Source organism: bacterium (assembly GCA_021372615.1).
Lineage (GTDB): Bacteria > Armatimonadota > Zipacnadia > Zipacnadales > UBA11051 > JAJFUB01.
On sequence record JAJFUB010000013.1, the window covers coordinates 115,344 to 173,014 of the forward strand.

Annotated in this window: 40 protein-coding genes and 3 pseudogenes (2 of these 43 cut by a window edge); 24 read left to right on the plus strand and 19 right to left on the minus strand. The window is 63.9% G+C overall.

Annotation, left to right across the window (positions count from 1 at the left end; genetic code table 11):
- The 3 genes from LLH23_01490 to LLH23_01500 all read right to left on the minus strand — a co-directional run.
- Positions 1–1,560, minus strand: partial view of a DEAD/DEAH box helicase family protein gene (locus tag LLH23_01490; protein MCE5237150.1) — the 5' portion only. The gene continues 1,359 nt to the left of window position 1, outside the view; 1,560 of the gene's 2,919 nt are visible here — the first part of the coding sequence; the start codon lies at positions 1,558–1,560; its stop codon lies off the left edge, out of view.
- Positions 1,557–4,235 carry a site-specific DNA-methyltransferase gene (locus tag LLH23_01495; protein ID MCE5237151.1) on the minus strand — a complete coding sequence of 893 codons (2,679 nt, stop codon included), beginning with the start codon at positions 4,233–4,235 and terminating at the stop codon, positions 1,557–1,559. The genes LLH23_01490 and LLH23_01495 overlap by 4 nt, the downstream gene beginning before the upstream one ends.
- Positions 4,236–4,491: 256 nt before the next feature.
- The gene (locus LLH23_01500) at positions 4,492–5,235 is read right to left on the minus strand and encodes a recombinase family protein (protein ID MCE5237152.1); all 744 of its coding nucleotides are present in this window, start codon (positions 5,233–5,235) and stop codon (positions 4,492–4,494) included.
- A gap of 129 nt (positions 5,236–5,364) precedes the next feature.
- Between LLH23_01500 and LLH23_01505 the strand changes: the two genes are divergently transcribed.
- Positions 5,365–6,276: a tyrosine-type recombinase/integrase gene (locus tag LLH23_01505; GenBank protein ID MCE5237153.1), complete on the plus strand. Its 912-nt coding sequence runs from the start codon at positions 5,365–5,367 to the stop codon at positions 6,274–6,276.
- 180 nt (positions 6,277–6,456) lie between these two features.
- Entirely contained in the window at positions 6,457–6,750 is a 294-nt protein-coding gene (locus LLH23_01510) for a hypothetical protein (GenBank protein MCE5237154.1), read from the plus strand.
- A 986-nt stretch (positions 6,751–7,736) separates the two neighbouring features.
- On the opposite strand, the gene LLH23_01515 is transcribed toward LLH23_01510, so the two are convergent.
- The 7 genes from LLH23_01515 to LLH23_01545 all read right to left on the minus strand — a co-directional run bounded on the left by LLH23_01515 (position 7,737) and on the right by LLH23_01545 (position 18,146).
- Entirely contained in the window at positions 7,737–9,383 is a 1,647-nt protein-coding gene (locus tag LLH23_01515; protein MCE5237155.1) for an SMP-30/gluconolactonase/LRE family protein, read from the minus strand.
- A 495-nt stretch (positions 9,384–9,878) separates the two neighbouring features.
- A complete protein-coding gene (locus LLH23_01520) occupies positions 9,879–11,105 on the minus strand; it encodes an ankyrin repeat domain-containing protein (GenBank protein ID MCE5237156.1) in 1,227 nt (408 codons plus the stop codon).
- Positions 11,106–11,317: 212 nt separating this feature from the next.
- Entirely contained in the window at positions 11,318–11,644 is a 327-nt protein-coding gene (locus LLH23_01525) for a hypothetical protein (GenBank protein MCE5237157.1), read from the minus strand.
- Between the two features lie 56 nt (positions 11,645–11,700).
- Complete coding sequence (locus LLH23_01530) at positions 11,701–13,212, minus strand: protein phosphatase 2C domain-containing protein (GenBank protein ID MCE5237158.1); 1,512 nt, start codon at positions 13,210–13,212, stop codon at positions 11,701–11,703.
- A 35-nt stretch (positions 13,213–13,247) separates the two neighbouring features.
- Positions 13,248–14,711 carry an FHA domain-containing protein gene (locus tag LLH23_01535; protein ID MCE5237159.1) on the minus strand — a complete coding sequence of 488 codons (1,464 nt, stop codon included), beginning with the start codon at positions 14,709–14,711 and terminating at the stop codon, positions 13,248–13,250.
- Between the two features lie 52 nt (positions 14,712–14,763).
- Complete coding sequence (locus tag LLH23_01540; protein MCE5237160.1) at positions 14,764–16,116, minus strand: FHA domain-containing protein; 1,353 nt, start codon at positions 16,114–16,116, stop codon at positions 14,764–14,766.
- Positions 16,117–16,214: 98 nt separating this feature from the next.
- Entirely contained in the window at positions 16,215–18,146 is a 1,932-nt protein-coding gene (locus LLH23_01545; GenBank protein ID MCE5237161.1) for an ABC transporter permease, read from the minus strand.
- A 260-nt stretch (positions 18,147–18,406) separates the two neighbouring features.
- On the opposite strand from LLH23_01545, the gene LLH23_01550 reads away from it, so the two are divergent.
- The 19 genes and pseudogenes from LLH23_01550 to LLH23_01640 all read left to right on the plus strand — a co-directional run bounded on the left by LLH23_01550 (position 18,407) and on the right by LLH23_01640 (position 47,126).
- Positions 18,407–19,735 carry a M48 family metalloprotease gene (locus tag LLH23_01550; protein MCE5237162.1) on the plus strand — a complete coding sequence of 443 codons (1,329 nt, stop codon included), beginning with the start codon at positions 18,407–18,409 and terminating at the stop codon, positions 19,733–19,735.
- Between the two features lie 379 nt (positions 19,736–20,114).
- Entirely contained in the window at positions 20,115–21,686 is a 1,572-nt protein-coding gene (locus LLH23_01555; protein ID MCE5237163.1) for a protein kinase, read from the plus strand.
- Between the two features lie 140 nt (positions 21,687–21,826).
- Positions 21,827–22,735, plus strand: a complete 909-nt coding sequence (locus LLH23_01560) for a C40 family peptidase (GenBank protein ID MCE5237164.1) — start codon at positions 21,827–21,829, stop codon at positions 22,733–22,735.
- Positions 22,736–22,753: 18 nt separating this feature from the next.
- Positions 22,754–24,589, plus strand: coding sequence for a protein kinase (locus LLH23_01565; GenBank protein MCE5237165.1), 1,836 nt, complete (start codon positions 22,754–22,756; stop codon positions 24,587–24,589).
- Positions 24,586–25,653, plus strand: a complete 1,068-nt coding sequence (locus tag LLH23_01570; protein ID MCE5237166.1) for a succinylglutamate desuccinylase/aspartoacylase family protein — start codon at positions 24,586–24,588, stop codon at positions 25,651–25,653. Before LLH23_01565 ends, LLH23_01570 begins: the two co-directional genes overlap by 4 nt.
- Positions 25,650–27,140, plus strand: a complete 1,491-nt coding sequence (locus LLH23_01575) for a serine/threonine protein kinase (protein MCE5237167.1) — start codon at positions 25,650–25,652, stop codon at positions 27,138–27,140. Before LLH23_01570 ends, LLH23_01575 begins: the two co-directional genes overlap by 4 nt.
- A 29-nt stretch (positions 27,141–27,169) precedes the next feature.
- Positions 27,170–28,120 carry a DUF2817 domain-containing protein gene (locus tag LLH23_01580; protein MCE5237168.1) on the plus strand — a complete coding sequence of 317 codons (951 nt, stop codon included), beginning with the start codon at positions 27,170–27,172 and terminating at the stop codon, positions 28,118–28,120.
- Between the two features lie 18 nt (positions 28,121–28,138).
- Complete coding sequence (locus LLH23_01585; protein MCE5237169.1) at positions 28,139–29,890, plus strand: DUF2817 domain-containing protein; 1,752 nt, start codon at positions 28,139–28,141, stop codon at positions 29,888–29,890.
- An 18-nt stretch (positions 29,891–29,908) separates the two neighbouring features.
- Positions 29,909–31,465: a serine/threonine protein kinase gene (locus LLH23_01590; GenBank protein ID MCE5237170.1), complete on the plus strand. Its 1,557-nt coding sequence runs from the start codon at positions 29,909–29,911 to the stop codon at positions 31,463–31,465.
- A gap of 157 nt (positions 31,466–31,622) precedes the next feature.
- Positions 31,623–33,248 carry a serine/threonine protein kinase gene (locus LLH23_01595; protein ID MCE5237171.1) on the plus strand — a complete coding sequence of 542 codons (1,626 nt, stop codon included), beginning with the start codon at positions 31,623–31,625 and terminating at the stop codon, positions 33,246–33,248.
- 136 nt (positions 33,249–33,384) lie between these two features.
- Entirely contained in the window at positions 33,385–35,181 is a 1,797-nt protein-coding gene (locus LLH23_01600) for an ankyrin repeat domain-containing protein (GenBank protein MCE5237172.1), read from the plus strand.
- A gap of 106 nt (positions 35,182–35,287) precedes the next feature.
- Complete coding sequence (locus LLH23_01605; protein ID MCE5237173.1) at positions 35,288–36,835, plus strand: serine/threonine protein kinase; 1,548 nt, start codon at positions 35,288–35,290, stop codon at positions 36,833–36,835.
- Between the two features lie 123 nt (positions 36,836–36,958).
- Positions 36,959–39,160: a hypothetical protein gene (locus tag LLH23_01610; GenBank protein ID MCE5237174.1), complete on the plus strand. Its 2,202-nt coding sequence runs from the start codon at positions 36,959–36,961 to the stop codon at positions 39,158–39,160.
- Between the two features lie 99 nt (positions 39,161–39,259).
- Complete coding sequence (locus tag LLH23_01615; protein ID MCE5237175.1) at positions 39,260–41,173, plus strand: PASTA domain-containing protein; 1,914 nt, start codon at positions 39,260–39,262, stop codon at positions 41,171–41,173.
- Positions 41,174–41,187: 14 nt separating this feature from the next.
- The gene (locus tag LLH23_01620) at positions 41,188–41,910 is read left to right on the plus strand and encodes a polysaccharide deacetylase family protein (protein ID MCE5237176.1); all 723 of its coding nucleotides are present in this window, start codon (positions 41,188–41,190) and stop codon (positions 41,908–41,910) included.
- A 15-nt stretch (positions 41,911–41,925) separates the two neighbouring features.
- Entirely contained in the window at positions 41,926–43,377 is a 1,452-nt protein-coding gene (locus LLH23_01625; protein ID MCE5237177.1) for a protein kinase, read from the plus strand.
- Positions 43,378–43,747: 370 nt separating this feature from the next.
- Positions 43,748–44,431, plus strand: a complete 684-nt coding sequence (locus LLH23_01630; protein ID MCE5237178.1) for a M20/M25/M40 family metallo-hydrolase — start codon at positions 43,748–43,750, stop codon at positions 44,429–44,431.
- 92 nt (positions 44,432–44,523) lie between these two features.
- A complete protein-coding gene (locus LLH23_01635) occupies positions 44,524–45,999 on the plus strand; it encodes a peptidoglycan DD-metalloendopeptidase family protein (protein MCE5237179.1) in 1,476 nt (491 codons plus the stop codon).
- 863 nt (positions 46,000–46,862) lie between these two features.
- Positions 46,863–47,126: pseudogene (locus LLH23_01640) on the plus strand (site-specific integrase).
- A 102-nt stretch (positions 47,127–47,228) separates the two neighbouring features.
- On the opposite strand, the gene LLH23_01645 reads toward LLH23_01640, so the two are convergent.
- From LLH23_01645 to LLH23_01655, 3 genes are all read right to left on the minus strand, one after another.
- Complete coding sequence (locus tag LLH23_01645; GenBank protein ID MCE5237180.1) at positions 47,229–47,753, minus strand: hypothetical protein; 525 nt, start codon at positions 47,751–47,753, stop codon at positions 47,229–47,231.
- The gene (locus LLH23_01650) at positions 47,737–48,042 is read right to left on the minus strand and encodes a hypothetical protein (protein ID MCE5237181.1); all 306 of its coding nucleotides are present in this window, start codon (positions 48,040–48,042) and stop codon (positions 47,737–47,739) included. The genes LLH23_01645 and LLH23_01650 overlap by 17 nt, the downstream gene beginning before the upstream one ends.
- Positions 48,043–48,246: 204 nt before the next feature.
- On the minus strand, positions 48,247–48,984 hold the full coding sequence (locus LLH23_01655; protein ID MCE5237182.1) for a hypothetical protein: 738 nt from the start codon (positions 48,982–48,984) through the stop codon (positions 48,247–48,249).
- A gap of 377 nt (positions 48,985–49,361) precedes the next feature.
- On the opposite strand from LLH23_01655, the gene LLH23_01660 reads away from it, so the two are divergent.
- The gene (locus LLH23_01660) at positions 49,362–50,336 is read left to right on the plus strand and encodes a tyrosine-type recombinase/integrase (GenBank protein ID MCE5237183.1); all 975 of its coding nucleotides are present in this window, start codon (positions 49,362–49,364) and stop codon (positions 50,334–50,336) included.
- Here the strand turns inward: LLH23_01660 and LLH23_01665 are convergent.
- From LLH23_01665 to LLH23_01685, 5 genes and pseudogenes are all read right to left on the minus strand, one after another.
- The gene (locus LLH23_01665) at positions 50,305–50,841 is read right to left on the minus strand and encodes a site-specific integrase (protein ID MCE5237184.1); all 537 of its coding nucleotides are present in this window, start codon (positions 50,839–50,841) and stop codon (positions 50,305–50,307) included. The genes LLH23_01660 and LLH23_01665 overlap by 32 nt on opposite strands.
- The gene (locus LLH23_01670) at positions 50,766–51,311 is read right to left on the minus strand and encodes a hypothetical protein (protein MCE5237185.1); all 546 of its coding nucleotides are present in this window, start codon (positions 51,309–51,311) and stop codon (positions 50,766–50,768) included. The genes LLH23_01665 and LLH23_01670 overlap by 76 nt, the downstream gene beginning before the upstream one ends.
- A gap of 363 nt (positions 51,312–51,674) precedes the next feature.
- A complete protein-coding gene (locus tag LLH23_01675; protein MCE5237186.1) occupies positions 51,675–52,373 on the minus strand; it encodes a hypothetical protein in 699 nt (232 codons plus the stop codon).
- 188 nt (positions 52,374–52,561) lie between these two features.
- Entirely contained in the window at positions 52,562–53,356 is a 795-nt protein-coding gene (locus LLH23_01680; protein MCE5237187.1) for a hypothetical protein, read from the minus strand.
- A gap of 1,310 nt (positions 53,357–54,666) precedes the next feature.
- Positions 54,667–54,843, minus strand: a pseudogene (locus LLH23_01685) (helix-turn-helix domain-containing protein).
- A gap of 254 nt (positions 54,844–55,097) precedes the next feature.
- Here LLH23_01685 and LLH23_01690 point away from each other — a divergent pair.
- Entirely contained in the window at positions 55,098–55,940 is an 843-nt protein-coding gene (locus tag LLH23_01690) for a 4Fe-4S binding protein (GenBank protein MCE5237188.1), read from the plus strand.
- 858 nt (positions 55,941–56,798) lie between these two features.
- Here the strand turns inward: LLH23_01690 and LLH23_01695 are convergent.
- Positions 56,799–56,927, minus strand: a pseudogene (locus LLH23_01695) (transposase).
- Positions 56,928–57,064: 137 nt separating this feature from the next.
- Here LLH23_01695 and LLH23_01700 point away from each other — a divergent pair.
- On the plus strand, positions 57,065–57,671 hold the 5' portion of the coding sequence (locus LLH23_01700; protein MCE5237189.1) for an alkaline phosphatase family protein. The gene runs 209 nt beyond the window's last position; the window shows 607 of its 816 coding nt (coding positions 1–607); it begins with the start codon at positions 57,065–57,067; its stop codon lies off the right edge, out of view.

Sequence of the window (57,671 nt, forward strand, 5' to 3'; positions counted from 1 at the left end):
GCGCATCGTCGGCTGGTACTCGTCCGTGTTTTGGAGCAGTTCCGGGAAGACCTGACCGGCGGCGCGCACCATGACCTTGCGCTTCTTGCCCTTCTCGTCTTCGACTTCTTCGGTGCGCTCGCCGCTAATGTGCTCGTACATGACCTGCGCCAGCGCCGTGTTATCGCAGACCACGATCATCGCTGGCGGGACCTCGCGGCCTTCCCTCTGGAACTGGTCCAGGCTCTGTTGCCACAGGCCCGCCAGTTGTTGCAGCGCACCGTCGGCACACTTGCAGATGGCCTCCGGCTTCGCCCGCCGGCGTCCGGTTGCGGCCGAGGCCGGGTCCTCTCGCTTCAGCTTGTCATTGATCCAGCGCCAGAGCGTGAAGTACTCCGGCTCCGTCCGGCCGGTGTTGCTGGCAACCGGCACGCGCGGTATCTTGACGAGGCCGCTCTCGATGGCGTCCACGAGGCCGAAGTCCGAGACGATCCAGGGGAACGGTGTGCCCTCCTCGTGGCCGCTGCCGCCGATGTAGAACGGCGTGGCCGACAGGTCCAGGCAGAAGCGAAGGCCCCGGTTGGCATTGATCCGGTCGAGCCCGGCCACCCAGACCGTCGCTTCCTCACGCTGGTCGCGCTGTTGCTGGGTCAGGCCCTCCAGTTCGTCCTCGCTCAGCGGCGGTGGGCGGTAGGCATGGTGGGCCTCATCGTTGAAAACCAGCAGGTTCTTCGCCGCGCCGAGGTCGTGCAGGACGCGCTTCGCAAAGGCCTCGTCGGACTCCCTGCCCCGCTGGCGAACACCACGCCTCCTGCCATCGTCCTGGACCATGAAGTCATGCCAGTTCGTGATGTGAATCCGGCCGCGCCCGATCAGGGTCCTGGTGCCGTCCGGCAGCAGGTCGAACTTGTCATAGTAGTTGCCGGGAGCGCCGGGGCGCAGGACTTGCAGGCGTTCTCGGATCGTCAGCCCCGGACACACCGCCAGGATCGCCTCGGGGTACCGCTCCTTGTCGCCGCCCACCGCGCGGTTGAGCCAGGTCCAAGCCGCGATCATCGCCATGACCACGGTCTTGCCCGCGCCGGTTGCCATCTTGCAGCCATAGCGCCGCAAGCCCCCGCGCCCGTTCGCCAGTCCCGCCGCGCTCTCGTCTCTGTCCAGGGGCAGCCGCTGGCGCACACTCCGGTCGCCGATCTCGTTCAGCCAGATGACCGTCTCCGCCGCCTCCAACTGGCAGAAGAACAGGCGCGGCTCGTGGTCCGTGCTCCACCAGTGCGCCAGCAGGTCCCGCGTCATCTTGGTCGCGCCGGGATAGCCGTCCTTGCGCCACTGCCGCACCTTCTGGCGTATTTCGTTCACCAGCTCCAGCGGATGAAACTCCTCCTCCGTCACCAGCGTCATCTGCTGCTTCGCGCCGGCCTTGCGGGAGCGCTGCCAGTACCCGGCGTCGCGGCGGTGCCCCTCGATCAGCACCGGCTGCTTGTTCTCATACATCCAATAGCGCAAGGGCTCCTCGTATGGGGAGTTGAGGATGGGCTGGTCTACGGCAAGCTGTCGCGGCTCAGGCTCGGTCTTCCTCATAGCCCCCTCACCACCATGACCTCGTTCCCGCGCCGGTCAATCACCTTCACCGCCGCCTTGCCATGCTTGCCCTTCGAGAACGGCAGGGACTCCGTGCCGGCCAGCATCTCGAACTTCTCCTCGTCAATGACCCCGCGCAAGGCCCGCCCCAGCTTCTCCCATGCCGACCGATCCGGGAAGAAGGCCTGGCAGACGCAGAAGGTCCGCCCGTCATAGTCCGTGTCCACGAACCAGCCTGCGACCTTGTCGCCCCTGTCCGAACTCACGGAGCCGTCCAGCGGGTTGTAGATGTCCACGCCGAGCAGCTCCACGACGAAGCCCTCGTCCGTCTCGCGCAAGTCCACCTCCGGCTCGCCGAACACCGTGAAGAGCTGGCTGCTGGCCGTGGTCTTGAGCAGGCTGTGTCCGTCGTCGTCCGTCATCAGCAAGTCGGGGCGGATGTGCGACATGAACGCCCGCACCCGCTGGTGCGGGTCGGCGGCGATGACCGCCTGCGCCTCGGCGTCGAAGGCGAAGCCGCAGAAGATGATCCCGTCATAGCCGCCCATGTTCGCTTCCCGCAGGCCGTCCTCCACCTGCTGCGTCGTGATCGAGCCATACAGTGGCCCGAAGGACAGGGCCACCTTCTTGAGGCCGGTCGCCCCGCCGTTGCCGGGCTCGCCCTCGGCATGGATGAACCCGCGCCCGCAACCTGTCAGGGTCGCGAAGACCATCTTCTTGTTGTTCGGGAAAGTCACCCCGTCCTTGCGCAGTAGCTCAATCAGCGTCTCGATGTGCTCCGCCGCTGAAGACGCCGTGTCCTGTAGGGCGGGGGCTTGTGCCCCGCCGCCTTCGGCCTCCCCCTCCATCTCCGGTTCCCCGCCAATCGGCGTCTCCTCCATCGCAGCCAGTGACGGCGGCGGGATCGCCTCCACCGTGAACGGCCCCGACACCCGCACCTTGTTCCGCGCCACCTCCGGCTGATCGTACAGCGTCTCCTGATCCGCGTTCGCGCGGATGATCGCCTCGTTGGCCTCGCGCAGCAGGCGCTCGATCTCCTCGGGTCTGGTCTTGGGGTTCGCCTTGCGGATCGCCTCCCGCCGCGCCTCCACTCTCTCCGGGTCAAGCTCCGGGTTCTGAGCGATGGACTTGAGTGTGACGTGCGGCACGGTCTTGTACTTGAGGTCGCCGTCAAGGCCCGCCGCTTCGTCGGCCAGGTCATAGTAATCGAGGCGTGCAGTGAGGAGGCGTTGCCGCGCGAGAAAGACGGAAACGCGGGAGGTATCGCACGTGATCCAGCGCCGGCCCCACTGCTCGGCGACATAGGCCGTCGTGCCCGATCCGCAGGTCGGGTCCAGGACAATGTCGCCGGGCTTCGTAGTCATCAGAAGGCAACGTTCAACGACCTTCGTGTTGGTCTGCACCACGTAGCTGCGGTCGCTGACGCCTGCGGTATCCGTCCAGTTGTTGTCCCGCTCGAAGGCAGCGAAGTCATCAATGTACCTCACATACGCCAAGCGGTCTCCTTGCACCACAAGGCGATTGGCCGCCGACAGACGCGCCATGCCCTCGCTTGTAGTGGACCATCCGCGCGAGCCGGGTGGGTAGAACGTCTTCCCGTCAGCCACGACGGGGAAGTGCATTGCCGTCCCAAGTCCAGAGGGCCGGCCTTGCCGCTGTGAGGTGACATCGCCCAAACGATATGGCCTCGCTCTGGGATCAATGCTGGCAGGATTGGCTACCTCTTCCTGAGTGAGTCGGCGACGCTCGCAGTTGCAGTCCTCGACGTACTGGTACATACCCGAACCAGCGCCACCGAGGCTCTTCTCCACGAATAGAGGGTTGTACGCAGGGCTCTCTTTGGCATACCAGAGCACATAATCTGTCGTCACGGAAAGGTACTTCGCGGTCTGCCCGGAGGTCTTCGTATAGTTGATAACCGCGACATACCTGTCGGCACCGAAGACCTCATCCATCATGGATCGCACGAGATGCAGATTCTCGTCGCTGATCTGCACGAACACACTGCCGGTCTCGCTGAGCAGGTCTCTCGCCAGCAGCAGCCTGTCCCGCAGGTAGGTCAGGTAGGAGTGTATGCCCAGCGTCCAGGTGTCGCGGTAAGCCTTGATCTGCTCCGGCTCCCGCGTCAGGTCCTCATCCGCCCCGTCCTTCACGTCGCGCTTGTCCACGCGCGGCTGGAAGTTGCTGTTGTAGCCGATCCCGTAAGGCGGGTCCAGGTAGATCATCTGCACCTGCCCGGCCATGCGCTCGCGCTCCAGGAGCGAGTTCATCACCACCAGCGAGTCGCCGAGGATCAGGCGGTTGGCCCAGTTCTCGGGGTAGGTGTAAGCCTTGATGACCTCATGCAGGGGTCGCTCCGGGTCGGCGAAGAGGCTCTTCTGCACCTCCTCGCGTCGCACGGCCCGGACGATGGCCTCGGTGGACAGCCGCTCGTGGATGTAGAGGGGCACGCTGTCCACCTCGAAGGAGGTGTGCTCGGCCTTGCCGGCCCAGACCAGTTGCGGGTCCAGGTGCGGGTCATACTCATACCGCTTCTTGGGCTGCTGGGAGGCGGGGTCTTCGTAACCCGACAGGCCGGCGGGCGGGAGGTTGAGCCGGGGGTCGTCATGGCGGTAGTCGTCCACCTGCGGCCCGGTGTCGGTGCCGGCCTTGCGGGGTTTCTTGCGGTAAGCCATGCGGGAACGTCCCCCTGTCAGTGGCGCGGAATGGTGCGTGAGGCATCCGGCCAATTCGCCGCCGCAGGATCGTCTTCCTTTGTGCGCAGGGCGCGTTGTGGTGCGCCGTGGGGCGTCGAGAGGGGCTCAGGTATGGGGTTAGCCCTACTGCAGCCCTCGTCGCGTTACAGGCGTCTGTGGTTCGTCCTCGCTGCCCGCAAGCGCAAAGCGCGCCCTGGTGTCGGGACGCGCTCTGGTCACCGCTTCTGCCGCCCCTTCACGCGGCGGCGGCCAGGGCTTTTCCCCGGTATCCCCCTTCCGGGTTCGCCGCCGGGTCCACTCGGTTGACCAGGTAGTAGACGGCGCTGGTGCTCCACTTGCGGCCCCGCGCGGTCGGCACTCCCTCGGCATTGAACAGGTCGGCGATCTGCGCGATGGTCTTCCTTGCGCGCCGCAGGGCCACGGCCCGGTCGGCGATCTCCGCAGGCGTCCGCACCGGCGGCCCCAGCTTGACGCCCTTGGCCTTCGCCGCCGCCAGCCCTTCACGGGTCCGCTCGCTGATCTTCTTGGCCTCCTGTTCCGCAACCCAGGCCCGAATCTCCAACACCTCGTCAATGCGCTTGCCGTCTTTGACCGTCCAGCTCTCCGCGACCGACAGGATGTTCACGCCTTCCTCTTCGGCCTGCTTGACGGTCTTGAGTATGCCGATGTTGGAGCGCCCCAGGCGATCAATCTTCGGCACGATCAGGGTCCCGGCTTCGCCGGCCATGATCCGCTGCAGCGCGTCCTTGAGGCCATCGCGCTCCTTGCGGCCCGAGGCCACCTCCACGACGATGTCAATCAGCTCCAGGCCCTCGCGGTCGGCTGCCTCCCGCAGTCGCGTCTGCTGACCGTCAAGGGAATGGCCGTTCTCGCCCTGCGCGACCGTCGAGACGCGCGCATAGCCGATAGCCTTTCCGGCTCCGTTGCGAACCCTCATGCTGATCTCCCGCTGCTTCTGATTGCCTCTCGGCCTTGCCATCTGAACTCGCCTCCTGCTGCCTGATTACAGGAGGGAGTATAGCATATATTCAGTAAACGGTCAACTGCTGAATACGCGCCACAAGCCCCCGAAGTCGCCCCACAATCCTGAGTTCAGGCGGAGATCGAGATGGAACCCGAGTGCAAGTTCGTCCAGAAGCTGATCGAGGAGATGGCCCAGGAGGACTGGGCCGCGGGGACCAAGCAGCGATTGCTGATCGATGCCCGGCAGTTCTGCGAGTGGTACGCCGGCACGTACTCCGAGTACCCGGATCCCGACGATCTGGCTCTGAACAATGCCGACCTCAACGACTTCAAGGCCTACTTGCTGCAACGCTGCCAGGCCAACACCACTGAGCGAAAGCTGGCCTCGCTTAGGGCGACGCTGAAGCTGGTGGATATCGCACTGCTCACCAAGCTTCGCTTCCCCAAGGTGCCACAGGCACCGAAGGCATCGCCCAGCGGCTTCAACCGCAAGGAGCGACTCGCGATCTTCCGGGCGGCCGACAAGCTGAGCCCCCGAGATCGTGCCATCGTGTACCTCGCCATGTGGACGGGAGCCCGCACGGGCAGCATCGCGGACGCCAAGCTCAGCGACGTGGAGATCAAGGCGAGATCGGGCAGCATCACCCACGACACGATGAAGGGCAAGGCCGGCGGCCACACCGTGCCGCTCAATGCCGAAGCCCGCGACGCACTGGCGGCTTGGATCAAGGTACGGCCCCCAGTGCAGCACGATTTCTTGCTCTGCTCCGAGAAGTATCCGTATGAGAAATTGAGCCGCTGGGCCCTCCACTCCGTCTTCCACAAAAAACTCGCGGTGCACGTTCCCGAGGGGCTGCGTGCCAAGCTCAAGGGCCTGCACCAGTGCCGCCACTCCCTCGCCAGGATGCTCGTCGCAGAGCAGGGCGTCAACTGGAGCGACGCCATGCAGACCATGGGCTGGAAGTCGCCCGGCAGCGTCATGACCTACACCAGGGCCTCCAAGGACGACCTCGCCAAGCATCTGGAGAGAGCCGTCGGCGAGGACGTCGAGGACTGAGCGATTCCCGAACCCCTCCCCGTACGCGGGGACGGCGGGAGATCGCCGAGCGGCGGGGAGATCGGGTTGGACGCGTCGGCGAAGTGCGAGCCACCCTCCCCGCCCCTCGCCAAATGCATCCCAAAAACAAACTGCGTACGATGTGGCTCCATCCGTTTCATCGCCGGTATAAGTACCGGCATGGAAAACTCAACCTACAACCGACTGATGGAGATCAACCCGGAGGCCCGGACGCTCATCGGGTTCGAGAGGGCCTACCTCGGCATCTCGATCTCGTACTCGGGCGACCCGGCCGCGACCTACGACTGGGAGAAATGCATCGAGATCCTCATGGAGAGTGGGATGGACCGCGATGATGCCGAGGAGTACTTCGACGCCAACGTGTTTGGCCTCGGCGGACCCGGCACCCTACCGCTCTTCCTCCAGCTCGACGAGGATGGCGATGGGACTCCGGCGGATGGGACCCAGGGCTGAGGGCACCGGAAATCCGGGAGGGGGGTGGCCCCAAACATTTAGGAGTCCCCCTGGACCGCTCCGTCGTGATGCCGATTTCCGGGGGGCTGCTCCGCCATCTCTCTCGGAGATCGGTTATGCCGGCGGGAGATCCCGGAGGGCCTTGCTGATCCACGGCTGACTGCATCCCAGAGCCTTCGCCAGCTCGGACTGGCTGCGATACCTCCCCGACTCCAGCAGCCGGCGGAAACGCTCCGCACGCTCGACCGGGGACTCCTTGGGCAACGGCTTGGGCGGGGCCGAGGACGGAGATCGACCGTTGCCGAACTCCAGGATCACGGGGAACTGCAAGGACACCAGGATCCGTCGCTGGGAGACCGAGGGGCTACCAATAATACCCTGAAATGGCCTCAGAATGGCTTCTGAGGCCATTTTCTTTGGCCAGGCCCTCCTGAGTCAACCCGCCGAAACGTGCCAAAACGGCCCCGTGGTTCGCAAGGTTTGGCGCGTTCGGCTTTGTCAGGTGGTGCATGACTTCTGCGCTAGCGGGGCAGCCGTGGCTGTGCCCGGCCCTGCGCAAACCCAGCAAGTAGCGAGGCAGATGGAGGTAGTAGCGGATAGGTGCGGAGAGAGTAGAAGCACTGCGTGTCTCCAGGACCTGCGATCTGACCAACTGCCGGTGCTCCGCCCGGAAGGGGGCTCCCTTCTGATGTCGGTCTCAACCGGGATTCGAGTGGCAACCTACAGTTTCCTGTGGGCAATCCAGCCAACCCATTTCCCTCCCGTGGATGACGCCATGGGTGTCCCATCCAGGCGGCCGGTGCGCCAGGACCTCTTCGCGGAGGCGCAGCGAGGCGTTGACGATCGGCGGCGGGGCCAGTGTCTGCTGTCTATGGTGACTGGTTGCGGCCGCTGGCAGTGACGTCTGCTGCTGCCTCAGCCAATCCGCCATCACGACAGCCGTTGCCGGCCCCAGCGATCCGCTGCCACAACGGATGATAGGGTCACTACCCGCCCGCATGCGCGAACACTCGCAGACAGTGATTGGGCGTATCGGCGACATACACGCGTCCGTCAGGAATCACCACCACACCACTCCCGCACGCGCCGGGCCAGCCAAACTGGCCCTCGCCCGTACCGCGTTCGCCCCATGTGGCTAAACTGCGCCCGTCGCTCGTGAATTTGCGCATACACCCCGCCGCCGGGTCGAAGACGTAGACAAATCCGGCGTCATCAACTGCAATGCCTTCAGGCTGCTTCAGCTCACCCGGACCGGCGCCTTCCTTTCCCCAACCGCCGAGGAAGCGACCGCCACTGTCGAACTTCTCTACACGGCAGCATCCGCTATCCATCACGTACAACAGCCCCGCACGATCGACTGCCATCCCCCCAATTGAGCCGAATTGACCGTCCGCCTGAAGGCCACTCCTCAACTGGCGAACGAACTGACCGTCGAGTGTGAACTGCTGGACTCGGCACGTGTTGATGTCTGCGGCGTATAGGTATCTACGACCGTCCGTGGCAAGTACCGATACGTGGTCAAACTCGCCATCGCCGTCGCCGTGGCTGCCCCACATGTGTAGAAAGCGCCCGCTGGGATCGAACTTCTGAATGCGATGATTCGAGGTATCGCCGACGTAGACGTTGCCAGCTCTGTCCACGGCAATCCCGGTCGGCATGGCGAACTCCCCAGGCTCCAGGCCCCAGGTACCCCACCTGAGCAGGCAGGCGCCGTCAGGGGAGATCTTCTTCACGCAGTTGAGACGGCTGTCGATGACGTAGACGTTGCCCGCGCCGTCCGCGGCAAGCCCCTCGGGGCATGGGAAGTCCCCATCGCGCGGTCCGGGCCACGCGCGCAACAGCTTCATTGCAGGGGTGAACACCTGCAGCCGGTCGTTGTCTGCGTCAGTGACGTACACGTTCCCCTGTCGGTCGACGGTGAGGCCAAACGGCCGGGCGAACTCACCGGTTCGCGTTCCGGCAAATGCCCACGTGCCTTCTACTTCGCCATGTGATGTCAGCTCTACGATGCGAGCGTTCCCGGTGTCGCTCACCAGTACGTGCCCATCAGGGGTGACGGCAAGGTCGCCGGGTTCCTCGAGCCCTCCGGCGTCCCAGGTGGCGAGGCATTGCCCATCTGGGTCGAGCTTCGCGATCCGGTCATTGTACGTGTCTGCGACATAGATGTTGCCTGCGGGGTCGAGGGCGATCCCGGTGGGAGATGAAAACTCACCGAGTCCACTACCTTTGCGGCCAAAACGGCGAATGAACCCGCCAGCAGCGGTAAACACACTGACAGAGTTAGTGGAGCTGTCGAGGACGTAGAGTTCGCCGCCGGGCGCGAAGGCGAGGGCGCGCGGCGCCATCAGTGCACCGGGGGTCTCACCATAGCTTCCGAAGCTAACGGCCGCTGTGCCGTCCGGGTTCAGCACCTGGATCCGGTGGTTGTTCATGTCCGCGACGTGGATGCGCGCGTTTGCGTCAATGGCGACATCTGAGGGCGTCTCGAACTGACCTGATCCATCTCCGAATTGACCCACGCAGTAAAGGAAGCGGCCGTCCGCTGTGAACTTGATGATCCGGTTGCTGCACTGGTCCGCGAGGATGACATTGCCGTCGCTGTCCACCACAGGGCCAACCGGGCCGAACAGCACGTGGGGGTTCCCCAGGGCTCCGACAGCCACGTAAGGTGCCGCCCGCGCCGGGCAGCAGCATGGCGGCAGGACTGCAAGTAGTGCCACGGCCACAGCACAGACAACTCTCGTCCTGTCAAGCATGCCATTGCTCCTTTGCGCGAACCGAAGGTGCTACGCACTCTCGCGGCGGCGGTTTGGTGGTTGCGACCCCGGTGGTGAACGAGAAGTAGGGAGCCCGTGGACACTGACTTCGTTTCTGCTCTCCCCACTCACCACGACCGTGCTTTGGTAGCCGCTCTGTTGATACAGGCCCTGGTTGATCCGAGTTGTCGACGAATAGGCGTCAACCGTCCCGATGCCCAGACAAGCGGGGTCGTGACGAAGCCGTGAATGCGCGCCGCTACGTGTAACGTAGGTGGAGGCGCAACCGCGGACGCGAGGGCAGATACAGCAACCGGTCGAGACGAGGGACATGCCTCCGCCGAAGTATGAGGCGCTCGCTAATCCCGAGCGTCACTCTTTCCCGAAGAACGCACTGATGTCGAAGTAGACTGTATGTCTGGTCCCGTCAGCGGCCTCTATGTCCATTTGGTCGAACCACTTGTCAGATACGTTCAGGAGAGCCTGCTGGCATTGACCTATCGTGCCAAACTGCTGCCGCAACCAGAGATACTCAGCCTCAACTCCCGCCTCGTGGTCGGCGACGTCATCAATGGCAATCGCCTCGTCAGGACTACTGCCGTCTCCACCACTGTAGGTGACACCTGGAGCACTTGGACGGGCTCCGCTTGCACGTAGCAAGGCTGCGGTTTCAGGGTGGTCGTTGCCAACGGCGAGATACAGTGGCGTTGTACCGCCGGGGCCCTGCACATTCACCTCGGCCCCATGGTCCAACAGCAACGCGGGCGTCCCAGCATGGCCATGGTATGCAGCCAAGAGCAGCGACGTTATTTCCTCGGGGTCCCGCATGTTCACAGCAGCGCTATGATCCAACAACAGCGCGGCCACCGCGGTATTGCCGCCGCTGACGGCAGAGAGCAGCGGCGTTGCTCCTTCCGAGCTAATCGCATTCACGTCAGCCCCACGATCCAGCAGCAGGGCAGCGGTCTCAACGGGGCCGTAGGCGACAGTCATGAGGAGCGCCGTGGTTGCGTCGCCCCCGTGGTCCAGCAACAACGCTGCGGTCTCAGTCCAGCCACCGAAGGCAGCCAGGCTGAGCGGTGTACCGCCTTTCGAGTCCTGCGCATCAATCTCGGCCCCACGATCCAGCAGTAAGGTGACCACCTCGGTGTGCCCCCCTCGAGCAGCATAGTGCAGCGCGGTTCGACCATCATGGGCTCGCACACCCAAGTCTGCTCCGCGGTCGATGAACAAGCGGCCTATTTCAGCCTGGCCGGCCCACGCTGCGTAGTGCAGCGGGGTCCAACCTCGCCCTTCTTGCGCGTTCACTTCGGCCTCATGATCGATCAGCAGGGCGGCGGTCTCAGTACGACCGCGGGACGCCGTGAAGAGCAGCGGTGTCATGCCCAGCGAGTCTCGCGCGTTCACGTCGGCCCCGTACTCGATCAGCAGAGCGGCAGTTTCCGTGTGGCCTTCCTTCGCGGCCAAGGCGAGTGCCGTCCCGCCACGTTCGTCCCGCGCAGGTGCATCAACATTCACCTTCGGTCGCAGGAAGCCCCCGTCCAGCAGACGTCTCACTCTACCTGTGTCGCCGGCCACTGCTGCCTTATGCAGGTCCATGTCCGCGGCCCTCCAGAAACACGCGATGTCGCCGTCGCCCCACTGCCGCTGAGGATCGGCGTCACGGCCTAGCTGTGGGGGCGAAGCTTCGGCAGGCGGACCCTCCCGGCGTTGATCGTGTGGTTCTGCAGCATGCTCGTCCGGAGTGAACGTCCCGCCATCCTGTGTGAGTTTTGTAGCCATCCGTTGAGGTGGCCGCGTGACTTCAGCCCTCAGTACGGCCGTGCTTGTTGGCCGCTCTGTTGGTACAGGCGCTGGTTGATCTTGGTTGCGGACGAATAGGCGTCAACCATCCCGATGGTCCACACAATCGGAGTCGTGACGAAGCCGATGATGATGTAGCAGGATAGGGCGCAGAGGGCGTAGACGATGATGTAGATGATGCCCTTGGCAATCTGGCCGTTGTAGAGCTGGCCCAGGCGGGCCCAGAAGAAGGATAGGACGACAGCGACCGCCGGGTCTTTGTAGAAGACAGGCGGGCCGGGCGGCGGATACGCGGGCTGAGGCTGGTGCGACGGCGGAGGAGGTGGGTAGGGCATGTCGAAGTCCCCTCTCTTCATGTAGCAGATAGCAGACCGACAGCCACAACTTTGCGCTACGGGCTGTCTAGGGGGTACTCTCTGCGGGCGGGGCGCTCAGGGGCTCGTCGCTCCGTCTCCTCAACGATCAGCCAGTCTCCTGCAACGCGACGGAACCGGAGCACCGTCTCACCCGTTGCGACGAAGTACCGGGCATAGTAGTCGCCCACATACCGCAGCATCTCGTAGCTGAAGCTGATCTCCACATCCGCACCGATCATCTGCGTCCACCGGCCTTCTACAGTGTAGCGCGCGACCCCCGACAATGTCGTCGGTCGCAGCCGTAACAGCCTGGAGCGGTCGCAACTCCGGCCGTTGTACAGATGACGGTCTGCATAGCATTGAGCCAGCCGCTTGCCGTCGCTGCTCTCAATGGCACTGTGCCAGCGGTCGAACGCGGCGTCGACGTCGCGGGCTGTGGTCGGGTCTGACACTCTTGTGCTCTCTGGTGTTCCCTCTGTCTGAGGAGTCTCGGGCCTTGGTGTCCCTTCCGTCTGTGCTTGGCGAGAAGTCTGCGGAAACGGCCTGTCGCCATGTCCGCGTGTGCCGATAAGAATGAGCAACAGCACTATGAACAGCACGGCCAGCCCGGCGACCAACATCGGCCGCCAGTCCCGTCGGGAGTCCGTATGATTGGGCCCCAAGGGTAGCGGGACGGTCGGCGACGCGGGTGTTGCGGCCGCAGCCCCCTTCGGAGTCCCCGACTGCTTCAGCAAGGGTATCTCCACCGTCTCCGGCTTCGCCCCAACCAACCTCTTGATTGATGCCGGTATGGGAACACCGGCCACGACGGCTGTGGCATTGTCGCTGCCGCCCTGGGCAACTGCCAAAGCCACGAGTGTCTTGGCCAGACCCTCTGCGGAGGTCGCTGTGGTTGACTCCGCCAGCAACTGGCTAACGCTGACGTGCTCGGTTACCCCGTCACTGCAGACGATGAAGAGATCGCCGGGCGCGGTCGGTCGCACGACTACATCCGGCTTGACATTAGGCTCAGCGCCGAGCACCTTGAGCACCTGGTTCCGGTACGGCGATACCGCCGCTTCTTCGGCAGTCATCGTGCCGCTCTCTACCTGCAACTGAACCCAGGTGTGGTCGGTACTTAACTGGAAGATGCGCCCCCCGTGAATCATGTAGGCGCGACTGTCACCAACATGACCAATGTAGGACTTGCCGCCGCGGGCCAGAACGCAGGTGAAGGTGCTGCCCGGCCGCGATGTGCCAGTGCCCGAGAAAGCGGAGAACACCGCCCCATTGGCATCAACTATCGCAGCGGACAGGGCGCTGCGCGTGCCCGCGTCACTCTGCGGCAGCGACTTGCCCGTCAGGGCACTGAAGAAGGCCGAGAGTGCCAGTTCGCTTGCCTGCTTGCCGTGCTCATGACCGCCGACGCCGTCCGCTACGGCGATCAGGAAGTCCCAGTCTCCGCCTTCTGGTCCCCAGAGTCCATAGGAGTCTTCGTTCTCGTCTCGGACGGCGCCGACGTCTGTGGCGCCCCCGATAGCCGCTCGACGGGCGTCAGGCGAGGTCATGTTGTCTCACTTGTTGCAGATGGTGTCGGTCCCGGTCAGACCAGCCGCTTGAACCGCAGGACAGTCGTGCCCAGCCGGATGGTGTCCCCGTCCTGGAGTTCCACGCTCTCCACCTTCGCACCGTTGACAATCGTCCCCTGGTTGCTCTCATTCTGCAGGATCCACTTGCCGTCCTGATTGAGAATCACTGCGTGCTTGCGTGACACATGCTCATCAGTGAGGAGCACATCGCGGTTCTCTCGGCCAATCGTGGTCTGCGGCGGATCCACAGGGAAAGCCTTGCCCTGGTCCGGGCCCTCCTCAACAACCAGTTGAAGCCCACTGAACGCAACCGTCGCGGCCTGCTGGGCGGGCACGACCACAGTGGCTGCGCCAGGAGCAGACGATGGCGCAGCAGCGGGCGTCGCCAGTGCTGCCTTCGAGAACTTGATCTCAAGCGTATGCGGCCCAATCACAATCTTGTCGCCAGACTGCAGGGGTACCTTCTCGTTGTTGAGCCTGCGTTCGTTGACGAACGAGCCGTTGGTGCTATGGTCCTCAAAGTAGACGCTGCCGTCACCCACCTGCGAGATAGTTGCATGCTTGCTGGACACGGACTGGTCTTCCTCCAGGACTACGTCGCCTTCGGTTCTGCCTACACGGATGGCTCCGTGCGGCAGAGGGAACACTTTGTCCTTGAGAGGACCTGAGACGGCCGTGAGTTGGCCCCAGATCACCATCGTTCCAATGGGCGCGACTGGGGCGGAAGGTACACCTGCCACGGTTGGTGCAGGTTGAGCCGCTACCCGTTGCATCTCCGCCTGTCGCTGGGCTTCCTGCCTCTGCGTATCTGCCAGACGTTCATGCTCGACACGCATCTGCTCCTCGCGCAGGCGCCGATCGTTGGCGCTCTTCATACTGAGGCCAATCGCGACAGCAGCGATCACCAGGATGGCACCACCCCCGAGAAGCAGGTAGGGCAGATTGGTCTTGCTGCCGTCCTGCTCCGTCTCGCCTTCCTTCGCGCCAGTCTTCTCGGAAGCTGTCTCGCCCCCCGCGCCGGCCCCCCCCCCAGTTGGCGCCCCCTCCCCTGCCCCTGTGTCACCGGCAGCGCCTGCGGTAGTCTCGGCCGAAGCGGCGAACGCCCAGTCCGGCTCAGGCTGCCCAAAGGGAGTGTGCGGTGGCGTATACTTCTCGTGCTCCTGGATCTCGAGTTGAGTCGAACCCGCCGGAGCTATCACAACACCGCGCACGACGTAGCACGTGCCTAGGTTCGGGGTTCCCTTTTCAGTGCGAATACGGATTGCCTGGTTGTACTTGTCCGTTAGCACGTACACTACGGTGTTGGTTGAGGTGTCTGGTATGATGCGGTCTATCGTGCCTTTGATCATGACCTCCTTGTTGCGGTTGGCCTGAGCCTGAGCCACAAATGACTCAGACACGACGCCTGAAACCTGCGCCAGAACGCAGGTCGCGAAGAGCAGAAACACAGCGATGAGACACAGCAAGGTGGTCTTCATGGTCTTCCTCCAGGTGTGGACAGAGAACTCGCTGAGCAGGCGTTGCATATCCCTAACTGGGGCCACTGCCCCCACGAATCGTGAACACCATCTCCACATTGCCAAAGCGCAAGCGCTGGCCGCCTGACAGGGCTTCCTGCATTACGGGTCGCCCGTCGACGAACGTACCACTGACACTACTGAGGTTCGTGATCCACCAAGTCCCGCCGAGGAACTCGATTCTGGCATGGACTGGGGCCACAGTCGGATCATCAAGGTACACGGAGTTGCGCCCCGCGTCGCTGCCGATCAATGCTGGCTGGTCAGGGAGAATGAGCATCTGTCTTGCGCCGAGCCGGAGGGCGGCCGCATGGTTCACTGAGCCCGCCTCGAACGCTGCGGAGCCAGGAACGCCGCGTCGCTGAGGGGCGAGGATGTAGTGGTTGTAGACCATCCACGCGATAGCCAAGAGTGCAGCTACGCCGGGCAGACCAGAAAGGAGTAGAACCAGCGCAGAGTGGCCCCCGCGGCGGGACGGTGGCCTGGCATGGGACGCGTGCGCAACGGCCCTGCGCGGTACCTCCGGCGCAGCGGGAGGTAGGCCAGCCTGGCCAACAGGAGGCTGCACGGGGTTAGGCGCGACACCGACCGGCGGCACCGTCGGGGTTCGTGTAGCGGGAGAACCCGACGACGCTCCTGCCCCGTCGGGGGAAGAGGTGGCTGCTACGCCGCCCGCCCCGGCCTCCGGCTTGCTTGTCGCGGTGGTCGTGGCACCTCTTGAGCGTGATTTGGCGGGGTTGGGTGAGCCGGCGGCATCAAGCACCTGCTGCATGAACCGGTGCCCCACTTCGACCTGACTCAGCATGAGAGCGACGATCTCCTGCATCTGCCCAAGCTGGTCGGCCAACTCCCGGGCTGATCGGCGTGTGTCATCGGAGCCCTGACCCATGCGGTCAAGGACGAGTACGGTAAGGTTGACCAGTTTGATGGCTTTGGCCAGTCGAGTCTGCGCTGCCCGCAGGCGAGCCTCGATCCTCGAACACGCTTCGCATGCAGACCGGTAGCTGTCCAATAGAGGCGGGACGTCGCGACTGTCCCGTGACCTGAGCAACTGGTTCGACTTGAGGATAGCGTCACGGATGGGAGCCTGGTACTCCTGGTCCATCCTGTTCATCCACACGACGATTTGCAGCAAACCTCTCAGTGCCGCTGCCGTGCCCTGAATCACCTCTATAGGCGCACCCACACCCGGGATCTTGGCCATGACCTTCAACACTGAGCTACTGGCGATACCATCGAGCACGGGCAGGAGAGGGGTGCTCAGGTCACAGACCAACTGCATGGCCTCACGCATCTCCTCCGCCTGGCGGCAACTCTCCTCGAGTTGCGAAAGCGCATCACGCTTGGTCTCTACCAGTCGGAGCACGGGATAGTCCGGATGCTGTTGCGTGATTCTCTCGGCCGAGACTGGGCACGCGGCGATCAGAACGACCAATGGAGCTGAGAGTGCCAGGAGTGCGTGTCTCATCGTCGCTCGCCCAACCTGAGCATCAGAAAGGCCACACTGCTCGTGAGGACCGTCAGAATCAGCAACGCCCCGATCCCCACAGAGGGAATCCGGTCAAAGACCGAGCTGCCCGAGCCAATGCTGCTGAGTTTGTCGTTCAGGTTGGCCACATGCCCGGCGGCACCAAAGCACCAGTTGCTGCTCATGCAGCGGGCCAGAGCCCTCAGGCCCTCGTTGCTGTTCTCGATGGCGGAGAAGATGCCCGAGAACACTACCTGCGGCAGAAGGACTACAGGCGTCAGACTGACTGCTTGATCGGTTGAGCGGGCCAGGGCCGACAGTACCAGGCCAAGGGTGGCTCCGGAGAGCGCCGCGAGCCAGAGCAGTACCCACAGTGTGAGCACGCTGGCGCTGTCACCGATGTCAAACCAACTCATGACGGCGCCTACGATGAGTAACAGCACCAAGGTCTGAATGGCGGACAGACCAGCCAGCGGCAACAGCTTGGAGATCAGATAGGCACTCCTATCCAGGCCTGCCACCCGCTCGCGCCGATAGACCGCTCGCTCTTTGACAATCTCGCGGGCAGAGTTGGAGACCCCGAACCAGATCCCCGAGATGACCAGCATGAAGATCACGGCGGAACTGTGTTTCAGGTGACTCTGTGAAGTGAAACTGTCGCCTGGGAAAACAAGCGCGATGATCGCGGCAATGAGGGGCGCCTGCAGCAGCAGAATGCCGGTATTGACCGGGTCACCAAGTAGCAGCGCGAGCTGGCGACGCAGGAGCACTCCGGCCTGCGTCCACGGCGGCACCAGACTTGGCGGACTGACTGTATCATGGGTCTCTGCGGCTGCCGCCAGCAGGGGCTGGACCACGTAGCGCTGGTAGATGCGAGAGGCTCTGAATCTCTGTGCAAGCTGCGTGGGCGCCTCAGGCCCCAGTGCAAGCAACTGGTAGACGTCGGCCACGTCTGGCACGCCGAAGTGTTGACAGATGTACTTCGGTGGGCCGAAATAGATCATCTGTCCGCCCGGCGCCATGATTAGCACCAGGTCGCATAGCTCGATCGAACGTGTCGTATGCGTGGTCACTGCGATGACCCGACCCTCGTTAGCCAACTGCCTGGCCAACTGCATGAAGGTCCGCTCCAGCGCCGGATCCAGCCCGCTGGTGGGCTCATCGAAGTACATGATGCCAGGGCTGGTCAGGAGCTCGACAGCGATGCTGGCTCGCTTCCGCTCACCGCCGCTCAAGTCGCGGATGCGCTTGTGAAGGTGGCTATGGAGACCGCACGTAATCGCCACCTTGCAGACGCGCTGTTCGGTCTCGGTGAGCGTCTCGGGAGGCACAACGCGTAGCTGAGCCGCATAGACGAGAGCGTCGTGTAGGACAAGCTCGCGATGGACAATGTCGTCCTGAGGAACGTATCCGAGGCGGAGGCAGACCCGGTCGGGATCGAGGTGCAGGTTATCGCCGTGAACCAGCACGAGCCCTGCGGAAGGCGCCAATGCACCCGTAAGAACGCGGAGGAGGGTGGTCTTGCCTGCGCCGCTGGGGCCGATGATCGCCACCAACTGTCCTGTCTTCAGTGCGAACGAGACTTCGCGCAGGCGGTAGGGTGATCCCGATCCTGCAGCCCCGTGAAGAGTGAGGTTGGAGCACACCAGGGCGGGTGCGACGGAGGCGTTCGGATTGGGGAGCGCATCCGCGGAAGTCAGGACACGCTCCCAGTTGACTTGCGTGCCAGCGACCCGCAGGTCATCACAGGACTTCAGGCGGCACCGTTGAATGGGTGTCCCATTGACGGTTGTTCCGTTGGCGCTCAGAAGGTCCTCAACGACCCAGCCATCCTCGCCCGCAATGAGCCGCGCGTGCAGGCGCGACACTTCTGGAGCGTCGATGTGGATCTCGCAGCTTGGGTGACGACCGATGGTTAGTGTCCGCATGTAGCGGCACTCCCCCGCGCCTCGTAGGTGTCCAGCCGATAGAGAGAGTAGGAAGCGGTTCCCGCCAGAAGCATCGTTCGCGCTACTTGAGATGATTCCTCCTGCGACGCTACAGTCCGCAGGAAAAAGTGTTGCCGTGGCGCGGCAAGGCAGAGGTGATGGCCAGGCCGCAACGGAATCTACGCGCGAGTATGCAGTCGTTGAGGTCAGTGTCCCGAGCGTCTTGGTCAAGATCGCTTGCCCTTCAAGGGGGTTTCCTCGTGAGTATCTCCCTGCAATTGCCGGATGGAACCGTCACGACGGAGCGTGTGCCTGCGCTCATCGGTCGGGCTCTGGAGGCCGACATCAAGGTTCCGGAGTGGCACAACTCTGTATCGCGGAACCATGCACGCATCTACGTCTCCGCGGGTCGCTACTACATTGAGGACCTCGGCAGCTCCAATGGCACGAAGGTTGACGGGATACGAATCACCGGCCCCACGCCATTGACCCCAAGCTGTCGTCTGAGTCTCGGGGAAGTGGAGGCCTTCCTGACACTAGCTGCCGTGCAGTCGCCTGCACCCGGCACGGCCGGCCTGGTCACGGTCGTCATGACCAATCCTCCGGTGCCCCCTTCGCCAGCACCGCACCCAGCGGAGGCACCCGCATACCAGCCGCCTGCACAGCAGTACTCCCCACCCGCGCAGAACCCGATCCCGCCGTCGCCTGCTCCAGCATTCTCGCCCAGGCATGTCGATACGGTGGGCGCTGTGAAGGCTGGGGCCTTTCGCCACCCCGGCGAGGTGCCGGCTCTGATTCTGGCGGTCAGCATAGTCCTGGGCGTGTTGTTCGTCGCCGTTCCCATCTTCGTCATTGGGGGGCTGATAAGTGGCGGAATCGGCTTCATTCTTGATATCATCCTTGGGATACCCCTCATACTACTGTGGACCGTGGGCCTTGTCCTCGTCCTCGCATGGGAGCGTCGGAAGTTGGAAACGAAATACCCTTGTGTGACTGCGTCCAACTACCCCGACGTCTATGCTGCTGCGCAGTCCTGCGCTCATGTCTTTGGCATGACTGCGCCTCACATCTACATCGCCACCGACCAAGGTACCAGGAACGCCTTCGCTACGGGGGTCATCCGGCCCATTGTGGTCATCCATCAAGGGCTCATTGGCGCACTGACCCCGCCACAGCTGGCCTTTGTGATCGGCCACGAGTTTGGTCATATCAAGGCTTCGCATCTTACACTGACGACCATTCTGCGCAGCCCCTTCTTGCACCAGTTCATTGGCTTACTCGTATGGTGGCCGTGCCTGATCACTCTTCACTTGGCGCTTCTGCTCTGGGATCGGGTAGGCGAACACACGGCAGATCGGGCCGGACTGCTGGCCTGCGGCAATCTCGGTGCTGCGGTGGGAGCCCTAACGGCCGTAGAATACGGGCCGGCGGAGGCAGCGAGGCTCAATCTGGCGGCGTTCGTCGCCGATGCCTCGCGGAATACATTCGAGGGCATCGAGGCTGTTACGTCCACCCACCCGAGCCTAAGACGCCGGGTAAACGATCTTGTGCGTTTCGTCCGGTCCGGGCGAGTCCGTACTTCGGGATAGAGCCGCCGTGCTCCGTGCTACAATGGACGGGAGGAATGCCGAGTGGCCAAGAAACGTGTGGACGTGAGCGTCACGGCTCCGGGGATGTTCGGGAGTGACTACTATGCGGTCGCGCGCGACGACAGGGGGAACCAGTTGGCTTACGCGTATGGTAAGGACAGGCGCGACGCAACGGCAAAGGTAGTCCAGAAAGTGCGGGCGTCGTGTCCGGATGCAGAGATTCTGTATTAGCGTTGGCAGGTATGGCCCGAGGTATCGGAGAGGGACGAGACGGCACCGTGCCAGGTCGAGTTCTCGCCAAGCCAGCGATGGGCGATCAATGGACGGCCGACACGATGGGCGCGTATGCTGTGTTGATCTCCAAGGGACGGACAAGCCGATGACAGGACAGACTATTGGCGATTTCCGGATCATCCGCGAGTTGGGAAGAGGCGGGATGGGCATCGTCTACGAGGCTGAGCAGGCCCTGCCACGCCGCCGTGTGGCGCTGAAGGTGCTCCCCCCCGAACTGGTTCACAATTCTGGCGTCGCCGCGCGGTTCCGCGAAGAAGCTAATCGCATGGCGCAGTTGGATGGGCACCCCAATGTCGCTACCGTGTACGCCGCAGGAGAGGAAAACGACACTGCCTACTTCGCCATGCAGTTGCTGACCGGGGGCGACCTGGAACAAAGGCTGCATCGCGAGGGCCGGCTGGACCAGAAGGAGACTGCAGAGATCGCGGCCAAGGTGGCCGATGCGCTTGACCATGCACATCGTCAGGGCGTCGTTCATCGCGACATCAAACCAGCCAACATCATGTTTGACTACAGAGGCGAGCCGGTTGTCACCGATTTCGGTATCGCCAAGGCAGCCGACGAGATCCGGATGACGCTGACCGGCATGTCGGTGTGTACCCCGCAGTACGCGTCACCTGAGCAGGTGAAGGGCAACCCGATTGACGGGCGTTCCGACCTCTACGCGCTCGGTGTAGTCCTTTACCAGATGGTGTGCGGGCGGCCGTTGTTTGACTGCGCCAACCCAATGTCGTGGGCGCTGAAGCACATCAGCGAAGTGCCACAACCTCCGAGCATGTGGCGTCCTGACCTCAACGGGCAGTTGCAGACCATCGTCATGAAATGCTTGCAGAAGGACCCCAGCGAGCGCTTCGCCAACGGCGCCGATCTGGCACAGGCCCTACGAGGGATCGACTGGTCGGTAGTTGCTCCGTCGCCGGCTCTCTCGCCCGTCCCCCCGCAGCCGGACCCGACGGTACTGGTGAGACCGCCCGAAGTCACAGTGGGCGCGCACCGGGCACCAAGGTGGCCCTACGCTATCGCCTTCATGGGGATAGTTGGCTTGATCCTGGGGGCCTATCTGGTCGGGCAGGCGGGTCGCGAGGCGCCTCCACCCCCCAAAGAAGGTGGAGCCGAAGCCGGCCAGCCTACGCCGAACCCTCTGCCCACTCCGAGCAATCCGGTCCGCGATGCCGGCCTCGCCATCGACGCCGCCTATGCGCAATTGGGCCGCCAGACGCTCTCGCATCAGGAGAGCAACCGGCCGTGGAAGGAGTATAGGGCTCGCCACGGCAACAGCAGCACGAGTTGGCACAACTTCCTCACGGCCAATGCGGATTCACTCATCCGGAACGATCAGCAGCTTGGCGAGCAATGGGCGGCTCTGGCCAATACGTTGCGGCAGATCCAGGTGCCAGCAGGAGCTCCAGAGAGCTTCGAGACAATGCGTCAGAAGATGCTGTCCGGCGCGGAGGCGGCCAGCGCGCGAACGCGCTATTCCGAGCAGCTCATGCGAGAGGAACTGAGTGGGGCTGACCCGAGTTGGGGCAAGACCACGCCCTACGGTCAGGCGCGGAGCCGAATGATCGAGTACATTGGGGATGGCGGAGCGGTCGGCGGGAGTGCCGGTCGGTACTACCAGTTGTACTTCAGTCCTGATCTTGAGAAGGTGCGATAGACGGAGTTGGGGTGTGCGCCTTGGGACGACGGACCAGAGCCAACCACCGCAGTGTTACGGCAGCGATTGTGGTTGCCGTAGTCGGCGTTGGCTGCGTGTTGGTGGGACTCAGGTTGCTGCGAACACCAACCGCCTCCTTGATGCCCCGGACTCCCATACTCCCGTCCGCACCGCGTCCCCCGACCCCACTGCAGACACCGGCAGAGACGCATGCCCCGGCTAAGGGTCCTGTTCTGCCAAGCACTCTGCACTGCCAGCGCAGCTATGCGGACCTCCGGCGAAACGCAACCGCGGAATCTGAGCGTGTCACCCAAGTCCTTTACGGCCAGACAGTGCGTGTGCAAGAGCGAGTTGGTGAGTGGCTGCGCGTCGAGGTGGTTGAGCAAGGAGACTACGCGGGCTGGGTTCGCGCAGAAAGTGTGGGGGCCCCATCACCTCAGTACTCCAGGGCCCCACACGGCTGCATCTACATCCCGAGGGCTACGGTAGGTGAGGCCCCAGACGGAGGGAGAGCGACGCGGGGATGGCCCAAGTGGCTTCCTGGCGGGAGCAGTGTTGGCGTTGGTAAGACACAGGGCCAGTGGACGGAGATCATCTCCGTCAGCGGGGCGGAAGGCTGGCTAGAGAGTAGCGCGGTCCACGTTGCGGATCAGGCTTCCGGCCCCGCGCTTGGCGCGGCCGATGTGCTGGCTGCGGCGGAAGCGTATGCCGGGACGCCCTATCTCTGGGGAGGGATGACCCGCGACGGCATGGACTGCTCGGGCCTCATCTGGACTGCATTCGCCCAGTGTGGCATAGTTGTTCCGCGAGACTCAAAGGACCAGGCAATGGCCGGGCAGGCAGTGGATCGCGCCGAACTGCAACCTGGTGATTGCGTCTTCTTCTCCGCCAACGGGGAGACCGCCACGCATGTCGGCATCTACCGGGGACATGGAATGTTCCTCCACTCCTGTCCCCCCAAAGGCGTGTCCACGGCAGCCTTAGCGCAACCACACTACTCAGAGCAGTATCTGCAGGCAGTCAGGCTTGCGGACGTCAGTCGCTGGTAGCAGGGAGGGGACGTGTCCATGCAAGGGCAGACGATCGGTGGTTTCCGGATTATCCGTGAGCTGGGTCGTGGGGGGATGGGGATCGTATACGAAGCCGAGCAGGCACTACCACGGCGGCATGTGGCCCTCAAAGTACTTCCTCCTGAGTTCGCTCACTCCCCGGGCGTGGCGGCGCGCTTCGAGCAGGAAGCTAACCGCATGGCCCAGCTCGACGGCCACCCCAACATCGCCACGGTCTATGCCGCCGGGGAGGATAACGGGACCGCCTACTTTGCCATGCAACTCCTCACCGGCGGGGACCTGGAGCAGCGCCTGGCGCGTCAGGGGCGGTTTGACCAGCGTGAGGCAGCCCAGATCATCGCCAAGGTTGCTGAGGCCCTCGATCACGCGCACCGTCAGGGCATCGTGCATCGCGATGTCAAGCCCCCCAACATCATGTTCAACGCCCAGAGCGAGCCGGTGGTCACGGACTTCGGTATCGCCCAGGCTGCCGATCAGGTGCGCATGACGATGACCGGCATGTCGGTGTGCACCCCGGAGTACGCGTCGCCCGAGCAGGTCAGAGGCAACCCGGTAGATGGGCGGTCGGACCTGTATTCGCTGGGCGTAGTGTTATACCGGATGGTGACCGGCCGACCGCTCTTCGACGGCGGCAACGCCATAACGGTGGCGACAAAGCACATCAGCGAAGCGCCCCAGTCGCCCGTCTTGTGGTTTCCGGGGCTCAACGGTCAGTTGCAGCACATCATTGCGAAGTGCCTCATGAAGGAACCCAGCGCGCGGTTTGGCACCGGTGCCGACCTGGCTCAGGCACTCAGGGGAATTGATTGGGCCGGCCCTGCAGGCACCACCTCTGATTGGGCACTCGACTGGGGCATGCCCACTGCACCGCCGCCGCACGGGTCGGTGCCTGGACCCACGGTAGATGTACCGAAGATGGCCCCCCCGGCACAGCCAAGGAAGGGCCCAGCGTGGCCCTACGTGGTGGGTAGTATTGGCCTCGCGGGCCTGATCGTTGGCATTGTCCTGATGGGTGGCGGACCTCCTGGTTGCCAGAAGACCATCTCCGGAGCAACAGTCCCCAGCGTGCTCGGCATGTCATTCGAGAGTGCTAAAGCCACGCTCTGGAACAGAGGTCATCTGGACATACAGCTTGGGGAAGACCGGCATGACGAAACCTACCCGGCTGGGGCAGTCTGTAGCCAGCACCCGCCGGCCGGGACCAAGGTGGAGCGCGGAGATGCCATTCGTGTTGTCGTCAGCAAGGGTCCACCCCCCATTACCGTGCCAGGCATCATTGGCATGTCCGCCGGGAGAGCCACCGAGACGCTGGCTCAGATGGGGCTGCAGATGCAGGTGACTGGCAACTCGAGTGACGCCCCCTACCCGACCGGGACAGTGTGCAGCCAGTCCCCAACGACTGGCACGCAGGTCGAGCGCGGTGATGTCATCCGCGTCGTCATGAGCAAGCGAGAAGTTGATGACAGCGCTCTACGCGCCGCCATCGCCAACTGGCTGGATGCATGGCAGAGGCGCGACATTGACGCCTATATGGCCTGCTATGCGAGTGACTGCTCAATAAAGCGAACGGGGAAGCCTTCCCAGGGCTGGGGCACACTTCGTGCCAAGATGGCGAGCAAGTTCGCGGAGAACAGCTTCATCGCCATTTCGTCCAGGGAACCGAGCATCGAGATGGGTGACAACACTGCCGAGGTCAGTGCTTGGCAGGAGTACAATAGCTCCACTTGGCACGATTCCGGCACCAAGTACCTCACGTTCGTCTTGCGCGATGGTCGCTGGCTGATCCTGCGCGAGAACTTTGCCATGTCCTCCGGAGGAAAGGGACCAAGATGAAACAGCCGCTTCGCTGCGTATTGCCAGGTCTGGGCCTCCTCGTCTGCCTTGGTGCCTCCGCCGAGAACATGACCAAGGAACTCATCATGGCCGGGACGCCGTACCAGACCGTCTGCTACACCAAGACGGGCGAGACGCCGGGCGGCAATCTGTTCATCATCGGCGGCTGCCACGGAGATGAAGTAGCTGGCTACCTTGCCGCTCGCCGTCTGAAGAACTGGCAGATCACGACCGGGACGCTGTATCTGATAACCGATGCCCACGTAGCAGCCATCAAGCGCAACGCGCGAGGCCATCCGGGGAACATGAACAAGATGTTCCCCGGTAGGGCCAACGGCAGCAACATGGAACGGCTGGCCTACGGCATCTGGTCACACATCGTGAAGCACCACCCGCGGATGCTCGTCACACTGCACGAGTCCATCGGTTTCCACCGCCTCGAGCCCAGACGCTATGGTCAGACCCTGACCTACGATACTCATGAGCTTGACGAGACCTTCAGGCCCATGGTTCTCGCAGTCAACAAGCAGATACCCAACAAAGACCACCATTTCGCGCTGTTCGTAGGTCCATTCCCCACCTGCCCTACCTACTGCGCTTACTTCCAACTGAGCATCCCAGCCACGTCGGTGGAAACCTGCCGGCAGATGAGGCTGGAGGAGCGCATCCAGCACCAGTTGCTGATGTGCCGCGCGTTCATGAGTGCCTGCGGCTTGCAGTGGGAAGAGAAGCCAACGACCAACGCCCGGACCTCATCGCCGGGATCCCACCCGACGAACCCCTTCACAATGCCGACAGCTCAGCCGTCGGCAGTCGAGACGCCAAGGATGGCACCACCTGCCTCCGAGACCCCAGCTGCTGCGCCCCCTTTCCCCGCGATCCAACCAGCCACGGCGAGGCCGGAGCCATCTGCCCCACCCGATCCACCCACACGGTCCGGCCTGGGCATCAACATCATTGCGGTGCTTTGCGTCGCTGGAGGAGCCGGGTTTGTGGCATATGCGGTGACCGCCCTGGTACTTCGTAGGAAGTCGCCTGGCAGCATACGGGGAGGCTCTGAATGAGCGCACAGACGATTGGTGGTTTCCAGGTGATCCGGGAGTTGGGTCGGGGGGGGATGGGGATCGTGTACGAAGCGGAGCAGGCGATGCCCCGGCGGCACGTGGCGCTCAAGGTGCTTCCACCCGAGTTCGCTCACTCCCCCGGGGTGGCGGCGCGTTTCGAGCAGGAAGCCAACCGCATGGCGCAGCTCGACGGACACCCCAATATTGCCACGGTCTACGCCGCCGGGGAGGACAATGGGACTGCCTACTTCGCCATGCAGTTGCTGACTGGCGGGGATCTGGAGCAGCGCCTGGCCCGGCAGGGCCGGTTCGACCAGCGCGAGGCCGCCCAGATCATCGCCAAAGTCGCGGACGCCCTGGATCACGCCCACCGACAGGGCATCGTGCACCGCGATGTCAAGCCCGCGAACATCATGTTCAACGCCCAGGGGGAGCCGGTAGTGACGGACTTCGGCATCGCGCAGGCTGTCGATCAGGTGCGAATGACGATGACCGGCATGTCCGTGTGCACGCCGGAGTACGCTTCCCCCGAGCAGGTGAAGGGCAACCCGGTAGACGGGCGCTCGGACCTGTATTCGCTGGGCGTGGTGTTGTACCGTATGGTCACCGGGCGACCGCTGTTCGATTGCGGTAACCCAATGACCTGGGCGATGAAGCACATGACGGAGGCGCCTCAGCCCCCAGAGGCGTGGTACCCCGGCGTCAATCCTCAGTTGCGAAACGCCATCCTGAAGTGCCTGCAGAAGGAGCCGAGTGATCGCTTCGCCAATGGTCATGGCCTGGCGCAAGCGCTACGAGAGATCAGTTGGAGTGCGCCGGGGCCAACTGTGATCGTCGATTCACCAAAGCCACCACTTCCGCCCCCCGCAACGCCAAAGTGGCCGTACCTAGTGGGCAGTCTGGGCTTCGTCGCTCTGCTCGTGGGCGTCATCCTGGTGGTCGGTCATCCCAAGGCCACCATGCCTGCCCAGACATCATCGCAGCCGGCACCCGCAGCGACGACGGGAACACAACCCATGATGCCTGCCTCACAACCGCCTCCCGCGCCGCCGCAGCCGATCACTCCTCCTCCCCAACCCGAAGTGCAGATCTCCGCAGGTGAGATCGCCCCGTCGCCGCCACCACCGGAACTGCCCGTGGAGGGGATCAAGAGCGCTATCACCACCTGGGAGAACGAGGAGATGAGCGGCACTGCCTCGAGCTACCTCGACTGCTACGCGCGCAACGCACAGATATACTCAAACAAGCGGTGGTACACCTGGAGCCAGTACTTGGCAAACGAACGGGGTAAGGTAGGGCAGGGGGCGCGGGTCGGCCACGGCGATGTCCGGCTCAAGTGGAAGAATGAGCCAGGGGGACCTGTAAGGGCTACTTTCGAGCGGTGGTACCAACGGGGCGGTGTGAGGCGCACTGGCGAACAGACGCTCGACTTCGAGAACATCGGCGGGCAGTGGTTGATCGTGAAGGATGAGTTCCATCGGTACTGACCATTCCGCAGTCGCCAAGAGGGCATGACATGGGCAATTCCGTCACCACGGCCGCGACGTCTCGCTGGAACATCGCCCTGATCGTTCTGACGATGGGGATCGGCGTAGAGCTCCTCCTGCTGGGGATGAACCTTCTCCCGCGCCGCGGCCAGACGCCTCAAGTGGTCGCGCAGGCATCCGTTCCATCGCCTGCAGCGGCTCCTACATCGTCTCAGCCCGCTGCTCCCCCGCCGTCTGAGGTCGTCATACCGGGTTCCGAGGTCACGAGCACACCGCAGTCTGTTCCCGCCGCGGGACAGGTGGCCGCGTCCCCCCAACGATGGCCGGCAAAGCAGACTGTCGACCACTCCGTCCAAGGGAAGCCCATCATCGTGGTTCGCTTCGGCGACGGGCCCGACACAACGTTCATCCTTGGCGGGTTCCATGGCGATGAGCCCGGCAGCACGAAGATCTGCCAGGAGTTGGTCCGCTGTCTGGAAACTCACCCGACGGAGTATGATGGGCGAACAGTCATCATTGTGCCAGCTGTCAACCCCGACGGTCTGGCCGCACACACGCGTGTGAATGCAAATGGTGTCGATATCAATCGCAACTGGGGGGAAGGCTGGAAGAAGGCCCGTAAGGGCGAGCTATCCCACGGCTCTGGTCCAATGTCCGAGCCGGAGGTCAAGACGGTTGACCGCCTGCTGCGCCGGTACCAGCCAGCCAAAGTGGTCAATCTTCACCAGGCCAAGCGAATGCTTAACCCGACCGGCGCCGGCGGGATTGCGTTGGCTCGCGAGATGGCGAAGTACAACGACCTGCGTGTTGACACTGACATCGGCTACGCAACGCCAGGCGCCTTCGGCGACTACTGCGGCAAGAAGCTCGGGATCGCCATGGTGACCTATGAATTGCCCGGCGAAGCCAACCCGTGGTCGGGCGCCAAGGAAGCCCTGCTGGCGGCAATCAAGTTCAAAGTGCCGCCCAAGAACGGGTAGCCAGGGACAGGAACACCAATGGTCGGACAGAGCATCGGCGGTTTCGAGATCCTCCGCGAGATCGGGCGCGGCGGCATGGGTGTGGTCTACGAGGCCCGGCAGGCATCGCCTCGCCGGCACGTAGCCCTCAAAGTGCTGCCGCCGGAACTCGCGCATGTCCCCCAGGTGGCAGCCCGGTTCGCTGACGAAGCGAACCGCATGGCGATGCTGGAAGGGCACCCAAACATCGCTGCCGTGTATGCGGCTGGCGAGGCGGATGGTGTCCCCTACTTCGCCATGCGCCTACTGTCGGGTGCCGACTTGGAGAGCCGACTGGCAGCTGACAGGAGGCTGCCGCTGGACGAAGCCGCGGAGATCGCAGCGCAGGTCGCGGAGGCCCTGGACTACGCGCACCGCAGAGGGATCGTCCACCGTGACATCAAGCCAGCGAACATCATGTTTGATGATGAGGGCCGACCGCTAGTGACCGACTTCGGCATAGCGAAGGCGGCGGACGAGTACCGGCTGACACAGACGGGCACGACCATCGGGACGCCAGAATACGCATCGCCCGAGCAGATCAGGGGAGATGATCTCGACGGCCGATCAGACCTGTACTCTCTGGGGGTTGTTCTGTACCGGATGGTCTGCGGCCAACTGCCTTTCACCGCACCGACGCCGATGGCACACGCCATCAAGCACATCAATGAGGCGCCCCCTCCCCCAGGTGTGATCGTCCAGGGCGTGCCGCCGCCGCTGGAACATGTGATCTTGCGGTGTCTGGCGAAGCGGCCGGAGGACCGCTTCGCCAGTGGCAAGGACTTGGCCGCAGCTTTGCGGAGCCTACGACTGCCGCACACCAAGTGCGGTTCAGCTCCCGCACCGGCGCAGACAGTTGTGGTTGCGGAACCCGCGTCTGCAGTTCCGGTCCACCGGCGAGGGAGGGCGGGAGGTCCAGCCCTGGTAGGGCTGGCGTTGCTCGGAGCCATCGCGCTGATAGTAGGGACTGTCATGGTGTTACGCACAGCCCGCAGCGGCACATCGCCAGATTCGGCTGAGGGTTCTCTACAGACGGCAGTCAACGTGGGCCAGGCAACTGGCACGTCCCAAGTTCCGTTGTCTCCCCAACGTTGGCCGGTCAAGTGGGCGGTTGGTTACTCCGTGAGAGGAAGGGTCATCACCGCGTTTCGCTTCGGTGATGGCCCCGACATTACGTGCGTGCTCGGGGCCTTCCACGGAGATGAGCCCGGTGGCCACGCGGTCTGTATGGAACTGGTGCGCCAGTTGGAGGCGGATCCGGCAGCATACTCCGGGCGCACGGTGGTCATTGTCCCGGCCTGCAATCCAGATGGTCTGGACGCTCGCACACGGGCGAACGCCAACGGGGTCGACATCAATCGCAACTGGTCGGTAGGATGGGCCAAGGCGGGTAGCGGGGAACTGTCGCATGGTTCGGCGCCGATGTCCGAACCGGAGGTACAGGCCATTGCGGCCTTGCTGGCCAAGTACCCACCCCACAAAGTCATCAACCTCCACCAGGCCAAGCGGATGCTGAACCCGACCGGCGCCGATGGGATCGCGTTGGCCCGCGAGATGGCGAAGTACAACGGCCTGCGCGCAAACGCTGATATTGGTTACGCCACGCCCGGCAGTTTCGGCGACTACTGCGGGAGGAAGCTCGGCCTGGCCATGGTGACCTACGAACTTCCAGGCGGAGCCAACCCTTGGTCGGGGGCCAAGGGATCTCTGCTGGCAGCAATCCGGTTCAAGCTACCTCCAAGGAAGACGTAGTCGCGGACGGGGAGCCCGATGACTGGACAGACGATCGGTGGTTTCGAGATCATCCGTGAGATAGGGCGGGGCGGCATGGGCGTCGTCTATGAGGCCCGACAGGCGTCCCCGCGTCGGCAAGTCGCGCTCAAGGTGCTGCCACCGGAACTCGCACACGTCCCCCAGGTGACGGCCCGCTTCGCCGACGAAGCTAACCGCATGGCGATGCTGGAGGGCCACCCCAACATTGTCACTGTCTATGCTGCCGGAGAGGACCGTGGCGTCCCCTACTTCGCCATGCAGTTGTTGCCGGGAGCGGACCTGGAGCAGCACCTGCGACGGGAGGGGCGACTGTGCCTGGACCAAGCGGCGGAGATCGTGGCGCAGGTCGCCCAAGCGCTGGACTTCGCTCACCAGCGCGGAGTTGTCCACCGAGACATCAAGCCTGCCAACATAATGTTCGACAGCCAAGGCCGGCCACTGGTGACCGACTTCGGGATCGCCAAGGCACGGGAGGACTATCGCCTAACGCAGACCGGGATGACCATCGGCACGCCCGAGTATGCTTCTCCTGAACAGATAAAGGGCGATCCTCTTGACGGGCGCTCAGACTTGTACTCCTTGGCGGTGGTTCTCTACCGGGCGGTCTGTGGGCAACTGCCATTCGCCGCCACAACGCCGATGGCCTATGCCGTCAAGCATGTGAGCGAGCAGCCGCTGCCTCCGAGTTCTGTGGTCGGTGACATTCCCCAGGCCCTTGAGCAGGTAATCATGCGCTGCTTGGCCAAAGAGCCGCATGAGCGCTTCAGCAACGGCCACGAACTGGCCATGGCACTTCGGAGCCTCAGACTTCCGCACGTGAAGTGTGGCGCGGCGCCGCTTCCTGGCACCACCTATGTTACTCCTCGACCGTTGCCGCCGCAGCCGGTCGTGCCAGTACCCTCGCGGATGAGCGGAGCTGTGATCGCGCTCGTGGTGATTGGCGCTCTCGTTCTTCTTGCCGGGATTGCCATCATTGCCACCAGCCAGAGCAGTTCACCGTCTGCGGACCTTCAGCGGGACACAGGCACCGCGGCAATGCAGCCGAGCATGCCGCCACCTCCGTCGGCCGTTGCCTCCCCATCTCCAGACAATGCGCCGCGTCCACCTTCCCCGGACGTCGAGGCATCCGCTGGTGATCATGCGCCAGTATCTCATCCACCCCCCTCGTTTCCGGTGAATGCGGCGACGCCGTCGCACGAACAGACGTCCTCATCTGCCCCTGAGAGCCCCGGCGATGTGGTCAGATCCTACTTCGCCGCCATGAATGAAATGCGCTACAGAGACGCCTACAACCACTTCAGCGAATCGAGGAAGACGGAACTCCCATATGAGGAGTTTCGTGAACAATACTGTGACGCCGACATCCAGATCAGCGACCTACAGTGCGCTGATGAACAGACTATCAACAACAGGAATTTCGAGGTCCCGGTAACCTTCGTGGAAGTAAAGCGCAGGGGCGAGGCGAGTGTCCGGAAGCGCGGCATTGTGCTTGTGACTCAGGAACGTTGGGATTCCGGGTTCAGTATTCGCAACTTGGACATCGCGTCTGACTGACCAATGACAGCGGGGGTACCCCCAAGGCAAGTGCACAGGGTCCGTCGCGTGCGACCGCAGCGTTAGTGCCGTCCCATGTGGAGGGCGGCCATGCCCGCCATGGCCGTGCGCTGGCAAAGCCTGGATGACAGCATCTTGACGGCCTGAGGAACCAGAGATGACCGGGCAAAGCATCGGTGGCTTCGAGATTGTCCGTGAGATCGGGCGGGGGGGCATGGGCGTCGTTTACGAGGCTCGACAGACGTCCCCTCGTCGGAACGTCGCACTCAAGGTACTGCCTCCGGAACTCGCGCACGTCCCCCAGGTGGCAGCCCGCTTCGCCGATGAAGCCAACCGCGTGGCGGTGCTGGAAGGACACCCGAGCATTGTCACTGTCTATGCTGCCGGGGAGGACAAAGGCATCCCGTACTTCGCCATGCAGTTACTTCCGGGGGCGGACCTGGAACAGCACCTGCGGCGGGAGGGGCGGCTATGCCTGGATCAGGCGGCGGAGATCGTGGCGCAGGTCGCCGAAGCGTTGGACTTCGCCCACCAGCGTGGAGTGGTCCACCGAGACGTCAAACCCGCCAACATCATGTTCGACAGTCAGGGCCGTCCCCTAGTAACCGACTTTGGGATCGCCAAGGCGCGGGAGGAGTACCGCCTTACACAGACGGGGATGACCATTGGGACGCCGGAGTATGCCTCGCCTGAGCAGATCAAGGGCAACCCTCTCGACGGACGCTCCGACCTGTACTCCCTGGGGGTGGTCCTGTACCAGGCAGTCTGTGGTCAGATGCCCTTCACAGCCACAACACCCATGGCCTATGCGGTCAAGCACGTGAGTGAGCCACCACTTCCGCCCAGCTCGGCGGTCGGCGACATTCCGCCGGCTCTTGAGCAAGTGATAATGCGCTGCTTGGCCAAGGAGCCGCACGAGCGCTTCAGCAGCGGCCGCGAGCTGGCGGCGGTACTGCGAGGTCTGAGGCTGCCGCATGTGAAGTGCGGCGCGGCGCCACTTCCTGGCACCACGTATGTGACTCCTCGACCGTTGCCGCCACAGTCGGTCGGACCATCGCCCTCGCGGATGAGCGGCGCTGTGATCGCTCTCGTGGTGATTGGCGCTCTAGCTCTTCTGGCCGGGATCGCCATGATCGCCATTACCCAGAACGCCCCGCCACCGTCTGACACGCAGCCGGACACGGGGGCAGTCGCTATGCAGAGCACCCCTCCACCTCCTCCACCGCCGCCGGTGTACACACCCGTCCCAGACAGTCCACCTGCCCCACCGGTTGAGGTGGAGGTACCCGGCAACGCCGAACAGTCGCCGCCACCGCCTCCACCACCACCTCCGGGCGATGGCGACGGCGCTGCTCTCGAGAGGTACTATGGGGACGGCTTCTCCATCCTCAAGCCCAGTGGCTGGACTGACAGCACGAGCCGCACTGGAGGTCAAGGCGTGACCGAACTCCAGGGCTCCAGCGATCAGGTCCGCGTCAAGGTTGACTGGCAGAGCTGGCGGGACAGCGACATCGGTGCGTACCCTCGCTCTCAGGACGCGAAGTGGCGGCAGGGCAGCAAGTTCTACGAGTGCATCTCGATGGAACCATCGACTCTGGGTGGCAACGAAGCTCTCCGCTGGGAGTTCCTGCGCGATGTCGACGGTGTGAGGATGCACACGATTGATGTCTTCGCCAACTGCGGCAGTCGTGGGTATGCCGTCTGGTGTCGTGCCCCCGCCGATGAATGGGATCAGTGGGGTGGGACGTTCGAGCAGATCATCAACAGCTTCCGGCCTGACTGATGGCTGACTGAAGGGGGCATGTGTGGTGAGTAGTCGCCGTCGTCGTGTGCTGTTTGGTTGTCTGATTGCAGCAGCAATCGCCCTGGCCATCGCGCCGCGGCTGTCCTTCGGGGGGCGCACACTGCTGCATCGCGCCGTGCTGCTGAACCGGTATGGCGCGGCTGCTGTCCTGCTGACGCTGGGCGCCGACGCCAATCGAGTGGACAGGCGCTCCGGACAGCCCCCACTACACACGACCGTCTCTGGACACGACCGGGCGCCGATGGTGCGGCTGCTGCTTCGGCACCATGCGCGGCCCAATGAGCGCGACGAGAGGGGAGAGACTGCCATTGATCTGGCTCTCTTGGCCGGGTTCCCGGATCCGATCAGGGCGCTTCTGGAAGGAGGAGCCGATCCCAACGCCACCAACGCCGCCGGTGAGACCGCGCTGCACGTAGCAGCCCGTGGGCGGCCGGAGTGGCTTGACATACTCGTACAGCGTGGTGCCCAGGTTGATCAGGCTGATCTTGCCGGCCAGACCCCGCTCATGGCGGCTGCCGGAGCTGGAAGCGCCGACGCAGTCACTGCCCTGCTGTCGTGTCGGGCTAACCCCAATGCGAAGAACAGCAACGGCCAGACACCGCTCATGCTGGCCAGCCAGCCACAGGAGGGGAGTGCGGCGGTTGCCGCGCTGCTCAAGGGTGGCGCGAAGGTCAAGACGCGGGACGGTGCGGGCAAGACCGCGCTTCACTACGCGGCTGCCGGTGCCTCGAAGGAGACACTCACTCTTCTGTGTGACGCGGGCGCAGACCTGTCCGCTAAGGATGCCGCCGGCATGGAGCCTTGCGGGGCTGCTGAAGAGGCGGGGAATGAGACGAACCAGAGGTTCTTGATCGCCAGGCTTCGGGCCTGCCGCACCATCTTTCAGGCTGTTAGAGAAGGCGACCTGCGCCTGGTACAGCAACGCCTCGATGAAGGCGTTGATCCCAACAAGAGAGATGCTAAGGGCAGCACTCCACTGAGCTATGCGCTTTGGCGGCCAGAGATCGCGGCTCTCCTGATCAAGCGCGGAGCCCGGCCTAGCTCTCTACATGAAGCGGCCGCGGCGGGAAACCTGGCGGCAGTGAGGCACCTCGTGGCAAGAGGTGCGAGTGTCAACGAAGCGTTAGATGAGCACTACCCGTTGTACTATGCAGCCTCGTCCGGGGACCTCGACTCTGTGAAGTACTTGGTCGGTCAAGGGGCGAAGATCAACGCGGTGAACGGCAGCGCATGCGACGAGGCAAACGCGCTGGATGCAGCAGGTGCGCACTTCCCTGTACTGAAGTGGCTGCTGGACCACGGCGCGAAAGCCGGCCCTTTCGGTTACCCACTCATAGGAGCGGTCCGCAGACGCGATGAAGCAGCCGTTCGCTACTTGGTTGCACACGGGGCCAATGTCAACATGCATCAGGACATATCGGGGGACACGCCACTGAAAGCTGCGGCATCGGGTGGCAACCTGAGGATGTGTAGGTTGCTGGTCAGCCTCGGCGCGAAGATCAACGACATTGATCCTCATTCCGGTCGTGACGAAGATCCTGTACTGAGCTACGCCGTTGCCAACCTGGCTGTACTCAAGTGGCTTGTGGAGCATGGGGCAAACGCTAACCCGAAGGGCGGCGCCCCCTTGTTCGCCGCTGTGAGCGGGAGCCGTGATAGCGCTGTGAGATACCTCGTTGCTCACGGAGCTAAGCTCAATCAGCACAAGGATTTCGGGTACAGCTCCGAAGTCTCTGACGACACACCACTGAAGGTCGCAGTCGACAAGGGAGACCTCCAGATGTGCAAGCTACTCTTGGACTTGGGCGCAGACGTCAATTACGCGCCGAATGGGGAGACGGCCCTCTGGTGGGCGCAGAGGGACGGGTACGACGACATCGCGAGCCTCTTGCGAAAGCAAGGGGCCAAATGAAGTTACGATGGGTTGGCATTCCCTACGCCAGGACTGGGGTTCGGCGATCTCGCTCTCAGTCCCTATCGATGCCGGAGTTGTGGCGTTAACCGCCCTGGGGTGCGAAATGGCTGATAGGACCATTGGCGGTTGCGAGATTACCCGTGAGATTGGCCGCGGCGGCATGGGTGTCGTTTACGAGGCCCAGCAGTTGTCGCCACGTCGCACTGTGGCGCTCAAGATACTGCCCCCGGAATGGGCGCGTGTCCCGCAGATTGCGCGACGGTTCGAGAACGAAGCCAGCCGCATGGCCGCTCTGGAAGAGCATGCCGGCATTGCCACCGTCTACCTGGCCGGCGATGATCAGGGCGTGCCTTACATTGCGATGCAATATCTGCCTGGTGGTGATCTCGGCCAGCGCCTGCTGCAGGGCTGGCGGCCGAGCCTGCCAGAGATCGTAGCGGTGATCGCCGAGGTGGCCGAGGCCCTGGACTTCGCGCATCAGCGGGGCGTAATCCACCGCGACATCAAGCCGGCGAACATCATGCTCGATGCGGTCGGGCGTCCGGTCGTGACCGACTTCGGCATCGCGCGCGCCGTGGACGAGATCGGCGCCACGATGACGGGCAGCGCGGCCATGACTCCCGAGTACGCCTCTCCTGAGCAGATCAAAGGCAACCCCCTCGACGGCCGCTCGGACCTGTACTCGCTGGGGGTAGTGCTCTACCAGTTGGTCTGCGGGCAGCCGCCCTTCCAGGCGCCCACCGCCATGGCGCTGGCTCTAAAGCACATCAGCGAGCCGCCCCCCTCGCCGCGCGTGTGCTGCCCCAATCTGCCAGTGATACTTGAGGAGATCATCCTGCGCTGCCTGGCCAAGGAGCCTCACCAGCGCTTCGCAACCGGTCAGGCACTGGCGCAGGCACTACGATTGGTCAGCCTGCCAGCGCCGGCGGTGTCATTGCATACTCCGACGCCCGCGCCGGTGGTGGTACCTGTACCCCCGCCACCTCCCCCACAAGCCCGGTCGACTCCTGCCGTGGTCCCGCCGCCAGTTGCTCCTCCCCGCGCTGCCCCGGCTCCGGCCGCGGCGCCGGCGCCGCCGACGGTGGTGCCACCCATGGCCCCGCCGCCGGCTGCGGCGGATACGCCGGCGGTGTCCGCCATGCCGGAGACCGTGGTCGTGCCCAAGCAGAGTGAGCAATCGCCATCGGCAGAAGAGACCGGACGACGTCCCCGGGCGCGTCGCCCGTGGGTATATGTCTGCATAGCGATTGTCTGCCTCGGCGCGCTGGGAGCTGGCGCCGTCGCTCTGAAGGGCCGGCTGACGCCGCCTCCGACGCCCGCTCAGACCGCGCCTCAGACGTCTGCGAAACCAGAGGGTACCGCGCCCACCAAGGGCCAAGGCACGCTCGGGGAGACCGAGACGCAGCCGGGTGCGACGAAGACACCTGTCACCAGCCCGCCGGCTGCGGCGCCGACAGCAAAGCCGTCCGCTGGGAAGGCTCCTGCTCAAGAGCCGGCGCCGAAGAGCTCCGTCGCGCGTCGCCCGCGGGCTGCCGGATCCCGCCGCACCGGGTCGCGTCACACCGGGTCGCGTCACACCGGATCGCGTCACACCGGATCGCGCACCGGCCCAAGTGGCGGGTCAGGCGGCGGCGAACCTGGCTTTCACTGACGGACGTCGGCATTCGCCGTCGTGCCGCTCTGCTCGTGCGAACAAGCGAAAGTGAGATGACTCTCAGCAGTGACCTCTACGCACACGAGCCGGCCATTCACTATGATGCGACTAGCCTTGGTAATGTCCTACCTTGTGCTGGCCGGAGCGGGATGGGCACAGCAGGCCGACCGGGAAGCGCTGCGTCTTCTGAATCAGTCCGACCAACTGTGGAAGGCGGGCCAATTGGACGAGGCGATGAGACTTGCCCGCCAGGTCGTGTCACTGAAGTGCTGCGCCCGATATAGGGCCATGAGCTATGAGTACCAGGCCGACATCCTGGAGAAGAGGGGCAACCAGCAGGAAGCCCTGGACTGCTACCGACAGTCCCAGGCCCTGTTCGATCAAGCCTATGCCGACGCCACCGCCGCCAACGATGACGAGAAGCAATGCAAGGTCCTGAGATGGCAAGTCGGCAACATTGTCCGCATGCTTCAGATCGGGTTGCCAGGCGATGAGGCAAGACGGTGCTACGCATCAGCCAGACAATACGTACGGCTCTCTCAGCCGATGACCAAGCCTGTCGATGCCAAGCGCGAGTTGGAGGATGCAGCCCGGGCAATCGAGCAGCTCTGGTCCGCCATGCCCTCCCACTACGCAGATGTGCTCACTTCCGCGCGGCGCCTGTACGACGCGCAGTCCTACCAGGAGGCGATCACTGTACTGGAGCCGTGGGCCTCGCCCCCTCAGGCTCCGGATCAGGCCACCGACCTGGATGTCGCGGAAGGGTGTTGCCTGCGCGCCCTGTGCCTTTGCCAGATCGCCATCAAAGAGCCGGACGACACCCGCACCGAAGGTATGGTCAAGCAGGCGCAAGATCTGCTGCTCTACACGACGGCGTGCCCGGCGTCGCAGAAGCAGGAGGCGCAGCAGGTCCTCGCGCTGACTACCGAGCGCCTGGGCGAGCGGGTGTGGAAGGCGGCGCTGGACCGAGCCTGGCAGGCGCATGACCAGGGGGCGGTTGATGAGTGCCGCGAGGCGTTGGCCGCCTGGGTGGCCTCGAGTCAGCGACCCAGGGGCATGTCTGAGGCGCAGGCCGGCGAGGGACTCAACCTCATGGCATGGTGCTTGTGCCGCGAGGCCGCTGAGGCCACTAACCAGGCGAGCTTTGAGGACAGACTCAGGCAGGCGCGAGCCCTCATGGATCGCGGCCTCCAAGGCTCCGACAGGAGCAGGCAGTTGGCTGCTACCGCGCTCGCAGATGCCTCCGAGAATCGCTACGCGACTGCCCTCCGCGACGGGAGGACCCAGTACGACGCCAAGGCGTACGCCGAGTGTCTTGCCACCTTGCAACCCTGGATGAATCCTGGGGCGCTACCACTGGGGGCAACCGAACGCCAGAATGCCGAAGCTTTCAGTCTGCGCGGTCTGTCACTATGTCACCTATCGCTGACCAGCGGGGATGACGTCGTCAGCAAGCAGATGATTGACGACGCCAAACGATACTTCGGCTCGACCCACCGACTGCCGCGCGAGCAGAGAGAGGAAGGAGTCTCCGCCCTCGCCGTCGCGCTGGCCGATCTGGGGAAGAAGCAGTTCGCCCGACAGCAATACGCGTCGGCCTATCTCAACCTGAAGGAGTCGTGCGACTTGCTAGACAGTCGGGATCTGCGTTTCATGCTCGGGGAGTGTCACCGGCTGGACCCGGACAGCGCGAAGGCCTACCTGGGCCCCGCCTTCCTGCGCGACTGCATCTTCACCTACCAGCACCTCCTGCAGCAGGCGCCGGACAGCGAGGAAGGGCGAGGCAGTGCCCAGCGGCTGCCCGGGGTCATCCAGCGGTGCAATCAGACCGCGCTGATGCAACTCGATCCTGAACAGTGGGGGACCCCGGTGAACGAGATCGAGCGCCGGCTGCGCACCTCCCTCGTCGATGCGTACGGCACCTGGTGGCTGCCCGAGGGCGCTGTCGAGGGGGGAGGCCGGACCGGATTTCTCTTCGACTCGGTCATCGAGGCGACGACCGGTGCCGATGCAGCCAGACTGGCGAGAGAGCGGGGCGATGTATGGCTGGTGCAGGTCAGCACGCCGAAGACGGAGGCCGATGCGGCGGGTGTGATCGTTCGGGTTGCCTTCACCACCGAGGTCCAGCGGGTGGATGGCACAGAGACTCACCTCGCCGCCTCGATTCAGATGACCTATAAGGCAGATCGGACGACCCGGCGGGACCTTGCAGGCGCCTATGCCGCCGACCTGCTGAGGCAACTGCGCGAGCGATTTCTCACCGACCTCGCGCACCATGTGCCCACTATGCTGGGCGCTGCCGCGCCGGCGGAAGAGCCGTGACAGGCACGCGCATGGCATCTGAGCGGCCCGCGCAGGGGAGTTGTCGGGCAAGGGTGTTCAGTCCATGGCGACAGGCAGTTCTGAGAGAAGGCTCATGGCATGATCGGCACTACCATCGGTGGCTTCGAGATTGTGCGAGAGATCGGTCGCGGCGGCATGGGCGTGGTGTACGAGGCCCGGCAGGTTTCACCACGCCGCACCGTTGCACTCAAGGTGCTGCCTCCGGAACTGACTCACGTGCCCCAGGTGGCGCGGCGGTTTGAGGGTGAGGCGAACCGCATGGCCGCACTGGAACAGCACCCCGGCGTTGCCACGGTCTACGCGGCGGGCGAAGAGAACGGCGTCTCCTATTTCGCGATGCAGTTTCTGGCTGGCGGCGACCTCGCCCAGCGTCTCGCGCAGGGCTGGCGGCCCAGCTCTGCAGAGACCGTTGAGATCATCGCCCAAGTGGCCGAGGCATTGAATTTCGCACACGACCACGGGGTCGTGCATCGTGACGTCAAGCCGGCCAATGTGATGTTCAACGCCACGGGACATCCGGTCATGACGGACTTCGGGATCGCCGTGGCCGCCGATGAGATGCGGGCGACGGTGACCGGCACCGCGGCGATGACGCCGGAGTATGCCTCGCCGGAGCAGATCAAGGGCAACCCGGTGGATGGCAGGTCTGACCTGTACTCCCTGGGCGTCATGCTCTACCAGATGCTGTGCGGGCAACTGCCCTTCGAGGCCCCGACGACTATGGCTGTGGCGCTCAAACACATTAGCGAGCCGCCGCCACCGCCGCGGGCGCTGTGTCCAACGCTCCCGGTCGCGTTGGAGACGATCATTCTGCGATGCCTGGCCAAGGAGCCTCACGAACGGTTTGCGACGGGACAGGACCTGGCACGGGCGCTGCGTTCCGCGGACCTGCGGCCGTCGGGGCCAGCGACGTATGTGCAGCCGTGGGCGGAACCGGCCCCCACCATCGTCGGGACGTCTATCGGCAATGGGGTCTCCCCGGGACCAGTCGCAGGACCGCGTGCCCGCAGGCAGCCGTACTGGGCGCTGACGGCTCTGGCCATAGCCGGAGTGGTGGTCCTCGGCGCCGGTCTGTTCAGCGTGTTTGGGTTCGTGGACGTGCCGGATTGTGCGAACCAGACACCGGAGGAGGCTTCGAGTGCGCTCTCGGCGGCGGGACTGCCGGTGGGCGCCAGATCCGAGCAGAATCATCCGACCATCACGAAGGGCAAAGTCTGCGGGCTGAACCCTGTCGCCGGCAGTCGCGTGATGCGCGGGACCACGATCGCGCTGCTCATCAGCAGCGGTCCGAAGCAGGTGGATGTGCCCGCACTTCGCGGCCGGACCGAAACGGAGGCCCGCACGATGGTGCAGCAGGCCGAACTATTGATCGAGGTCGACCCACAGCGCCAGTACAGCGAAGACATTGGCGCGGGGCTGGTCTGCCTGCAGCAGGAGTCGCCAGGGCGGCGCGTCGATGCCGGGAGTACGATACACGTGGGGATCAGCCGGGGACCGAAGCCAAGGGTGCCGGACGTGGTGGGGCGGACAATGGTCGAGGCGAGGCAGACGCTGTCGAATGCCGGCTTTGGAGCGACCGTCACCAGAGATGAATATGACAACGCATCCCCGGGGACGGTGATTCGGCAAGATCCCTCAGCAGGCGTGGGAGGTGTTCCCGGGACGGCAGTCAGTCTGGTGGTTAGCAAGGGATCGGCGCCAATCCCGCCGCCCCCGCCGCCCACTTCAGGCGTCACAGGTGTCTGGCGGCGGACCCTTCTCAATGGCAGACGGTGCACCACGGTGGACGTCTGGGTAATCAGCAACGACGGAACAGCGGTCTACACGGAAGGGCGGACTCGCGAGGTACATCGCTGGCATCTGGAAGGTCCGGGTGTCATTGCATTTGAGACGGCATCATACTATGTCAGCTTTGGCGGCAACACGATGACCTGGAGCACGAAGTGGAGCAAATCCGGCAAGTCCCTCACCACCACTTTCGTACGCCAGTGACACCGGAGAACGAAATGCGTCTACTGCTTCCCACCGCGTGCGTAGCGGCATTCATGGTAACGACCGGCGTGGTGGTCGCGGATCCCAAGCTACCTGCGCGGCCACAGCACACGAGCTACTCGGTCCTCAAGCGTGTGCCGACGACACAGAAGGCCGTCGCGCTTACCATCGATCTGGGTAATACCGCCAGCCGTTACTCCTTCGGCCAGGTTTACGGATGGGTCACCCAACATGATCTGAAGGTCACGTGGTTCGTCACCGGCTGGTTCATCGAGCACTACCCGGACCTTGTCCTCAAGCTAGCTCAGAGCGGACAGGAGTTGGGCAACCACACCAACACCCACCCCTCCTGCCCGAAGCTGTCGCCGTCCCAGTTCAAGCAGGAGTTGCTGACGGTCGAGACGATGCTGGGCAGACAGGACCTGAGGATTACGCCTCCGAAGTACTTCCGCCCGCCTTACGGTGACACTAGCAGCAGTGTTGTGGACACCGCGCAGAGCCTGGGTTATCGGACCGTGATGTGGAGCGCGACCAGTGAGGACTATGACCTTCACTCCGATCCGCGGGAGGACGCTCAAGATATATTGGACCATACCAAGCCCGGCACAATCATCCTTTGTCATTCCACGCTCGTCTCTGCGAAGGTGATACCACAAGTCGTGCTGGCCCTGCAGGCGAAAGGCTATCTGGTGGTGTCGTTGGGCAAGCTGGTGCGAATGGCGCGAGCTAAGCAGTAACGGGAGGACCAATTCATGCTCGGTGAGGCCATCGGCGGTTTTCGGATCATCCGCGAGTTGGGGCGCGGGGGGATGGGCATCGTCTATGAGGCGGAGCAGCGCTCGCCGCGCCGCCACGTGGCGCTGAAGGTGCTGCCCCCGGAGTTGGCCCACAATTCTGGCGTGGCGGCGCGCTTCCGTGAAGAAGCCAACCGTATGGCGCAACTCGATGGGCATCCCAACATCGCCACCGTATACGCGGCAGGAGAGGAAGACGGCACCGCGTACTTCGCCATGCAGGTGCTGACCGGGGGCGATCTTGAGCAAAGGATGCATCGCGAGGGGCGGCTGGAGCAGAAGGAGGCTGCGGAGATCGCCGCCAACGTGGCCGACGCTCTGGATCACGCCCACCGGCAAGGCATCATCCACCGCGACATCAAGCCCGCCAACATCATGTTCAACGCCCAGGGCGAACCAGTGGTGACGGACTTTGGGATTGCCAAGGCGGCGGACGAAGTCCGCATGACACTGACGGGGATGTCGGTGTGCACGCCGGAGTATGCGTCCCCGGAACAGGTCAAAGGCAACCCGGTAGATGGACGGTCCGACCTCTACTCGCTGGGGGTGGTGCTGTATCGGATGGTCTGCGGGCGGCCCCTGTTTGACTGCGCCAACCCGATGACGTGGGCCCTGAAGCACATCAGCGAAGCCCCCCAACCGCCGGGCGTCTGGTGCCCACAACTCAATGCGCAGTTGCAGGCGATCATTCTGAAGTGCCTGCAGAAGGAACCGAGTGACCGGTTCGCCAACGGAGCCGAGATGGCGCGAGCGCTCCATAGCATCGATTGGGCGGGTGCTTGTGCGCCCGCTGTGGCGCTGGCCCCCACCGTCGCCGTCGCTACGCCTGCAGTCGCGGTGACAGCGGTAGACACAATCTGGCGCGGAGTGTACATCCCCATCCGTTGGCAGCAGCTAATCGCTGCGGCCGGTCTGATCTGCCTCGTCGTTGGCATTACCCTGGTGTTGAGCAGGCCCAAACCTGTTGCCGTCTCACGGTTGGTGCCGCCGGTATCTCAGCCTCAACCACCACCGTTGCCGCAGCCCCCTCCTGCCGACGACGAACAGACGATTCGGACCATGCAGGAAAGATGGCGCTCGTCATGGGTCAACCACGACCTTGACGGACACATTTCGTGCTTCTGGCCGGATGCCAACATCGATGGCACGTCGCGAGACAGCTATCGCGTCTATCAGCAGAAGGAATTCATTCGTCAGCCAACAATGGAAGTCACTATCAGCAACTTGAGCATCAGGCCCAGTGCCACCGGCGATACCGCAACTGCGACCTTCGTCCAGCATTTCCGTGGCACTGGCCCACGCTCCCAATATGAGAGCGAAGGCAACGTGACACACACCTGGAGCAAGCGCAATGGGGAATGGCGGATCAGTCGTGAAGATTTCTCCAAGATCTCATCACATGGACACTAGGTCAATCTGGCAGCGCTATCTCCCAACGGCGCTCTGTGCCATTGGCCTAGGATTGGCGGTATCGGGCCTGTTACTACTGGCTATGCCACCGCCGCATGCCGGGCGCGCGGCTCTGCCCGCGTCGAGGAAGAGCGTCTCAGCCTCTATCCCCTCCGTACCCCCAGCCGTCACAGTCTCCTCCGGACCGCCTGCCCCCACGCCAGTGGCAGGGGCGGAAGCGGCCCAGCCGAGCGCAGTTCAGGCCGACTCATCCGCCAGCCAGAGGATGATGGCACACATCAAGTACCTCTCACGGACTATCGGGCCCCGCGTCGCCGGCTCGAGGCAGGAACGACAAGCCATCTCATACGTCACATCGCAACTGTCGCAGATGGGATATGCGCCGAAGCGGCAACCTGTTGACCTTTGGGCGGATCTCTCTTCGTGCAATGTCATCGCGTCAAGAGTCGGCAACCAGCACCTGATGATTGTCGGGGCACACCTGGACAGTGTTGCAGGCACCCCTGGCGCGAATGACAATGCTTCGGGAGTGGCAGTGCTACTGGAACTGGCGCGGCACCTCATTCGCCACCAACCGGCGGTAACCGTTCGCCTGGTGGCCTTCTGTGGCGAGGAAGGTGAGTACCGGAACGGCCATTCAGTGGCGGGAACAGGCCGGCGAGGGTCCGCCGCTTACGTCCAATCTCTGAGCCAGGATGAACGCCGTCGCCTCATGGCAATGATCAACATAGATATGGTAGGTGCAGGACCGCCCAAGTTAGACGTCGGTGACATGACTGCTTCGGGGGAAGCTCCTGCTTTGTGTTGCCTGCAATTGGCGCATGAGCTGCATGTACCTGCCGCATTCGACCAGTTCGGCGGCAAGAGCGACTATCGCCCCTTCCACGATGCCGGCCTTCCGTTCGTCGCAGTGGCGTGGGGAGACGACCCGTCCCATCACACTCCTGCGGACAGTGTGTCCCTCGTTGATCCTGGCAAGTTGGACCAGACGCTACGTGTTGTAGCGACATATGTTGGCGATGCAGAGCGACTCCGCTCGGAGGGTCTGTTCTGAGAGATCTGTTGGCTGCAGGACGATCTTTGCCGTTGGAGTGGCGAGTTGATGCCCGATTGCGAAGATAACCACCGAGCGGAAGAAGAGCGAACATGCGATTGACTTATCCTGTACTGGCAATCGGATGGATTCTGGCAATGGCGATTGGAGACGGCGTCGTCTGCAAGGCGGACAGTATCGCGCTGGACTCGTCGATCTCTCCGATCGAAGGTTCCTGGGGCTTCAAAGACGTGACTTGTTCGCTCAGGGGACGGGAATTCAGGGGGATTGGGTATCCACAGCCCTCCTGGTCGAACGGTTTCGCATGTTTCAATATCACCGGCTACGCACGCTTTCAGGCCTTCGCCGCTATTCAGGAGGGTAGTGGGTGCAGGGCGACGCTTATCGTTGCACTTGATGGCGCCGTAGTGTGGCAGAAGCAAATGCAGGACGGTGATCCTGTCGTGCCGCTCGACGTAGCTCTGTCTGGACACCGAGTGATGCGGCTGGAGCGGCGAATGCAGGGCGATGGAGCGGATTTCCTTGAGCCAAGGCTTATCCGGGGCAACCCAGTACCGAACCCGTCGCAACCGGGTCCTCGCTACCCGCTGGACGGTCTTTCGACTCCCGATCAGATCATGGCATCGGTCCTGGGCCAGGGCAGATGGCTGTACGGCCTCCCGAACTATCCGAGGTACAACGGCAGCCAGGTACATGCGGCGATCGACATCCGATCAACACTTGGAGCACCCGTCTTTGCCATCACCGAGGGTACTGTTGATCCTAACACCGGCATGCACAGCGGGTTCGGCCCAGGATGGACAACCGGCGGCGTCATAGTCATAGGAAGTCTCGGTGACAACGGGTTACCGTATTACATTATCTACGGCCACACTCAGCCGCCCACCCTGAAGGTGAATAGTCATGTGGCAGCAGGTGACACCATCGGCCATATCGGCCCGTGGCTGGAGCAGGATGGAGAACCGCACCTCCACCTGAGTGTTCGGCTGCGGCCGCTGCCACTCCAAGGCTGGGGAACCCCGAACGCGACGGGCCACGCGGGGAAGACGGGCTGCGAATACGCGGGCAGTCCCCAAGACCTGATCGAACTGGGCTACCGTGACCCGATGACGCTGTTCAATGGGCAACTCCAAGCGGAGATGCATGTGGGGTCCGGGTTGCCAGATCCCGTGCGCGACAAGCTACTGGCCCGCTATCGCGCTGGCTACTATCCAGATCTGGCAGTGAACAACTTGGACCCGGTGCCGCAAGCCACAAACCACATCGGCCGGCCCGCCAATGACGCGCACATCGCTGCGGCACAGGCCTCACGTGTTGGCGCTGGGTACCTGCAGACATTCCAGCGGCACGACGGCCAATTCACTGCCCTCGCTCTCAGCGACGCGGCGGCGCCAGCTTTCTGGATCCATGGTGCAGTGTGGGCTACTTACGCCTCGGGCGGTGGGCCGAACACCCTCGGCTACCCGCGGAGCGAGGAGTACTCTGTCCCCGAGGGACGCGCTCAACGTTTTGAGAAGGCGACCCTGATCTTCAGTACCGTCAGTGGCCTAACCGATATCCACTGGTGAGCGCATGGGCTGAACTGGGCTGCCGCTGCACAATGGATCAAGATGGAGGAGATCCAGCGCCGGTGCCGAAATAGGTTCGCAAGGTCTGACGGCGTTGTCGCCGCCAAGGCCGCTCAGGATGGCTCTGGAGCCCATCCTGAGGCGTTTCAGGCGTTTTCAGTAGCGCAAGGCTCATAACCTTGAGGTCACAGTCTCAGATCCTTGCTCTCGCCACGTTACCAGCCGAGGCCGTCTGAACCGCGGCCCGCCGCAGGCCGTTGGGTACCAGCTTCGCTGCGCCTCAGTCCACCTGTTGCTGGGATGGCCTCCGTCCATTGCGTGAGAGCGTCCACCGCCGGATCAGGTGGGATGCCAGAATGCCGTAAATGGCGGCGTAGTGGGTCCCTGCTCGGAAGCCACAACCGCGACACCTCGCGGGCTGGAGGGGTAGTCGCGACGGTCAAAGCTGCAGGCGGCACCAGAGAACAGGACGTGGTACCCAGAATACCCTGTGCCTGAGTAAGCGCCGGGCGTGATCAGTGCAATGAGGCTGGACTCAACCGCCGACTCCATGGAGGAGTCTGAGCGCCCGCGTCGAAAGAACGTATCGGCTCCACGTAGCTTCAGCGAGTGACAGAAATGGGTACTTGCGCCAGAATTATGCGACCAATGGATTGCCTGCAACTGCCGCGGTTGAGGCCATTTCTGGGTACATACTTCGGCTTACAGACCCACTCTCCACCAAAATGGGTATTAGTCCAGGAATCACCGGCTCATTCTGAGAGGACAATTCCTCGGATTATGTCTTCCTGATCCCCCATTCGCTGCAGCCTCGTTGAGCCATATCACCGCCGGCCAAGTGCCGGTGCGGGAGCGTGATTGGCATGCAGTTCGAGGAAGCAGTGAAGCAGTCCCTCAAGCGCCTGGAGCTAGAGCGCGGGTGCACCTCGCGTACAGCCGAAGCGCACGCTTCCGACCTGCGTATCTTCGTCGGACACCTCAACGAAGCTGGTGTCGGGCCGGACAGCGGGGGCGCCCCGACGGTCACGATGAGGCGTTACGCTAGCTGGCTCGCGGGTAAGGACTATCGCCCGGCGTCGGTGCAGCGGCGCGTCTCCGCGGTCTTCTCAATGTACAAGTGGCTGATCGGTTACGAGCATGAGACCACCCATCCGTGCGCCGGCTCGGTTTTGCCGACGAAGCGTCGGCGCATGCCGGCGTTCCTGACAGCCTTGGCCTGCCAGCTCTGCTCACCCACCGGCCACGTTCACCTGCTGGCCGCCGATGTTGACCTGGATCGCTGGCAGGGCCAGCCTGCGGATGCGGGCCAGGGTCTCGACCGCCCGGAGGTACCGGCGCTGGTTCGCCGACAGGCGCTTCTCCCAGTACTCCGCCTCCTGAAAGCTGCCGCCAGCCTTGAGGAACTCCGAGTACCTGTACTCGGTCAACTGCAGGCGCATCCAGCACAGGACCAGATGGTCAACCAGCATCCGCTCCAGTAGCGGCGAACTCTCATAGCCCAGGTCGCGGCGGATGGCTTCCCGGCCTGCAAGCACTGACTCCTTGGTGGCGGGATAGGCGCTCACGGTCTCGACAACCGAACGGCCCGCCAGTTCTGAGAGATCGCCAGCGCACTTCCACAGCCACGGGACGGCCTTCAGGTGTTCCCGTAGGCTCTCGATGTCCGCCGGGTTGGGGCTCTCAGTGTTGCACCGCTGCAGGACCGCCACCGCTTCTTCCTGTCGCGTGCGTGGCTCGTCAGTCTGAGCTGGCATCTCGTTGCTTCCTCCATTGGCGGTTGTGCGTGTGGTACCCGCTGACCACGAGCACCGCCCCCGTCATCGTCCGGGCGAGGTCCCCAACGGCGTCAATCCGCCGGTCCAACTCCCGCTCCGCCTCCCGTGCGGCCGCGGCTTCGGCCCGGTCAAGCTCGTGCTGTTGGCGCTTCACCTCTTCAAGCCACAGCACCGGCGCGACCCAACTGCGGTTGCCAAGGTACTCCGTCACGACCTTGCCGCCCTCACGCCTGCTGCGATACCAGTAGCCGTTGCGCTGGTAGGCCATTGTCCTACACTCCTTCACTTGCCCCGCTTGCAGCGGGCCAGGATGACCGTCTGATCCTGTCGTCCACTACCTCTGACCGTGGGTCGGTCGCCTGCGTCATGTCCCTGCCCTCTTGGGCATACCTGTGGGGTATGGGCAAGGACAAGGCTTACATATACAGGCACATCCCAGGCCGTCGAACGGGCACAAACGTGCCTGTATAGATTATGTCTTGGCGTAGGGCACCGGAACCACGCGACGCACCGTGCGCGGTTGGTTGGGCTTGCCCTTGGTGCGAGATCGACCCCAGGTCGGGATGCGGACAAGTCCGTTCTCCCGCAGGCATAGCAACGCCTGTTGCTGCACTTCGTCGCGCATGTTGTCACAGAGGTCCCTCGCGGCTTGCTTCGTGAAGAAGAGTCTAGAGCCGGGCTTGATCCCGTGCCGGGTCTCGAAGGCGCAGAGCCCCTGGTAGACGCGGATCGCCTGGTGCCCGACGCGACTTCCCGCCCGCGCCACAAGCTCTTCGGGCCAGGCCCGCAGGTAGAATGCCCTGAGGTCGCAGTCCTTGGTGGATCGTTCCTTCCACGGTCCACGTTCATACCATCCGCAGTTCTTGCGGCCACAGCACAGGCGCTTGACCTGCTGATCCCTGCGGCACCCGCGCCGGCTCCACGGTCGCTTCGCGAACCACGCGAGAAGCTGCTCGACCCGCGCCCCGTCCACGCTCTTGTCCGCGCCCCACTGCCGGAACTGCTCTCCTGCGCCCTTGGGTGTCGGGATGACGGAGAGCAGCTCAGCGCCCACGAAGTAGGTTGTGGCATGGAGACGCCTCCGGTCTCTGGCAAGCTCCTCCGGCTGGAGACAATAGGCCTCCAGCAGGCAAGGCTTGATGTCGGTTGGTTTGCAGCTGAGTCGTTCGGCCAGTTCCGCTATCGCGTAGGCATGGTCATCTTCGTACATGGTTGGCAGCCCCTGTTTGGGTACCGACAGGCAGGGCGACGGGGCTGCCAGGCTCCTCGCCCCACCTGTCGGTCGGACGCTCCCTGCCGCCAGGCAGGAAGACGAGTGACGGGTATCATGACCGGCACGTCCGGGAATGGGGGGCTGGCCTACGGCCGTTCTTGGGGAGTGTCCAGCGTCTGGTGAGGTGCGAGGCGAGCAGGTTCTGAATAGCGACGTAGTGGGTCCGCGCTACCAAGCACTCCCAGAATGGCCCTGAGACGCTCTGCAGGGCCATTTTTCGTGATTCTGGCTTCCTGGACGGATCCTCCGGCAACCGCCAGAATGGGCACTTGGCTCGCAAGTCCAGGCAGTTGTCGGCTAGGGAGTCAGCCCCCATGCGTGCCCCACTGTTGCTCCAAAGCGACGACCGCTGCCCCCTAGAAGCTGCCGTCGGCGAGTTCCTGACCGAGTGCCGCTTGCGCCAGTTGAGCCCCACGACGCTGGAGTGGTACCAGTACGCGCTCGGGCCCTTCGTCCGCTTCGCGGCGGCACGCGGGGAACGCGACGTGGCTGCCGTCAGCCCGCAGACGGTGCGGGCCTTTCTCGCCGACGAGTCGCAGCGTGTGCAGGCCCGGCGCGTGAATCACTACCGACAGGCGGTTGACCGCTTCTATCGTTGGCTGGTGGACCAGGGCGAGGTGGGAGAGAACCCGGCCGCAGGTATCGCCAAGCTGCGGGAGGGCAGACGACTCATCGGCGCCCTCAGGGAGGCGGAGGTCCAGGCCCTCCTCGCACAGCCAGACACGGGCAGCTTCATCGGGCTGCGCGACTACGTGTTCATGCTCCTGCTGCTTGATACGGGGGTGCGTCTGTCCGAGGCATTGGGGCTACAGGTGGCACACCTGGACTTCATCGGCCAGACCTTCCGGGTCATCGGCAAGGGGAACAAGGAGCGGGTGGTAGGCTTCTCCAGCATCCTGCACGAGCATCTGCAGTCCTACCTGAGGCGGCGAGAGAGCGCTCTGGCCAGCATCGGCGCCGCAGAGTGCCCGTGGCTCTTCCCGGATCACCGGGGCGGCCGCGGCCGGCCGAAGGGCTTCCAGATGCGGCTCAAGCGGTATGCGGAAGCCGCCGGTGTGAGCCGGGTCCGCGTGAGCCCTCACACCTTCCGACACACGTTCGCCCTGTACTTCGTCCGGGCCGGCGGATCGCCGTTTCACCTCCAGCGGATCCTGGGGCACACCAGCCTGGACATGTCGCGCCGGTACTGCGAGCTTGCCGACGAGGACTTCCTCCAGCGCCAGCAGCAACTCAGCCCTCTCGTCACGCTGGCTGGGTTCAGCCCGGATCGGCGGCGCCGGATGCGCTGAGGTCGTCACCATGGGTCCACCGGCCCCGGGGTATGCGCCGCGCCAGCCGCAGGTTCAGGTGCATCGTCGCCAGTGGGGTCAGCTCGCGCTGGCGCGCCACTACATCAGCAGCGGATAGTTCGCAGTAGCGCCGACTCGTCTCGAGGCTGTTGTGTCCGAGCACCTTTTGCAAGGTGAATAGGTCGCCGCCACTGCGCACGAAGTTGAGGACGTACGTGTGGCGCAGCGTATGCGGGGACACACGCGCACCGTGTATCCCCGCGGCCTGGCCGTAGCCCTTGATGCGTTTACACCTCAGGTCCAGCCCGCAGGTCTGTGAATCCCTGGTGAGCCTGGATCTGTGCGCGGGCACAAATGTCCGCGCTTGCCGGAGGAACGCCTGGCGATGCGGGACCACACTTGCCGTTACAGGAGTGAGCGCCAGGAGCGTTAGGGCCCTGCGGCCGGCTTCGGCTTCTGCGCCCGCAGTTGGCCTCGCAGACTCAGAAGCCCCGCCGGGGGGCATGCTTCGGGATATTGCTCCCAGTAGATGCTCAGTGCCTCATCTATGAGCGCCAGTCCCTCCTCGACACGGCCAGCGCGCGCGGCGATCACAGCCTTCAGGCGGCGCGCACCGATGCCCTTGGGATCCGCGGCCATCAGCAGCGACGCCGCCTGACCTGCCCCCGCCTGATCGTCGCGGACGATGTAGTACCAGCCTTGCTGATAGAGTTTCTCCGCCGCCATGGCCTGACTGAGCGGCACGGCCTCCTTCTCCACTCGCAGGCGGCAGCGATCCGACCGTGGAGCGGCCGCGCCGGCCGGTAGCCCCTCCACCCGCTTCGGGTCGAAAGCCACACCCAGCGTGCACTCGCCCTCCGGCAGGGCCATCGTTTCCTCCGGCGTCAGCCACCATTCGACTGCGGTACAGTCGTCTGCGGCGAGCGAGAGCTGCGCGCCCTCCTGCTTGACCAGGTGCAGCGGCCACGATGCCACAGCCCCTTCCGCGTTCCTGACCGTCACTGACAGCGCCTCAGACCATGACCCTTCCGTGGCCGTGATGGTGAGAGGCTGTCCCGACGTGTTGGTGGCTGCGCGGGAGGTCTCCCGCCACAAAGTCAGTTCAAGCACCAGCGGCCAGCCCTGGTAACGCGGCGATCCACCAAAGACCGACGGTGATAGGACCAGGCGCGGGGCGGCCTGGGGAGGGGCAGCTGCCGCTTGCTGTGCCTGCACCTGCGGGCACCCGCAGGCACAGCTAAGCGCCAGCAGAGACACCGTCCGGACTGTCCTCCAAACGAGATCGAGGGGCGGCATCCAGAGCCTCCTGCAGTTCGGCGTCGCCAACGCGCACCTTACCTAGTAGGCGTCGTTCACGCGGATCTGATCTGCGCAGTTTCCCCGGCCCTCGGCGGCATTGCCGTACCGGGCCCGCGGCGACCGGCTTGGTGCGTTTACGCCCGTGCCGACGGCGGTGGTGCACAGACCAGCGCCGGGCTCCTCCTGCCGCCCGAATTCCGTCAGGAAGTAGCGCACGTTGCCGATCTTCGGCACTGCTGCATCCGCAAAGCTATAGCGCATGACGCAGCTCTCGCAGCCGCTGTGCTGGCCGCGCTGGTTCCCGAGAGTAATGCGTGCCCCGAGCCCGACTCCTAACGGCCTGAATGGCGTACCATCCTCGCACTCCACCACAACGAGCAGCCCCGGCGCACCAGCCAGAAATGCGTCTCTGCTGCTGTACTCCTTGAACACCGTCGCCCCCGAGGCAGCGTCCTTCTCTGTTTGCCACCAGACCAGAGCATCGAAATGGCCGTGGTGCCAGACATTGCAGGTGTGCAGCAGCTCGTGTGCTACCACGGAATCAAGAACGCGGTGCGTCTTTGCGCCGATCGTTCTCTGGGTCTCCGTTGCGGGATCAATCACGACCTCGGTGATGCCCTTAGGTGTAGCCGGTCCCCCGATCGCCTCGCACCGACCGGAGCTCCCGGTTCGCTGCCCCAAGAGGACCCCATGCTGGTCGACCACGTGCGGGCCCTGCGCGTGGTTGCGGTTGACCACGCGGGAGGTGCCCAACTCCTCCACCGTCAGGTCACTGTGGACTTCGAGCTTCGACAGATCTCTGAAAAGTTGGATGCCAGGTTTCAGATTCCCACCGACCGTATCACAGAGGAAGTAGTCCTTCCTCTTCGGGTCGCCGCAGATGAACTCTCCGTCCTCGAGGAAGCCGCGGTACTCCTCCCACAGCGTCAGGCCGTCGCCGCTGGTGCGGTCACCGGGGGGGCCTGCTCGTCATCCACCTCGCCGGATTGACCACTGACGCCCTTGTCCTGCTCCCAGGCATCCGCAATGTGATTGCCATCTTCGTCGTAGGGCAGGCCGACTTCCGTCCGATCGTCTTCTTGGAGGATGGCAGTGATGGGAGGGCCGTCGCTCAGTTCGGCCACGACCTGCAGCCGCCCGTGCGCGCCGCCGTCGAAGCAGGAGACGGTGATCGGGCACTCCGTGAGCTTTGGCTTGCTCCGGGCGCCCTGGCCGTTCGGGTCGACCTTCTCCAGACCGGCATTGTCGTCCTTGAGGATCTTCAGGTCGGGCTCCGTATCGTTCCACGGGCTGTTCATGCAGGAGCCCGGCTCCTTGCTGGTCTCCAGGAGCTTGAACTGGAAGGTCGCCGTCGTATTCTTGGGCTTGCCCCCGGTCTTCTTGTCCCGTAGCTCGACGTTGAAGCTAATCGTGCCCCCGGCCGTCCCCTGCTTGGTGCTCGCGGGCGGAATCCACTTCTTGTACTCGCCCGTCGGCTTGATGATCGCCTCTACGGGGGAACGGTTGTAGCTGTAGGTCCAGCTCACCTCGGCGGTCCACTTCTCCGTGAGGGTGGTGACCAGACCGGTGCTCGTCTCGTCGCCCCGGTTCACCGGCTCCCCGCGGATGGTCTTGGTGCCCGGACCGCCAGACCTGCTGAGGTGCCCCGAGACCGAGAAGCCGGGCTGCTTGGGGTCCCAGGTGCCCCGCATGTCCTTGAGGGTGTGAAGCTCCTGCTCCACCTTGTGAAACCCCTCCTGAGCCAACTGCGGAGGCCGGAGGGCGCCGCTCGGGTACAGGTTGGGAGCAATGGTGTGCTCCCGGTCCTCCTCGTCGTGGAGATCGCCCGGCCGGCGCTGGGGCCGTATCCTCCACGTCCAGCCCCTTTGGTCTCAACCTGATCCACATTCGGAAAGGGGCTCAGGACGATGGTATACGTGCTTAGCGGCAGCATCAGCACTACACTGCCCATCCCGCTTGCCAACGGTGGGACGCCTTTCCGTGCGGGGTTCGTAGGGGCGGCGTATGTCCAGCTGCCGTCCTCCATGGTCTGGTATCTGAAGGGAACCAACTCGCCCCCGTGCGGGACAGCTTCGACGCACCGGGTCAGGTTTCTGAGGCCACCGCCGCCCGAGCAGAGCACCCGGGAGTCTTCCTTCATCTCGAAAGGCACGCCCTGGCGGTAACGCCAGTTGGTCGTGCCGGTGAAGGTCAGCGTGATCCCTGCCCAGGTCTCGTAGACCTTGTCCTGCGACGTGTTCACGGGCCCGGACTTGCCCGTGTCATGGCACGTATCTCGTTTGGAGTAGGTGCCGGTATACACGGCTCGGACCCACAGCGTGCCTTCCGGTTCATCCTGGGCGAAGGCTCCCACTACTGCGGTCAGCAACAGTGTGATCACCTGCAGCGCGAAGCGACGCATAGGTGTCCTCCATCGTGCGAACGGCCCACGGCCCTACTCCGAGGTTCGGCTATTGTATACCATGCTCCTGCTCGAACGGTGTGGTCAGCATCTCAGCCTTACGCTCATAGGAAGGCCCGCGCGACGTTGAATCAGCAGCTGGGAGTACAGTTGGCCCGATCGCCTCGGAACGTGCCAGTTGGGGGCCGGCTCTTCTGTGTCAGCCTACGGAACACGCCATCGAGGGTAGGCGCGTCTGGACACGCCTGGTCAGAGGCGCGGAGGAGGGCGCGCGCACCGCAGGGGGAACTACCCCCTGGTCTCTGGCCCCCCCCCGCACAAGGACTGATCACAGAGGGCCGACCGCCCAGAGCTCAGTCTTTGGTCATCCTTGGAGGGTTACCGGTCAATGGTGGGCAGATAGTTCGGCTCACGATGACACTCTCTTGGGGGCTATCAGACGTGCCTCCTGATGTGAGCTAAGGACTGGAAGTGCCCTCGCAGGTCCAGCCAGTGCCCCCTCAGGGGAAATCCCCCTCACTCGTTACCCATGACGCTGCAGAGCTACCCCGATTCGCGCGTTGAAGCGCAGTGGCACACAGCCCTGCCGGACTGCAGCCGCGTCCAGAGAGATCTCGGCGGCTCACTGAGGCGCTTGGCGTGATCCAGCTTCACGCCGCCGTACTCGGGGCGCCAGCGGTAGAAGGTCTGCTCGGTGATCCCGATCTGCTTGGCCGCCTGCGGAATGGTGGCCCCCTGGCTGATCAGCACTTCAGCGTCCCGCAGCTCACCGATGATCTGTTCGGGCGTGTGACGCTTGCTCGGTATTGACAGACGACCCCTTTCATCGCCTCCAGCTGCCTCCATACCAACATAGCAGCTGGAGCCGTTCTGGACGGCTAGGTCAGCAATGATACCGCGCAAGCGGAGCACACTTCTCCGGAGTAGCCGTTCGTGCCATACGTAGTGTTGGCGTAGCAGGGCAGAAGAACCATCGGCGAAGCCTTCGCGGGCAGGCCCCCGCGCCTCCGCCGGCGAAGAATCATCCGTCTCAACTAGTCTGGATCATGGAGGTGGTATTGATGTGCCAGTTCTGTCACCAGCACGGCGATGGGAAGAAGTGGTACCTCAACGCCAAGAACTACTCTGATGATCTGCTCAGCGATGCGCGCCGCCGCCAGTTCAGCAAGGCGTTCGCCATTCCGGAGAGCGGAATGAGAGACCCGGTGGTCGGGCTGGAGAAGCTGGCCCGGGCGCCGGCCATCGTGCAGAATATGCTCAAGCCCCGCATCGTAGGGCGCAGCAAGCGTGTGCACTTCGGCCAGGTCCTGCCCCTCGAGGATGTCGCGCAGGTCTTCGCCTTCCTGGGCTCGATCGTGCGCGTCCCCTGCATCTGCCGCACGGTGACGGTCGGGCGCGAGGTGGGCTACTGCTACGGGGTCGCCCTGTCGCCCGGTGGCGGCATCTTCAAACTGCTCGAAGGCCTCGACAGCAGCTACATGGGCGGGCCTGATACCAGCCAGTTTGACCACCTGACCGCCGAGGAGGCGGTTGCGGCCTTCCGCGAACACGAGCAGGAGGGCTTGTGCCATACAGTGTGGACCTTCATCACCCCGCTCATCGGCGGGGTCTGCAACTGCGACCGCCGCGACTGCCTGGCCATGAAGTCGACCATCGGCTATGGCCTGAAGATGATGTTCAGGGGGGAGTACGTGGCGAACGTGGATCCCGACCTGTGCGTCGGCTGCCGGGCCTGCATGCGAGCCTGCCAGTTCGGCGCCCTCGGTTTCGGCCCGGCCGACAAGAAGGCCTTCGTCGAGCCCCGCGCCTGCTACGGTTGTGGCATCTGCCGCAGCGCCTGCAGCAAGAACGCCATCGCGCTGACGCCGCGCGCCGAAGTGCCCGCCGCGGCAAACCTGTGGTGACCGCCGGACAGCAGGGCGAGCCCTCCTGCCGTCGGCAGACCGCGTGGCCTTGTCTTGAGTCAGCGGGGACGGGGGATCAGGACCGACGCCGGGCGGTCGGCATTGGCGATGTTGACGCGCCCGTGCGGTCCACAGGCGAGACCGCAGGCATCGGGGTGTGATCTGTCCCTCCCACCAGTCATTCCCCCTGGGAGCTCTGACACGGCCGAAGACCCGCACCAACCGCTCCTCGCGGCCTCGTCGGTCTCGCTCTCAATGACATAGACATTGCCCCTGGCGTCAACTCGCATCCCATGTCGGGAGTTGATGCGCCTCAAGTGCCAGTCGGGACCGGCCCGTCATCGCGCTGGTGTCTCCGCCATATACGGCTGCGGGCTGCGCCACTCTTGACTGCTGCCGCCCATCGTCGGGCGCGCCTGGGACGGCGCGCCACTGTCAGTCGGTACCGTTCCGGCTCCAGGATGAAGAAGGGTCACGGTGCAACGACAGGGAATGCCCCCTCGTTCTGGTGGCCCCCGCCACACTGGCTGATCACAGAAGGTCAGCTGCCCAAAGCCCTTCATTGGTCGCATTTGGAGGGCCATCAGTCAATAGTAGGCATACAGTTCGGCGCACAATGGCACTGTCTTGGGGGCTATCAGACATGCCCCTTGATGTGTGCTCGTAGCCGAGAGTGCCCTGTGCCGGGGGCTCTAGCCCCCGTCTTGGTACCACCCGGAGTGAGAGTTCTGAGCCTGCAAGACGTAGTCTGGGGCCCGTCTCGGGGGCCCCGTCTGCCGTGTCGTGGCCGTCGTCCGGGCTGCCCTCACCTCGTGCTTCAGCAGCCTGTTTCGCGGAATCCGCAGGCGGCATATCCCTCAAGGAGCCATGCGGCCGTTCGCCGTTGTAGTCCTCGCGCCAGGCGTCCAGTTCCCCCTGGGCATCAGCCAGACTGAGGAACCAGTGCTCGTTGAGGCATTCTGCCCGTAGACGGCCGTTGAGCGACTCGCAGCAACCGTTCTCCCAGGGGCCGCCATGCCCCCCATGGCGGCACACGGGACAGGCCATGCCTGCCGCCCAGCTAGCACCGGACTCAGCGCGCTCGGTTGACACCGCACCCCACATCACGAAGGAGGACTTCCCCCATGAGCCAGACCACCCACGCTCTGCTGATCTCCATCGACGGCCTGCGCCCTGATGCGCTGGCCCTGACTCATACCCCTGTTCTCGACCGCCTGATCGCGGACGGCGCGAGCAGCATGACCTGTCGCGCAGACATGCCCTCGGTGACCTTACCTTGCCACCAGACCATGCTGCGCGGCGTGAGCGTCGGGCGGCACGGCGTCACCACGAACACCTTTCACCCGCTCGCGCGGCCTGTACCCAGCCTCCTTGACGCGGCCCACACCGTCGGCCTCAAGACGGGCACGTTCTACAACTGGGAGCAGTTGCGCGATCTGTCTGATCCCGGCAGCCTGGACGTATCCTGCTTCTCGCGCGAGTTGGACGTGCCCGCCGGTGATGACCGCGTGACCGAGGTGGCAGTCGAGTGTATTCGACGGTATGACCTGGGGCTGGCGTTTGTGTACCTGGGGCATCTCGACCTGGCTGGTCATCGGGAGGGATGGATGTCTGAGGCGTACCTGAACGCCATCGCCAATGCAGACGGCTGCATTGGTCGGCTGATCGATTGCGTGGAGCAGCTCGGAGGACGGGAGAGCGCTGCTGTCTTGGTCACGGCCGATCACGGAG

Excerpts from the sequence above, each read along its gene's own strand:
- LLH23_01605 (MCE5237173.1), top strand. The coding sequence starts at position 35,288 with ATGGCTGATAGGACCATTGGCGGTTGCGAGATTACCCGTGAGATTGGC.
- LLH23_01570 (MCE5237166.1), top strand. The coding sequence starts at position 24,586 with ATGAAACAGCCGCTTCGCTGCGTATTGCCAGGTCTGGGCCTCCTCGTC.
- LLH23_01520 (MCE5237156.1), bottom strand. The coding sequence starts at position 11,105 with ATGGACCTGCATAAGGCAGCAGTGGCCGGCGACACAGGTAGAGTGAGA.
- LLH23_01505 (MCE5237153.1), top strand. The coding sequence starts at position 5,365 with ATGGAACCCGAGTGCAAGTTCGTCCAGAAGCTGATCGAGGAGATGGCC.
- LLH23_01500 (MCE5237152.1), bottom strand. The coding sequence starts at position 5,235 with ATGGCAAGGCCGAGAGGCAATCAGAAGCAGCGGGAGATCAGCATGAGG.
- LLH23_01655 (MCE5237182.1), bottom strand. The coding sequence starts at position 48,984 with ATGTACGAAGATGACCATGCCTACGCGATAGCGGAACTGGCCGAACGA.
- LLH23_01535 (MCE5237159.1), bottom strand. The coding sequence starts at position 14,711 with ATGAAGACCACCTTGCTGTGTCTCATCGCTGTGTTTCTGCTCTTCGCG.
- LLH23_01620 (MCE5237176.1), top strand. The coding sequence starts at position 41,188 with ATGCGTCTACTGCTTCCCACCGCGTGCGTAGCGGCATTCATGGTAACG.
- LLH23_01545 (MCE5237161.1), bottom strand. The coding sequence starts at position 18,146 with ATGCGGACACTAACCATCGGTCGTCACCCAAGCTGCGAGATCCACATC.
- LLH23_01575 (MCE5237167.1), top strand. The coding sequence starts at position 25,650 with ATGAGCGCACAGACGATTGGTGGTTTCCAGGTGATCCGGGAGTTGGGT.
- LLH23_01510 (MCE5237154.1), top strand. The coding sequence starts at position 6,457 with ATGGAAAACTCAACCTACAACCGACTGATGGAGATCAACCCGGAGGCC.
- LLH23_01585 (MCE5237169.1), top strand. The coding sequence starts at position 28,139 with ATGGTCGGACAGAGCATCGGCGGTTTCGAGATCCTCCGCGAGATCGGG.
- LLH23_01645 (MCE5237180.1), bottom strand. The coding sequence starts at position 47,753 with ATGCCAGCTCAGACTGACGAGCCACGCACGCGACAGGAAGAAGCGGTG.
- LLH23_01495 (MCE5237151.1), bottom strand. The coding sequence starts at position 4,235 with ATGGCTTACCGCAAGAAACCCCGCAAGGCCGGCACCGACACCGGGCCG.
- LLH23_01595 (MCE5237171.1), top strand. The coding sequence starts at position 31,623 with ATGACCGGGCAAAGCATCGGTGGCTTCGAGATTGTCCGTGAGATCGGG.
- LLH23_01590 (MCE5237170.1), top strand. The coding sequence starts at position 29,909 with ATGACTGGACAGACGATCGGTGGTTTCGAGATCATCCGTGAGATAGGG.
- LLH23_01660 (MCE5237183.1), top strand. The coding sequence starts at position 49,362 with ATGCGTGCCCCACTGTTGCTCCAAAGCGACGACCGCTGCCCCCTAGAA.
- LLH23_01565 (MCE5237165.1), top strand. The coding sequence starts at position 22,754 with ATGCAAGGGCAGACGATCGGTGGTTTCCGGATTATCCGTGAGCTGGGT.
- LLH23_01610 (MCE5237174.1), top strand. The coding sequence starts at position 36,959 with ATGTCCTACCTTGTGCTGGCCGGAGCGGGATGGGCACAGCAGGCCGAC.
- LLH23_01625 (MCE5237177.1), top strand. The coding sequence starts at position 41,926 with ATGCTCGGTGAGGCCATCGGCGGTTTTCGGATCATCCGCGAGTTGGGG.
- LLH23_01665 (MCE5237184.1), bottom strand. The coding sequence starts at position 50,841 with ATGCCCCCCGGCGGGGCTTCTGAGTCTGCGAGGCCAACTGCGGGCGCA.
- LLH23_01560 (MCE5237164.1), top strand. The coding sequence starts at position 21,827 with ATGCCCCGGACTCCCATACTCCCGTCCGCACCGCGTCCCCCGACCCCA.
- LLH23_01630 (MCE5237178.1), top strand. The coding sequence starts at position 43,748 with ATGGGATATGCGCCGAAGCGGCAACCTGTTGACCTTTGGGCGGATCTC.
- LLH23_01615 (MCE5237175.1), top strand. The coding sequence starts at position 39,260 with ATGATCGGCACTACCATCGGTGGCTTCGAGATTGTGCGAGAGATCGGT.
- LLH23_01690 (MCE5237188.1), top strand. The coding sequence starts at position 55,098 with ATGTGCCAGTTCTGTCACCAGCACGGCGATGGGAAGAAGTGGTACCTC.
- LLH23_01525 (MCE5237157.1), bottom strand. The coding sequence starts at position 11,644 with ATGCCCTACCCACCTCCTCCGCCGTCGCACCAGCCTCAGCCCGCGTAT.
- LLH23_01650 (MCE5237181.1), bottom strand. The coding sequence starts at position 48,042 with ATGGCCTACCAGCGCAACGGCTACTGGTATCGCAGCAGGCGTGAGGGC.
- LLH23_01580 (MCE5237168.1), top strand. The coding sequence starts at position 27,170 with ATGGGCAATTCCGTCACCACGGCCGCGACGTCTCGCTGGAACATCGCC.
- LLH23_01635 (MCE5237179.1), top strand. The coding sequence starts at position 44,524 with ATGCGATTGACTTATCCTGTACTGGCAATCGGATGGATTCTGGCAATG.
- LLH23_01555 (MCE5237163.1), top strand. The coding sequence starts at position 20,115 with ATGACAGGACAGACTATTGGCGATTTCCGGATCATCCGCGAGTTGGGA.
- LLH23_01530 (MCE5237158.1), bottom strand. The coding sequence starts at position 13,212 with ATGACCTCGCCTGACGCCCGTCGAGCGGCTATCGGGGGCGCCACAGAC.